Raw genomic sequence first — 50,651 nt, 5'->3', positions numbered from 1 at the left:
AAAACCGTACAACTCATTGAATATCAAGGAGTTTTCCGTTTCGACTGCGCCGGAAGTGGGGCGAATTATAGGCCGTTGGAATTCTGGGTCAAGCACTCATTTCACATTTATGTCATATAACCCAAAAGCAAAGGCCAGCCTGGCGGCTGGCCTTTGCTTCAAGCAGATGCAACGAAGTACTTACAGGCTCGGAAACGCGAATTGCGATGCTTCATGAGTAGCACGCTGCGGCCAACGCTGGGTGATTGCTTTACGGCGGGTATAGAAACGCACGCCATCCGGCCCATAGGCATGCAAGTCACCAAACAGCGAGCGTTTCCAGCCACCAAAGCTGTGATAAGCCACAGGTACGGGCAGTGGGACGTTAACACCGACCATGCCCACTTCGATTTCATCGCAGAACAAACGTGCCGCCTCGCCGTCACGGGTAAATATACAGGTGCCATTGCCGTATTCATGGTCATTGATCAACTGCATCGCGGCTTCCAGGCTATCCACCCGCACAATGCACAGCACCGGTCCAAAGATCTCTTCTTTATAGATGCGCATTTCAGGCGTCACACGATCAAACAGACAGCCACCCAGGAAGAAGCCTTCTTCGTGATCCTTGACACTCAAACCACGACCATCAACCACGAGTTCAGCGCCAGCGGCCACACCGTCTTGCACATAACCACTGACCTTGTCACGCGCCTGCCCCGACACCAAGGGGCCCATGTCCAGACCGCACGAAGTGCCAGCGCCAATTTTCAGCGCTTTGATCTGTGGAACCAACTTGGCCACGAGCGCATCCGCCACTTGATCGCCAACACATACGGCAACCGAAATTGCCATGCAGCGCTCGCCACATGAACCATACGCGGCACCCATCAACGCATTAACCGCGTTATCCAAATCGGCATCCGGCATCAGCACCGCATGGTTCTTCGCCCCGCCCAACGCTTGAACGCGCTTGCCGCGCTTGGTCGCCTCGGCATAGATGTACTCTGCGATCGGCGTAGACCCCACAAAACTCAACGCTTTGACTTCTGGCGCTTCAATCAGCGCATCCACAGCGGATTTGTCACCATGCACAACGCTCATCACACCCTTGGGCAGCCCTGCCTCTTGCAGCAACTGAGCAATAAACAACGTCGAACTCGGATCTCGCTCCGACGGCTTAAGGATGAAACAGTTACCACACACAATTGCCAACGGGTACATCCACAAAGGAACCATCGCCGGGAAGTTGAATGGCGTAATACCCGCCACTACACCCAAGGGCTGGAAGTCCGACCATGCATCAATGTTCGGGCCTACGTTACGGCTGTATTCGCCCTTCAAAATTTCCGGCGCTGAACAGGCGTACTCAACATTCTCAATCCCACGCTTGAGTTCGCCCGCCGCATCTTCCAGCGTCTTCCCATGTTCTTCGCTGATCAACTGCGAGATACGGGCTTCGTTCTGTTCCAGCAATTGCTTAAATCGGAACATCACTTGAGCACGCTTGGCTGGAGGCGTATTACGCCAGGCCGGGAATGCCGCCTTGGCAGCGTCAATCGCTTGTTGAATGGTCTCGCGACTGGCCAAGGGAACTTGATGGATTACTTTACCGGTCGACGGGTTATACACATCGGCAGTACGGCCGGTATCGTTCAGCAACTCGCCATTGATCAAATGTTGAATGGTGCTCATGGATGCTCCAGAAAAGTTGTCCACAGGCGCGAACGCTGCGCGCCTGGGTAAAGCCAAAAGTGTCGCTTCTATATATAGAAGGATCAGTCGATCTGGTTCAGCGCTTCACCGACCGCATCGAACAAGCGATCCAGGTCTTGCGCCTTGCTGTTGAAGGTTGGCCCGAACTGCAGGGTGTCACCGCCAAAACGAACATAAAATCCGGCTTTCCACAATTTCATCGCCGCATCGAACGGCCGCACAATCGCATCGCCATCACGCGGTGCAATTTGAATGGCGCCCGCCAGGCCATAGTTACGAATGTCGATGACGTTTTTCACGCCCTTCAGGCCATGCAGCGCATTCTCGAAATGCGGTGCGACATCCGTCACGCTCTGCACCAGGTTTTCTTTTTGCAGCAGATCCAGCGCAGCAATCCCCGCAGCGCACGCCACCGGGTGAGCCGAGTAGGTGTAACCATGTGGGAACTCAACCGCATACTCAGGCGTAGGCTGATTCATGAACGTCTGATAAATCTCAGTAGACGCAATCACCGCCCCCATGGGAATCGCACCGTTGGTGACTTGCTTGGCAATACACATCAAGTCCGGTGTCACACCGAAGCTGTCAGCCCCGAACATCGAGCCAGTGCGACCAAACCCGGTAATCACCTCATCGAACACCAACAGGATGTTGTGCTGATCGCAGATTTCACGCAGGCGTTTCAGATAACCCTGTGGCGGCACCAGTACACCGGCAGAGCCGGCCATTGGCTCAACAAACACTGCGGCAATATTCGAGGCATCATGCAGTTCGATCAACTTGAGCAGTTCATCGGCCAATGCAATTCCGCCCAACTCGGGCATTCCGCGAGAAAACGCGTTGCTGGCCAATAACGTGTGAGGCAGATGATCAACGTCCATCATGGCCTGACCAAACAGCTTACGGTTGCCATTCACACCGCCCAGACTGGTACCGGCAATGTTCACGCCGTGATAGCCGCGAGCACGACCGATCATTTTGGTTTTGGTCGCCTGGCCTTTCAAACGCCAGTAACCCCGTACCATCTTCACGGCCGTGTCGGCACATTCAGACCCCGAATCAGTGAAGAACACGTGGTTCAGATTGCCCGGCGTCAGCGCGGTAATTTTCTCGGCCAATTGAAAGGACAGCGGATGACCGTATTGGAACGCGGGGGAGTAGTCCAGTGTGCCCAGTTGCTTGGCCACCGCTTCCTGAATTTCCGTGCGGGTATGCCCTGCGCCGCACGTCCATAGACCTGACAGCGAATCGTAAATTTGCCGACCTTTATCGTCCGTCAGGTAACTGCCTTTTGCGCCCACGATAAAACGTGGATCACGGTGGAAGTTACGGTTCGCGGTGTAAGGCATCCAGTGAGCATCCAGCTTCAATTGGCTGGTCACTGAGATCTCGGCATTTTCAGGCATGTTCATGAGCAAAACCTCGCAAAGCAGAAAGCGGCGTGGGATTGAAAGCGTTGTTGCAGCTAAATTGACACGGCTATAAAGTCGGTGAAATCCAACTTTTCTAACCTTTAGTTAGGCAGTCACTAAACTATGAGCAGCCGTCGTCCCGATGCACTGGCGCAAGTCAGCGACTTTGATATCCGCTTGCTGCGCATCTTCCGCAGCGTTGTGGAATGCGGCGGATTTTCGGCTGCTGAGACGGTATTGGGCATTGGCCGCTCGGCGATTAGTCAGCAAATGAGTGATCTTGAGCAGCGCCTCGGTTTGCGGTTATGTCAGCGTGGGCGAGCCGGATTCTCCCTGACCGAAGAAGGCCGCGAGGTTTACCAGTCAGCACTCCAGTTGCTGGGCGCACTGGAAAGCTTTCGCACCGAGGTCAACGGTTTGCACCACCATTTGCGCGGTGAGTTGACCATCGGGCTGACCGACAACCTCGTCACCCTCCCCCATATGCGCATTACCCATGCCTTGGCTCAACTCAAGGAGCGCGGGCCCGACGTGCAAATTCATATTCGCATGATCGCTCCCAATGAGGTGGAGCAAGGCGTGCTCGACGGGCGTTTGCATGTGGGTGTAGTGCCTCAGGCCAGTGCACTGTCCGGGCTTGAATACCAACTGTTGTACAGCGAACGCTCACTGCTTTACTGCGCCGTGGGCCATCCATTGTTCTATGTCGACGACCGCTTGCTGGAGGATCAGCGGCTCAATGATCAGGACGCCATTGCCCCGACCTTTCGCCTGCAGGCCGAGATTCAGGCGCACTATCAAGCCCTCAACTGCACGGCCAGTGCTTCGGACCGCGAAGGCATGGCTTTTTTGATTCTGACCGGCCGATATATTGGCTATCTGCCAGACCACTATGCCCAATTCTGGGTGCAGCAAGGCCGGTTACGGGCGCTCAAACCTACGTTGCGCTATTACGATTTGAGCTTGGCTTCTGTCACGCGTAAAGGCCGTCGCCCCCATTTGGTGCTGGAAAGCTTTCTGGAGAGTCTGGCCGCTACACGCTAGGGCGCCTGCTGGATTAATGACTTGACCAAGGCGCAACCCAGCGTCTGCTAAAAACCTTTTAACTTCATGATTTATAAAAATTAACAGAGCAGGACTGAATAATTACCTGAGCACTTGGACAGCTTTTTGCAATGGCCTATCTACCCCACATGCACAGCCGAATGCAGAGAGCGCCCCATGCAGCCAGAATCATCTACGCCCAGTGAACTGATTTACGGCCTGAACGACCGCCCAAAACCACTCGCCGCGATCTTGGCTGCGTTACAGCACGTATTGGCAGCATTCGTCGGCATCATTACACCGCCGCTGGTGATCGGCGCTGCACTGGGGCTGATGGAACACTTGCCGTATCTGATCAGCATGGCCTTGCTGGTCTCCGGTGTTGGCACCTTCATTCAGGCTCGTCGACCTTTTGGCATTGGCGCCGGAATGATTTGCCTGCAGGGCACCAGCTTTGCCTTTCTGGGCGCCGTCCTGTCCGCCGGTTTTCTGGTCAAACAACGGGGCGGCAGCCCGGAAGATATTCTGGCAATGATTTTTGGCGTGTGCTTTTTCGGCGCACTGGTGCAAGTCATCCTCAGCCGTTGCATTGGCCAATTGCGCCGGGTGATCACACCGCTGGTGACGGGCATCGTGATTACGCTGATTGGCGTCAGCCTGATCAAGGTCGGCATCACGGATCTGGGGGGCGGTTTCAATGCACCGGACTTTGGCGCGCCAGCCAATCTTGCATTGGGTGGCTTTGTATTGCTGACGATCATCTTGCTCAACCGCTCCTCGACCCCTTGGGTGCGGCTGTCGGCCATCATCATCGGTCTCGCCGTCGGTAGCCTGGTCGCCTGGTACAGCGGTCAATTGGTACCCAAGCCCATTACCGGTTTGCCACTGATCAGCGCCCCTGTACCGTTCAAGTTTGGTTTCAGTTTCGACTGGACGGCCTTTTTGCCCGTCGCGCTGATCTATGTGATCAGCACGATCGAAACCGTCGGCGACCTCACGGCCAACTGCATGCTGGCCCGCCAACCCATCAGTGGGCCAAGTTACATCGCCAGGCTCAAAGGCGGCGTGCTGGGCGATGGCGTCAGTTGCATGATCGCCGCCACGTTCAGTGCCTTTCCCAACACCACGTTCGCCCAGAATAACGGTGTCATTCAGTTGACCGGCGTGGCCAGCCGCTATGTCGGCCTGTACATCGGTGCCATTTTGATCTGTCTTGGATTGTTTCCGGTGATTGGCGCAGTGTTGCAGCAAATCCCCAAGCCGGTGCTGGGTGGCGCCACGCTGGTCATGTTTGGAAGCGTCGCCGCAGCGGGCGTGCGAATCCTCGCTCAAGCCCCGCTGGATCGCCGCAATATGCTGATTATTGCGACTTCCTTTGGCGTCGGTCTGGGGATCGCGGCGCAACCCGGCTTGCTGCATTTGATGCCTAAACTGGTGCAAAACCTGTTCGACTCAGCGATCACCAGCGGCGGCATTACCGCGCTGCTCATGTGCCTGCTGCTGCCGGAGAAAAAACCTGAAACCGAGATCGCGATTGTGCCTGCTCCAAGCCCCGCACTTGGGCCAAAAAGCTGAGCTGTTTATGCTCACACTGCTTGTTTCATTACGGTGGGTGCGCTATCAGTGCACTGGTTGCGCCCACCGATCTGTCCGGAATTGTTTATGACCCTTGAAGTCCCTGCACACGCAGGCAAACCTGCCAGCCGCATTCGTCAGAAAAACGAAGACGCCATTCTCAAGGCCGCCGAAGATGAGTTCGCCCGCCATGGTTTCAAAGGCACCAGCATGAACACCATCGCGCAAAATGCCGGCCTGCCCAAAGCCAACCTGCACTATTACTTCACCAATAAACTCGGGCTTTATATTGCCGTGTTGAGCAATATCATTGAGCTCTGGGACAGCACCTTCAACACCCTCAACGCGCAGGATGATCCTGCCCAGGCACTGACCCGTTATATCCAGGCGAAAATGGAATTTTCCCGCAGCCAGCCCAAGGCATCACGCATCTTCGCCATGGAAATCATCAGTGGCGGTGAATGCCTCACCGAGTATTTCAATCAGGATTATCGCCTCTGGTTCCTGGGCCGGGCGGCGGTATTCCAAGCTTGGATTGATGCCGGGAAAATGGATGATGTGGACCCCACCCACCTGATTTTCCTGCTGTGGGGCAGCACGCAGCACTATGCTGACTTCGCGACGCAAATCTGCCGAGTCACCGGCCGCTCACGCCTGACCAAGCAAGACATGGCTGATGCCAGCTACAATCTGACCCGTATCATTCTCAAGGGCTGCGGCCTGACACCCCCGTCATCACACTGAGTAACGCATGTCTTTCACGTTGGCCGGTCTCTGTGAATACCGTGAAGAAATTCGCAAAAGCCGCTTTATCACCTTTGCCAGCCCGATTTGCTCTGCCGCCGAGGCGCAGGCCTTTATCGAGCAATACCGTGACCCGAATGCCTCCCACAACTGCTGGGCGTGGAAAGTGGCGGACCAATATCGCAGCCATGACGACGGCGAACCCGGCGGTACCGCAGGACGGCCCATTCTGGCCGCCATCGAGGCGCAGGGTTTTGATCAAGTCGCGGTGTTGGTGATTCGCTGGTACGGCGGTATTCAGTTGGGCACTGGCGGGCTGGCGCGCGCCTATGGCGGAGGTGCCAACAAGTGCCTGCAAAATGCCGAACACGTGCCTCTGATCAAACGCACTGAGTTGAACTGTGAATGCATGTTCAGTGAGCTGGCGCTGTTGAAAGTACGCCTGCATGACCTGAATGGCTTGATACTCGATGAAACCTTCAGCGCCAATGGTGTCACGCTGCGCATGGCGGTCGCCGAACCGCAAATCGGGGTCTTGCAACAGCAACTTGCCGACTTGAGTCGCGGGCGCATCACTTTGCACCGTCTGCCCTGAATTCAGCGACCCTCTGTTGAATGCCACCGCCCGGCAGCATTAAATCTTTACCCCCAACCACTGTGCACCGGGCTGTGGATAACCTGAGCACACACGGCTACAGCCCAAGCAGACCGTGGCTTGGCTATCAATGATCAAAAAACGATCAATTTACTTAATTGTGACTTCTTTTCGATATAAAACAGCGGCTTGCCGGTGTATATCGCCAGTTGGAACAAAGCCATATTGGCGTTATGCAGGGTTTTCACGCTTGCGCACAGTTCCTGTGGAGCAACCTGTGGATAACCCGTGCAGGAGTCCCCGAAATGCATGCCCGGCATGACTTGTACGACGTTGTACGTTTTTTGACCAGACAGCAGGAACCAAATCAGCGCTTAAAGGCTTATGAACGCCCTGAAACAGTGCCAGTGGCATGTGGATAAATTACCTGACAGTTCATTCAGCCCTGCAGAATGCCAAACCCGCCTTATTTCCTGACCTGTTGGCCAAGAAATTGCTTTAGCCCTGACAGCACACCTCTGATCAATCGAGCCTGTCATGTCCAACCCTGCCCGCCTCCAATTACGCCGTATCAGCAAACGCTACCCCGGCTGTCTGGCCAATGACGCTATTGACCTGAGCATCCAGCCGGGCGAAATCCACGCCCTGCTCGGGGAAAATGGAGCCGGCAAAAGCACCCTGATGAAGATCATTTACGGCGTGACCCAAGCCGATACCGGTGAAATTATCTGGCAGGGGCAGCCGTTGAAAGTGCGCAATCCGGCTCAGGCACGCAGTCTGGGTATTGGCATGGTCTTCCAACACTTTTCGCTGTTTGAAACCCTGAGCGTGGCGCAAAACATTGCGCTTGCCCTGGGCCCTGTTGCCGGATCACCAAAAGCGTTGGAGCCACGCATCCGCGAAGTCTCTGCGCGTTACGGGATGGCGCTGGAGCCTGAACGTCTGGTGCACAGCTTGTCGATTGGCGAACGCCAGCGGGTCGAAATCATTCGCTGCCTGATGCAAGACATCCGTTTGCTGATTCTCGATGAACCGACCTCAGTGCTCACGCCACAGGAAGCCGATGAACTCTTTGTGACATTGCGCCGGTTGGCTGGCGAGGGTTGCAGCATTCTCTTTATCAGCCACAAGCTCAATGAAGTACGTGCGCTCTGTCACAGTGCGACGGTACTGCGTGGCGGCAAAGTGGCCGGGCACTGTATTCCGGGCGAGTGCTCGGACAGGCAATTGGCACAGATGATGGTCGGTGAGGCTGCCAACCTGATTGACCCGTACCCGAAGGCCCAGGGCGCGTCTGATTTTTTGCAGGTAGACGCTCTGTCCTGGCACAACCCGGACCCTTTCGGCTGCGCATTGCACGGCATCAACTTGAATGTTCGCAGCGGCGAAATCGTGGGCATCGCGGGCGTGGCCGGCAACGGTCAGGATGAGTTGCTGGCCTTGCTCTGTGGCGAAGTGCGGCTGCCCGTCAGTCAAAGCCGACACATCCGCATCGATCAACAGCCAGTCGCCCATTTACGTCCCGATGCCCGACGGCACAAAGGCATGGCTTTTGTACCCGCCGAGCGCCTGGGTCATGGCGCTGTTCCCGACATGAGCCTGGCTGACAACGCGCTGTTGACCGCCTTTCAGCAAGGTCTGGTAAGCCGCGGGTTAATTCGCCATGAGCGGGTCAGGGCTTTGGCCGAGTTGATCATTCAACGATTTGGGGTAAAGACACCCAACAGTGACGCTCAGGCCCGAAGCCTGTCCGGCGGTAACTTGCAGAAATTTATCCTGGGCAGGGAAATCCTCCAGCAACCTAAATTGCTGATTGCCGCCCACCCCACGTGGGGCGTCGATGTCGGCGCGGCCGCCACGATCCATCGCGCATTGATTGCACTGCGTGATGCCGGGGCGGCCATTCTGGTGATTTCCGAAGACCTTGATGAGTTATTCCAGATCAGTGATCGCATCGGGGCATTGTGCAGCGGTCGGTTATCGCCGCTTAAAGACACGGCCCACACCCATCTGGTGGAAGTCGGTGGCTGGATGGCCGGTCAGTTTGAAACGCCTGCCACCCCCTCTTTTGCTCTCGGAGCTTGTCATGTTGCTATCCCTTGAACCCCGCGGCCAACAATCGCGCGCCATGTTGTGGTGTTCGCCGCTGCTCGCGGCACTGCTGACACTGGGTTGCGGCTCATTGTTGTTTATTGCCTTGGGGCACGACCCGTTACTGACCCTGCACACGCTGTTGATCGCCCCGATCAGCGACCTGTATGGCGTCAGCGAACTGATGATCAAGACGTTGCCCATTTTGCTCTGTGCCCTCGGACTGGCGGTGGCGTATCAAGCGCGCATCTGGAACATCGGGGCCGAGGGGCAACTGTTGCTCGGTGCTCTGGCCGGCAGTGCGCTGGCCGTCAATGTGATCGACCTGCAAAGCCGCTGGGCGCTGGTGCTGATTCTCCTCTGCGGCACGCTGGCCGGTGCCGCGTGGGGTGGGCTGACGGCGTGGCTGCGCACGCACTTCAATGCCAATGAAATCCTCACCAGCATCATGCTCAATTACATCGCCCTCAACCTGCTGCTGTATTGCGTCCACGGCCCGCTCAAAGACCCGGCTGGCTACAACTTCCCGGAGTCGGCGATGTTGGGTGATGCCAGTCGATTGCCTCTACTGACCGAGGACGGTCGCGTGCACGCCGGAGTGTATTTCGCGTTGCTGGCGTTGGTCGCAGTGTGGGTGCTGCTGCAAAAAAGCTTTGTCGGCTTTCAGATCAAAGTGCTGGGGCTGGACAAACGCGCTGCCGGGTTTGTCGGCTTTCGCGAGAAACCCCTGATCTGGCTGGCGCTGTTAATCAGCGGTGGCCTGGCCGGTTTGGCGGGGGTATGTGAAGTCACCGGCCCCCTGGGGCAACTGGTGCCGCAGGTCTCGCCGGGGTACGGCTATGCCGCGATTACCGTGGCCTTTCTGGGCCGTTTGAACCCTCTCGGCATTCTGTTTGCCAGCCTGTTGATGGCCTTGCTGTATCTGGGCGGTGAACAAGCGCAGATGACCCTCAATCTGCCCCTGGCAATCACCCAACTGTTTCAGGGAATGATGCTGTTTTTTCTGCTGGCGTGTGACGTGCTGATTCTTTATCGCCCGCGCCTCGCCGTGCGCTGGGGACGCCGCAACACAGTCGTTGCACCGATAGGAGCGCATTGATGGACATGGATCTGCTGAGCAATATTTTCTACGCCATGGTGCGCTGCGGAACACCGCTGTTGCTGGTCGCGATGGGCGAACTGATCTGCGAAAAAAGCGGCGTTCTCAATCTTGGGCAGGAAGGCATGATGCTGTTCGGCGCGGTGATCGGTTTTATTGTCGCGTTGAGCACCGGCAACCTGTGGCTCGGCGTCTTGCTGGCGATGCTCGCTGGCATGCTGCTCAGTGCCCTTTTTGCGCTGGTGGCACTGGTGTTTAACGCCAATCAGGTAGCCACCGGTTTAGCCCTGACCATTTTCGGTGTCGGCCTGTCGAGTTTTGTCGGGGCGGCATGGGTCGGTAAACCGCTTGCCGGTTTTGACCCGTTGGCCATCCCACTGTTGAGCGACATCCCGCTGATCGGTCGCATGCTGTTTGCACAGGACGCGTTGGTTTACCTATCCTTTGCGCTGTTTGTACTGGTGGCGTGGGTCGTACTCAAAAGCCGGATCGGGCTGATCATTCAAGCCGTCGGAGAGAATCCTCACGCCGCCAATGCGATGGGCGTACCGGTGATGTGGGTGCGCACTCTGGCTGTCTTGTTTGGCGGTGCGATGGCCGGTCTGGCAGGTGCCTACCTTTCTCTGGCCTACACGCCGATGTGGGCCGAAAACATGACCGCCGGGCGCGGCTGGATTGCGCTGGCACTGGTGGTATTTGCCAGTTGGCGGATTGGGCGTCTGCTGCTGGGCGCTTATCTGTTCGGGCTCGCCAGCATCCTGCATCTGGTTGCACAGGGGCTGGGGCTGGCCATTCCTTCCAACCTGCTGGCCATGCTGCCCTATGTCGCCACTATTGTGGTGCTGGTGCTGCTGTCACGCGATGCGCTGCGCACACGGCTATATGCCCCGGTTTCACTGGGCCAGCCCTGGCAGGCGGGGCACTGAAACATGGGACAGCGGCCTCAATCACGGCTGGTGTTGCGCAAGGGGCTGGGGCACAGTTGCCCTTTGCGACCCTCTCGACTCAAAGGAGCAACAGCATGCCCGCGACAAAAAACGCTTTGATCATCGGCGCCTCCCGAGGCTTGGGCCTGGGGCTTGTGCAGCGTCTGAAAGAAGATGGCTGGGCCGTCACCGCGACCGTGCGCGACACCCACAAGGCCGACAAACTGCGTGCCGTGGCCGATGTGCAGATCGAACAGCTGGACATGGATGATGCCCAGTCCGTCAGCGACCTTCACCAGCGTCTGCAGGGTCAAGTGTTCGACCTGCTGTTCGTCAACGCCGGCATCAAAGGCCCGGATGACCAGACGCCCGGCGCAGCCCCCGCGCAAGAGGTCGCGCAACTGTTCCTCACCAACAGCGTGGCGCCCATCAGCCTCGCCCAGCACTTTACCGACAGCCTGCGCGCTGACACCGGCGTACTGGCCTTCATGAGCTCCGTTCTGGGCAGCGTCACCAGCCCGGACGCGCCTGAACTGGCGTTGTACAAAGCCAGCAAGGCGGCCCTCAACTCGCTGACCAATACTTATGTGAGCCAGCTGGGCGAACGCAAACTGACCGTGCTGTCGCTGCACCCGGGCTGGGTTAAAACCGATATGGGCGGCGAAGGTGCCCAGATTGATGTGGCCACCAGCACCCGTGGCTTGGTCGATGTGATCAATGCCTACACCGGCAAGGGCGGGCACTACTTCCTCGATTACCAGGGGCAAACCATTGTCTGGTAAGCAGCGCACCCTAAAAGCGTAACCCGCATCACACCTGGATCAGCAGACAGGACAACACTGAGCTGGCAAACCTGAACTCAACTTTCAGAGGAGCCGGCCCGTGCCTGCGACCCGTATCTGGTTAAAAAATCCCTTGGCCGTGTTCACCGCCAACACCCTTGATGCCCGAGGCGGCCTGGTGCTCGAAGGCGAGCGCATCGTTGAACTGCTCGGTGTCGGGCAACACCCCGCCCGCCCGTGCGATCACGTCTTTGATGCGCGCGAGCATGTGCTGCTGCCGGGGCTGATCAACACCCATCACCATTTCTATCAAACCCTCACCCGTGCCTGGGCCCCGGTGGTCAACCAACCGTTGTTTCCCTGGCTGCAAACGCTCTACCTGGTGTGGGCGCGGCTGACACCCGAAAAACTGGCGCTGGCCAGTAAAGTTGCGCTCACCGAACTGCTGCTGTCCGGCTGCACCACGGCAGCCGATCATCATTATTTATTCCCGGACGGCCTGGAAAACGCCATTGATATTCAGGTCCAGTGCGTGCGCGAGCTGGGCATGCGCGCCATGCTGACCCGTGGTTCGATGAGTTTGGGCGAGGCCGACGGCGGCCTGCCGCCTCAGCAAACAGTGCAACAGGGCGAGGTGATTCTGGCGGATAGCCAACGTCTGATACAGACCTACCATGAGCGTGGCGATGGCGCGCAGATCCAGATTGCCTTGGCGCCCTGCTCGCCCTTTTCAGTAACCCCGCAGATCATGAGCGACAGCGCTGAACTGGCCGAGCAACTGGATGTACGCCTGCATACCCACCTGGCAGAAACCCTCGATGAAGAAGCGTTCTGCCTGCAACGCTTTGGCTTGCGCACCGTGGATTATCTGGACAGCGTCGGCTGGCTCGGCCCGCGCACCTGGCTGGCTCATGGCATTCACTTCAACCCGCAGGAAATCGCTCGTCTGGGTACCGCCAAAACCGGTATCAGCCATTGCCCCAGTTCCAACATGCGACTGGCGTCGGGCATTTGCCCGACACTGGAACTGCTGGCCAGTGGGGCCACGATAGGGTTGGGCGTGGATGGCTCGGCCTCCAATGACGCGTCGAACATGATCCTCGAAACGCGGCAGGCGTTGTACCTCCAGCGCCTGCGTTACGGCGCCGAAAAAATCACCCCCGAACTCGTGCTGGGCTGGGCCACTCGCGGTTCGGCGAGCCTGCTGGGGCGTACTGACATCGGCGAGTTGGCGGTTGGCAAACAAGCGGATCTGGCGCTGTTCAAACTCGACGAGCTGCGCTTTTCCGGCAGCCATGACCCGATTGCCGCCTTGTTGCTGTGCGGTGCGGATCGCGCAGACAGGGTGATGATTGGCGGGAAGTGGCGGGTGATCGACGGCCAAGTGCAAGGGCTTGACCTTAAAGGACTCATCGCTGACCACCGACAAGCGGCCCATGCCTTGATCAACGGTCTCTGATACGCACCAGTGACAGGCATCAGCCTGAGCGGCGCACCGGCTTGGCTCTTTGCCAGCATGGGGAAAACGGCACAACCGCACTGCGCCGCGTTTGTTGTCTTGTTGGTCAATTTTTTGCATTGGCCTGCCTCGTCTGCGACTACATACCAACAATACGGAACCCGCTCCCATGCATAAACGTCCTTTGAAAACGTTGCTCTGTGCCCTTGCGGCGGCCATAGGCCTGAGCGCCAGCCTTTCGGCCAGCGCCGCCGACCCGCTAAAAGTCGGCTTTGTGTATATCGGCCCAATCGGCGACCACGGCTGGACCTATCAGCACGAGCAGGGTCGACTGGCGCTGGCCAAGCAGTTCGGCGACAAGATCACCACCAGCTATGTCGAAAACGTGCCTGAAGGCGCCGACGCCGAGCGGGTGATTCGCAACATGGCCAAGGACAAGTACGACCTGATTTTCACCACCTCATTCGGCTATATGAACCCGACGCTGAAAGTGGCCAAGCAATTCCCCAAGACCACCTTTGAACACGCCACTGGCTACAAGCAAGACAAGAACATGGGCACTTATTTGGCCCGCACCTATGAAGGGCGCTACGTCGCGGGCTATCTCGCGGCCAAAATGACCAAGAGTAAAAAGATCGGTTACGTGGCGTCGTTCCCCATCCCAGAAGTGATCCGCGACATCAACGCCATTCAACTGGCCTTGAATAAATACAACCCCGGCACCGAGATCAAAGTGGTGTGGGTCAACTCCTGGTTTGATCCGGGCAAAGAAGCGGATGCCGCCAACGCCCTGATCGACCAAGGGGTCGATGTGGTGTTCCAGCACACTGACAGCCCGGCGCCGATTCAGGCGGCCGAGCGGCGCGGCGTATACGCGGTGGGCTATGCCTCGGACATGGGCCACTTCGGGCCAAAAGCGGTGCTCACCTCCATCGTCAACAACTGGGGCCCGCATTACATTCAGGCCACTCAGGGTGTGCTTGATGGCAACTGGAAACCTCAGGATTATTGGGGCGGCCTGAAAGAAGGCACTGTGCAATTGCCGATCAGTGATTTAGTACCAGCGGACACCAAGGCCGAAGCGGAAAAATTGATCGCCAACATTGAAAGCGGCGAATTCCACCCTTTCACCGGCCCAATCAAGGATCAGACCGGCGTTGAAAAAATCGCTGCCGGGGTGACCGCCAGCAACGCCGAACTGGCGTCCATGAACTACTACGTCGAAGGCATGAAAGCCGACCTGCCGAAGTAAACCCTCTGCGGACACATGCTCACCTGTCTGCCCGCACCTTACCGGAGCGCCCCATGAACCGGCTTCCCGTTATCGACATCAGCCCGCTGTATCAGGACACCGCTGCCGGCTGGCAAGCGGTCGCCACCCAGATTGACCACGCCTGCCGAGAATGGGGCTTTTTCTATATCAAGGGCCACCCGATCAGCGCCGAACGGATTGAGCACCTGCTCAGCATCGCTCAAACCTTCTTCGCCCTGCCGGACGAGGAAAAGCTGCGCATTGACATCACGCAGACGCGCCATCATCGCAGGTATGGCGCGGTCGCCACCGAGCAGCTTGACCCCAACCGCCCCAGCGACCTGAAAGAAACCTTCGACATGGGCCTGCATTTGCCCGACGAACACCCGCACGTCATGGCCGAAAAACCCTTGCGCGGGCCCAACCGCCACCCCGACCTGCCCGGCTGGCAACACCTGATGGAAAGCCATTACGCCGACATGCAGGCGCTGGCCCAGACCCTGCTGCGGGCCATGACGCTGGCGCTGGGCATCGACCGCGATTTCTTTGACCAGCGCTTTGAAGAACCGGTCAGCGTGCTGCGCATCATCCATTACCCGCCCCGCGAAGCGGCCACTAGCCATGAACAACAAGGTGCAGGCGCGCACACCGATTACGGCTGCGTCACCCTGCTCTATCAAGATGCCGCGGGCGGCCTGCAAGTGCGCAATGTGCAGGGCGAATGGATCGACGCACCGCCCATTGACGGCACGTTCGTGGTCAATCTCGGCGACATGATGGCGCGCTGGAGCAACGATCGTTATGTTTCAACCCCGCATCGGGTGATCAGCCCGCTGGAGGTCAACCGCTACTCCATGCCGTTCTTTGCCGAGCCGCACCCTGACACCGCCATTGAATGCCTGCCCGGCTGTCAGGACGTTAACAACCCGGCCAAATACCCGCCCACCACCTGTGCCGAATTCCTGCTGTCACGCTTCGCTGACACCTACGCGTACCGGCGAGAACTCGAAGCGTCATGACATCGCTGGTCTAGTTTTATGTTGCATCCTGTGACTGGCCTGTACAATGGCCGGTTTTCAGGCGCGCACCGCCCTGTCTGCCGACGGTGGCGCGCGCCCTGTTTGCACCTGATGAGATATGAACCGATATGTATGACTGGCTGAACGCCCTGCCAAAAGCAGAACTGCACATGCACCTGGAAGGTTCTCTGGAACCCGAGTTGCTGTTCGCGCTGGCTGAGCGCAATAAAATCGCTTTGCCGTGGAACGACGTTGAAACCTTGCGCAAAGCGTATGCCTTCAACAACCTGCAAGAATTCCTCGACCTGTACTACAAAGGTGCGGACGTACTGCGCACCTCGCAAGACTTCTATGACCTGACCTGGGCGTACCTGCTGCGCTGCAAGGCACAGAACGTTATCCACACCGAGCCCTTCTTCGATCCGCAAACCCACACCGACCGTGGCGTTCCGTTTGAAGTAGTGCTCAACGGCATTGCCAGCGCACTCAAGGATGGCGAGCAGCAACTGGGCATTACCAGCGGCCTGATCCTTAGCTTCCTGCGTCACTTGAGCGAAGAACAGGCAGAAAAAACCCTCGACCAGGCCCTGCCGTTTCGCGATGCGTTTGTGGCCGTGGGCCTCGACAGTTCAGAAATGGGCCACCCGCCGAGCAAGTTCCAGCGCGTATTCGACCGTGCCCGCCACGAAGGCTTCCTGACCGTGGCCCACGCGGGTGAAGAAGGCCCGCCGGAGTACATCTGGGAAGCGCTGGACCTGCTGAAAATTCAGCGTATCGACCATGGCGTACGGGCCATCGAAGACGAGCGTTTGATGCAGCGCATTATCGACGAGCAGATCCCGTTGACCGTGTGCCCGTTGTCCAACACCAAACTGTGCGTGTTCGACCACATGTCCCAGCACAACATCCTTGAGATGCTTGAGCGCGGCGTGAAAGTGACCGTTAACTCGGATGACCCGGCCTACTTTGGCGGCTACATGACCGAGAACTTCCATGCACTGCACACCGACCTGGGCATGACCTAAGAGCAGGCTACACGCCTGGCGCAAAACGGTCTGGATGCACGACTGATCAAGCCGTAAGGTGTTGTCGGGATAGATGCGGCCATTTTTCGACCGTCAGTCAGGGACTTGATCCCGGGCATTTTCTTCCGGGAAATCAGGCTTACACTGGCCTCCTTTGCAAACTCAAGGAGGCCAGAAATGAAAATCCTGATGAAAGCGTTAGCAAAATCCCGCGACGGCCGTTGGCAGGTTCAACTTGACCAGCAGGCCGTCAACTTTCGTAGCGAGGCCGAAGCCCGGGCCTTTGTCGATAAGTTGCAAGCACGCTTGCAAGCCCCGCACCGCCTGCCCGAGCGTTTGGCCAGTTAGCTCAACGCTACTCTTGAGCGGCGATCCGCGCGGTGTAAACGCGCCGGGTCGCCACTGCGAGTATCACCGCCAACACGCCGCACAAGGTGATCACCATCGCCATCGGCATGGCCGTGCCATTGTGTAACACGCCCACCAGCGACGCAGCGCCCGCCGCCACACTGAACTGCAAGCAACCCAGCATGGCTGAAGCACTGCCGGCTCGTGCGCCCTGCCCGCTCATGGCACAGGCCGAGGCATTGGGAATGATGCAGCCCAGACTGGCGATGCAGACAAACAACGGGATGAGCAACGGCCACAGTTGTTGGGTGTGCAAGGCACTGACCGCCAGCAATACAACCCCCGCAGCCAGATAGATCCAGATCGTGCGTGCCAGCAAGAAGGCGGGGCCACGATTGGCCAACAAGCGAGCGTTAATCTGCGCCACCAAAATAAAACCGGCCGCGTTACTGCCGAACAGCCAGCCGTAATGTTCGGCGGGCACGCCGTAGAGCTTGATAAAGACAAAGGGTGAGCCGGCGATGTAGGCGAACATACCGGCCATTGCGATCCCCCCGGTCAGGGCATGACCCAGAAACTCGCGATCCTTGAGCAGACGGCCGTATTGGCGAAGCGCTCCCGAGAGCGGCTGACGCGGCACGTTATCAGGCAAGCTTTCCGGCAACCCCAATGCAACGGCTAGCGCCGCCAACGCACTGAAGACCGTCAGGACGATAAAAATCGACTGCCAGCCATACAGGTTGACCAACAGGCCGCCCAGCATTGGCGCCAGAATTGGGGCCAACCCCATCACCAGCATCAACTGCGAGAACACCTTGGCCGCGCCTACGGCGTCGCACTTGTCGCTGACAATCGCCCGCGACAGCACCATCCCTGCGCAGCCGCCCAGGGCCTGAACAAAACGCGCACCGATGAGCCATTCCAGCGACGGTGCCAGCGCACAGGCCAGAGACGCCAGCGTGAACAGACCTACGCCTACCAATAACGGGATACGCCGCCCATAGCGGTCAGCGATGGGGCCATAGATCAATTGGCCAATGGACAGGCCCAAAAAATACACGGCCAGAGTCAGTTGAATCTGTGTTTCGTCCGTTGCGAAAGCGGTCGCCATTGCCGGGAAGCCCGGCAAATAAAAATCGATGGCCAACGGACCAAAGGCACTCAAGGCGCCCAGGATCAAAATGGTTTTAAGGTTCATCAGGTATCCAGATCGAGCTGCGGTTAGCGCAGTTCGACAGTCTAGCTGTGGATACAGAACTTGAATATAACGATAGCGAGCTAGCTAACAAGCCGCTAAAGCGTCACGTGACCCATATATTTGCCTAATCGCAAAACCATGCACCTCGGCGTGTCAGGAGTTACGACGGCTTCGGCAGCTGCTACAAAGTTTTGCGCCGAGTCGCTGACGTATCCGTAGCAGTTGCCGAAGGCGACGTCCGATTGCGCAGCGATCGCAAAACCATGCGCCTCGGTGTGTCAGGTTTTACGACGGCTTCGCCGCCGAACGCAGCCTTCGGCAGCTGCTACGAATTTCAGACTTAATGAGCTGTTCGCGCCTCATAGGATGCCGTGGTCAGGGCATCAACAAACTCTGTCGAAGGGTGCGAGCTTTCAACCGTGACCTTTTTACTGGCCAGATCCACCTCGACCTGAGCATTGGGATCGACCGTTAATACCGCCTTTTTCACGCCATTCACACAGCCACCGCACGTCATGTTCTTGACTTCGTAAACGTACATAAGACTTGCTCCTTGTTTGAGATAGCGACAGCTTTGACCTTCCCATCATGGCAAGGTCAAGCCCCCTTCTGCGATTGCGTACTGGCAATCTACACCCTGCTCGGCCAAGCTGAACGCCTTGCTATCGAGAACAGGATACGTAGCCATGCGCTGGTCCGCTTTGAGCCTAGTCAGCCTTTTAGGTCTTGCCAGTTTGCCACTGTGGGCAAATGCGGCGCAGGACTACGGGGTGTTGATTATTTCCCGCGAGCGCCTTGAGGTGCCCACTAATTGCGAAATCGGCATCTATATAGATGACCAGTTGGCCGGCCGTTTGTTTCAGGAACAATCGCTCTCCTTCAATTTACCGGCAGGCAATGTCGGTATTCGTCTCAAGTTACTGCCCGGTCAGGCCCCCGGGTGCTTGCCAGGCATGCTGGTGCCACCTGCCCAGCAGTTCACCTTGAAAGCCGGTGACGTCCTCAAATACCGCATGGCCCTCGGCAAGCAAGGTGTTTACCTGAAACCTGCCGCATTGGGCTATTGAAACCCGCGCAAGTGACTACAGTAACGGTCAACAAGAAGCCTTGACCTTGCCATCGGGTCAAGGTTGATTCTATGGAGAGATAACTTCTTGAGGAGGACTGTTTGTGCCCACCCCATTCGATCTGCCGATTGCCGGCATGACCTGCGCCAGTTGCGCGGGGCGCGTCGAGAAAGCGTTGGCAAAAGTGCCGGGTGTCAGCTCGGTCAGTGTCAATCTGGCCACTGAGCAGGCGCGTGTAGAGGCCCCGGCCGATAGCTTGCCAGCACTGGTCAACGCCGTTCAGCAAGCCGGTTACAGCGTTCCGTCCAGCAGTCTGGAGCTGGACATCAGCGGCATGACGTGCGCTTCGTGCGCTGGCCGCGTCGAAAAAGCGCTGGCCAAGGTGCCTGGAGTCAAAACCGTCAGCGTCAACCTTGCCAGCGAACGGGCTCACGTCGAACTGCTCGGCCATGTTGACCCAACGCTCCTGATCAACGCGGTCAGCCAAGCGGGCTACAGCGCCAGCCTGCACGAAAATCAGCAAGCCACTCAGGACGATCAACATCAACGCCTGCACCGTGAGCGGTGGGCGCTGACCTTGGCGATCGTCTTGGCGCTGCCGCTGGTACTGCCCATGTTGCTGGCGCCATTTGGCGTGCACTGGATGCTGCCCGCCTGGGCACAATTCATGCTCGCCACACCGGTGCAATTTATTCTCGGCGCGCGCTTTTATGTGGCCGCCTGGAAGGCCGTCAAAGCCGGTGCGGGCAATATGGACCTGCTGGTCGCCCTCGGCACCAGCGCCGGTTATGGCTTGAGTCTGTACGAGTGGGCCATTGCCAAACCCGGCGAGATGCCGCACTTGTACTTCGAAGCTTCAGCCGTGGTGATTGCGCTGGTGCTGCTGGGTAAATACCTTGAAAGCCGCGCCAAGCGTCAGACTGCCAGCGCTATCCGCGCCCTTGAAGCGTTGCGCCCTGAGCGCGCCTTGCGGGTGGTCGACGGTCAGGAGCAGGATGTGGCCATCAGCGACCTGCGCCTCAATGATCTGGTGCTGGTTAAACCCGGCGAGCGTTTCCCGGTAGACGGAGAAGTGGTCGAAGGTCAAAGCCACGCCGATGAAGCCTTGATCAGCGGCGAGAGTTTGCCGGTGCCTAAACAGCCCGGCGACAACGTCACCGGCGGCGCCATTAATGGCGAAGGCCGATTGGTCATCAGAACGCTGGCGCTGGGCACCGAAACCGTACTGGCGCGCATCATTCGGCTGGTCGAGGACGCCCAGGCAGCCAAGGCACCGATCCAGAAGCTGGTGGATAAAGTCAGTCAGGTGTTTGTTCCAGTGGTGCTGTTGATCGCCCTCGCCACCTTGCTCGGCTGGTGGCTGTATGGCGCGCCGATTGAAACCGCACTGATCAACGCCGTTGCCGTGCTGGTGATCGCCTGCCCCTGCGCACTGGGGCTGGCAACACCGACTGCGATCATGGCCGGGACAGGTGTGGCGGCCCGCCACGGGATTTTGATAAAAGACGCCGAAGCCCTCGAACGCGCTCACGAAGTCAGTGCCGTGGTCTTCGACAAAACCGGCACCCTGACGTCCGGCACGCCGCAGATTGCACACTTTAAAGCGCTGCACGGCGATGAGCAGCAGGTGCTGCAAGCGGCCGGGGCGTTGCAGCGCGGCAGCGAGCACCCGCTGGCCAAAGCGGTTCTCGACGCTTGCAATGCCCGCCATCTGGACGTGCCCAATGTCACTGAAAGCCAATCGCTGACCGGGCGCGGCATTGCCGGCACGCTGGCAGGTCGTCGTTTAGCCCTGGGCAATCGCCGCCTGCTGGACGAAACCGGCCTGACACCGGGCACACTGGCCGACTCGGCTACCGCGTGGGAAGCCGAAGGTCGCACGCTGTCGTGGCTGATCGAGCAAAGTCCACAGCCGCAGGTACTGGGCCTGTTTGCCTTTGGCGACACCCTCAAGGCCGGTGCGCTGCCCGCGATTGAACAACTCAATGCGTTGCATATCAGCAGCCACTTGTTGACCGGCGATAACCGTGGCAGCGCCAAGGTAGTGGCCGAGGCACTGGGCATCACCGATGTCCACGCCGAAGTGTTGCCCGCCGACAAAGCGGCAACCGTGAGCGAGTTGAAAAAAACCGGCGTGGTGGCCATGGTCGGCGATGGTATTAACGACGCACCTGCGCTGGCCGCGGCGGACATTGGCATTGCGATGGGTGGCGGCACCGACGTGGCCATGCATGCTGCGGGGATCACGCTGATGCGCGGCGACCCGCGACTGGTGCCTGCCGCACTGGAAATCAGCCGCAAAACCTACGCCAAGATCCGACAAAATCTGTTCTGGGCGTTCATCTATAACGTGGTAGGCATACCGCTGGCCGCCTTCGGTTTCCTGAACCCGGTACTGGCGGGCGCAGCGATGGCCTTTTCCAGTGTGAGCGTGGTCAGCAATGCGTTGCTGTTGAAGTTCTGGAAACCCAAGGACCTTGAGTGAGGAGGCATCTTTCATGAACATCGGCCAGGCCGCCAAACACAGCGGCTTGAGCGCCAAAATGATTCGCTACTACGAATCCATTGGTTTGCTCAAACCGGCGAATCGCAGCGACAGCGGCTACCGTCTGTACAGCAGCGATGACCTGCACACGCTGGCGTTTATCAAACGCTCGCGAGATCTGGGGTTCTCACTGGAGGAAGTCGGTAAATTGCTGACGCTGTGGCAGGATCGCCAACGGGCCAGTGGCGATGTGAAAGCGCTTGCCCGTCAACACATTGACGAGCTGAACCAGAAAATCACCGAACTCAGCAGCTTGCGCGACACCCTGGAGGAACTGGTGCAAAGCTGTCAGGGCGATCACCGCCCTGACTGCCCGATCCTCAAGGATCTGGCGGCAGGCTGATGCAAAACCTCGTAGCAGCTGCCGCAGGCTGCGTTCGGTTGCGAAGCAATCGTAAAACTTGTTTACCGAATAACCTTTATTTACGACGGCTACGCCGCCGAACGCCGCTTTCGGCAGCTGCTACGAGATCAGAGCCACCTTGGCCATCATCAGCACGCTGACGACGGCACACACAACGGCAAAGCCCTGCTGCATTCGTTTGCCCGAGACTTTGGGGGCGATCAGCCGACCGGCGATCATCCCGGCCAAGGTCGCGCCGATGAACACCGAGGCTTCACCCGACAGGCTCACGCCCTGATACAGCAAGTGAGCCAAGGTGCCCAGCGACACCAGGGCCACGACCATCAGCGAGGTGGCCACGATGCCGTGCATCGGCACATCACTGAAGCGGCGGAACGCAGGCACGATCAAAAATCCGCCCCCTACACCCAACAAGCCCGTGAGCAATCCCGATACCGCACCGATACAGGCCAGCGTGGTGGAGCACTTGGTGTCCCACACTAACCGGCCAGTGTCGGGATTAATCCGGCAGTTTTTGCCGTGGGCCGCGTCGATCTCCGAGCAACCGTCCGTGGCTTGCCGGAACATCCGTCCGGAGACGAACATCATGATCGCGCCAAACAAGGCCATCAGTGCCGCTGCGGGCAACAACTTGGCCAGGTAAAGCCCCACCGGAGAGGCCAGCCAGCCCGCGCCAGCCATCAACCCGGCCGCTTTGTAGCGCACCAGCCCTTTGCGCAACCCGTCCAGCGCACCGACTGCTGCCGCCACGCCGACGGCCAGCAAGGCCACCGGAGTGGCTTCAAGCAACGTCCAGCCCAGACCCAGGGTTAACGCGGGGATGGCCAATATGCCACCGCCTGCGCCCGTCAATCCGAGCAGCAAGCCCACCAGCACGCCCAAGAGGATAATCAACATACTCAGTCCGGTTTGCAGTCAGTGAACCACTCGCGGCCCTTGAGCATGCCCTGCCAGTAGAACCACGGCAGCAGCGTTGCTTTGAGCAGCCAGGCCGATTGACGCGCCACGGTCGGGTCCAGCGGGAAGGTGGGCAGCAATTTCCCGCCGTAGCCAAACTCGGCCAGAATCACTTTGCCTTTTTCCACCGTCAGCGGGCAGGAACCATACCCGTCATAACGCTTGGGCAACGGGGCATTGCTGCGCAACGCCATCAAGTTGTCAGCCACCACTACCACTTGCTTGCGGGCTGCCGCCGCTGTTTTGGCATTGGGGGTGTTGCACACATCGCCCAAGGCAAATATTTCGGGATACCGCGGGTGTTGCAACGTCGCCGGATCGGTCTCGAACCAGCCGGCTTTATCGGCCAACTCGCTGCGTCGAATCACATCCGGCGCCTGCTGGGGCGGCACGACATGCAACAGGTCGAAAGATTTCTCAACACGGTTGACCTGCCCATCAGCCGTCGTCACATCAAACCAGGCGGTTTTGTGGGGGCCATCCACTTTGACCAGATTGGACTGGAAGGCCAATTGGGCATTGTAGGCTTCGACGTATTTCATCAACGGTGGCACAAAGGTGGGCACACCGAACAACACTGCGCCTGCCAGATTGAACTCCACTGCGATTGAATCCAGCACACCGTGTTTGCGCCAATGATCGCAGGACAGGTACATGGCTTTTTGCGGAGCGCCTGCGCATTTGATCGGCATACCCGGTTGGGTGAACAGTGCCTTGCCCCCACGCAGGTTGCGCACCAGCTCCCATGTGTAAGGGGCCAGGTCGTGGCGATAGTTGGACGTGACGCCGTTTTTACCCAAGGTCTCTTCAAGGCCTTCGATGTTTTCCCACGCCAGCTGCAAACCGGGGCAGACGATCAATTGTTGATAGCCCAGCTCGGTGCCATCGCACAGCAACACGACCTTGCGTTGCGGGGCAAAGGCCGACAGGGATGCCTTGATCCAGACCGCCGCTTTGGGCATCACCTCTGCGGTAGGGCGCACGGTGTCTTTGACATCGTAGGCACCGCCGCCGACCAGCGTCCATGCGGGCTGGTAGTAGTGCTCGCTATTGGGTTCGATGACGGCGATGCGCAAGGCGGCGTTGCGCTTGAGCAGGCTGGCCGTGACGGAGATACCGGCCGATCCTCCGCCCACGACAACCACATCGTATTGCTTGAGCTCACGCGGGGGTTGCGTGGCCGCTTCGTAAAGCTTTGATGACCGATTACCCGTGCGGCAGTACGCCAGAACAGGTTTGGGCAATTCGTTGAGCAGTTGGCGCAACTGTTCGGCTTGCTCAGGTGTTGCGCCCGTGGTCAGCACCGGCAAGTAGGCGAAGCTCAGGCCCAAGGCTTGCGCCGCTTGCTGGACAGCGGTGTGGTCGGGTTGCTGTGGGCCGCCTTCATGGTCAGGTCGATTGCAGATCACAGTGCGAAAACCCTGCTCCGCCAACACGCTGAGATCAGCAGGATCAATCTGCCCCGTCACTGAATATGACGCGTCGATTCGCTTGATGCTTTGCTCCATTGAGCGCTCCAGTCACAACAAAAATAAATGGAATAAGCCGGGAGGGAACCCGCCCGCGTCACTTTTTCAGGGCTTGCCCGCAATACAACCCCGACAAGGTCTGCATCACAGAAACCACTTCAAAACTGGCGAGTGAATAAAAAATGTATTTCCCCATGCGTCGCGTATTGACCATGCCTTCATCTCGCAGCACGCCCAGTTGTTGCGACAGCGTGGGCTGACGAATGCCGGTCAATGCTTCAAGTTCGCCCACATTGCGCTCACCCTGGGTGAGTTGGCAGAGCAACAGCAGTCGATCTTCATTGGCCAAGGCTTTGAGCAGGGTGCAGGCTTTGGAAGCAGAGTCGCGCAACAGGCCGATTTCTTCCTGAGTGAGTTGAGCAGACATGGAACGCTCCGTGACGTGATGGTCGACAGTCTACGACCCGATAATATATGTTTCAATATATTGAATATTTATTGATCTGCGCGAGGCGATTCATGCACCCCGACATTCAAGGATTTTTCGACCCGGCGACCTCAACCGTCAGCTATGTGGTCTATGCCGCAGGCCAAGCCGAATGCGCGATCATCGACCCGGTGCTCGACTACGATGCCGCCGCCGGACGGATCAGCACGGTCAGCGCGGACAACATCGCAGCATTTGTGCATGCCAAAGGCCTGAAAGTGCAGTGGCTGCTGGAGACCCATGCCCATGCCGACCATGTGTCTGCCAGCGCTTACCTGAAACGCACCCTGGGCGGTCAGATCGGTATCGGCGCGGCGATCACTCAGGTTCAGGGCGTATTTCGCGATATTTACAATCTGGAACCCGAGTTCAAAACGGACGGTTCCCAGTTCGACCGTCTGTTTGAAGCAGACGCTGTGTTCCAGATTGGGCGATTAAATGTGCGGGCGCTGCATGTCCCGGGGCACACCCCGGCTGACATGGCGTATCAGGTTGAGCATGACAACCTGTTCGTCGGTGACACGTTGTTCATGCCCGATGTGGGCACCGCGCGTTGCGACTTTCCCGGAGGTGATGCGCGGCAGCTGTACCTGTCGATCAAGCGCCTGCTGGCCTTTCCCGGCTCAACGCGCCTGTTTATGTGTCATGACTATCCACCCGCAGGGCGTGAGGCCTCGTGGGAAACCACAGTGGATGAACAGCGCGCCAGCAATATCCACGTTAACGACCGCATTGACCTGGCGGGCTTTGTCGACATGCGTACGGCTCGGGATGCGACCCTGGGTGTTCCGGCACTGCTGATTCCGGCCATTCAGGTGAATATTCGCGCCGGGAACCTGCCGCCTGCCGATGAAAGCGGCTTGCACAGCCTGAAGATCCCGCTGAACCGGTTTTGAAATCCGGGCAATTGAACGGCACAAAAAATCCGGCCGAAGCCGGATTTTTTATTCATCGAATCACTGCATCCAGGGCGGAGGCGGCTCTTCGGTTTTACTCGGCGGGGCATCGTCTGCCGCCCGCACCGCCTGACGAAACGCTTCGTCCAGACGGGCCGCTTCGATCTCGCGCATCACGCCGCCCACATCCGCCAGCTCGTCCGGTTCGTCAAACTCGCCGGTTAATACACTGCCCGGGTGCAATGTCGCCGCTTCGTAAAGCGCCCACATCTCTTTGGCGTACTTGGTGGTCTTCAACTCGGGGGCAAAGCGTCCGAAATAGGACGCCATGTTGCCCACGTCACGCTCCAGCATGGTGAACGCATGGTTGTTGCCAGCGGCATCGACTGCTTGCGGCAAGTCAATAATCACCGGCCCGGTCGGCGTCAGCAGCACGTTGAACTCGGACAAGTCGCCATGAACCAGACCCGTGCACAACATCAGCACGATCTGTTGAATCAGGAAAGCGTGGTATTCGCGCGCCTGATCCGGCTCCAGCACCACGTCATTAAGACGCGGCGCGGCATCGCCATATTCATCGGCCACCAGTTCCATCAACAGTACGCCTTCCAGGAAGTCGAACGGCTTGGGAACGCGAACACCGGCGCCCGCCAGACGGAACAGAGCAGCCACTTCGGCATTTTGCCAGGCGTCTTCGGTTTCTTTGCGGCCGAACTTCGAGCCCTTGGCCATCGCTCGGGCCTGACGGCTGTTGCGAACCTTGCGACCCTCCTGATACTCGGCGGCCTGACGGAAACTACGTTTGTTAGCCTCCTTATAAACCTTGGCGCACCGTAGCTCATTGCCACAGCGGACTACGTACACAGCTGCTTCTTTGCCACTCATGAGTGGGCGCAGCACCTCGTCGATCAGACCGTCTTCGATCAGGGCTTCTAAGCGTTTTGGAGTCTTCATCAGCTTTTATTGTGGGTCCTTTGTTACCAAACACGCGAAAGTCATTCGTTATACGGCAATCCACTCGTTACGGGGAGAGGGGGGCCGTGTTAAGCGTCGCTTGTTTACACTCCCTGTGCGCAAAAAATCCAGAAGCTCGCGTCCTGCGCCATAGGTTCTGGATGATAGACGAATCACTGCCTGAATAATTCGCCCGGCGTAAACCCAAACATTTTTTTAAACGCGGCAATAAAGGCCGAGGTCGAATCGTACCCGCACGATAACGCAGCTCCGGTCACGCTGACACCCTCCTCCAGCACCCGCAGTGAGGACAGCAAGCGCATACGCTGACGCCAACTGCGAAAACTCAAACCGGTTTCCCGGTCGAATAAACGCATCAAGGTTTTTTCCGAGGTGCCCAGCCGCTGCGCCCACTGACTCAAACTCACCTCCGAATCCGGGCACTCGATCAGCTCATTGCACAGTGCCAACAAGCGGGCATGACGCGGCAAGGGCAGCGAAAACCCCACCTCGGTCAGGTCGGCCAATTGATCGAGCAGCACCTGCACCAACCGCTCTTCAGGGCTGCCACCCTCGGGGTATTGCACTGGTAACGCACAAAAACGCTTGATCAACTCGCGGGCCAATGGCGTGACTTCCAGCACCCGGCAATGCGCAGGCGCACAAAGACAATCCTCACGGCGCACATACAGGCTGCGCATTTCTGCGCGAGTCGAGGTCAACACCTCATGCTCCAGCCCAGCCGGAATCCAGATACCCCACTGCGGCGGCGCAAAGAAACTGCCTTCGTCGGTATGGACACCCAATACACCGCTAATGGCGTACGAAAACTGCACCCAGTCATGCCGATGACGTGGCGTCCACGACCCCGCCCCCAAGCTTTCGGAACGGGCATACAGCGGCCTGGGTAAAGCATCGAGCTGTGGAATCGCCCTTGGCGCGCCACGCTGTCCGTTAGTCGGCATTGGTTGGCCTTATGTCGCAAGACGTCAGTAAACAGCGACGTTAGGCTAAGTCATCAATTCTTACAATAATCGAGTCCCCAATGCCTGTGTTCAAACACCTCAAACGTCTGTTCACCGACTGGTTTCTGTGCGGGATGCTGCTGGCGACCTTTCTTGCGTATGTGTTTCCGCATTTCGGCAGTACCGGCGGCGCCATGCACGCTGAATGGGTGATCAACATCGGTGTGTTTCTGGTTTTTTTCCTGCACGGGGTCAACCTCTCCAGCGAGCAGATCAGCCACGGCCTGAAAAACATCCGCCTGCACATGATGGTGCAAGGCTTCACCTTTATTGTCTTCCCGCTGATCTGGTTGATCGCCGACAAACTGTTGGGCAGCCACATTCCACCCTTGCTGATGCTGGGGTTCTTCTACCTGTGCGCCCTGCCCTCGACCATTTCTTCGTCCGTGGCGCTGACGGGCAGCGCAGGCGGCAACGTCCCGGCAGCCATTCTCAACGCCAGCCTGTCCAGCGTACTGGGGATATTCTTGACCCCGTTGCTGGTCAGTTTCGTCGTGGGCAGTGGTGCTGGCGGGATTGATCTGGGCTCAACCCTGCTCGACCTGTGCGCCATGCTGTTGCTGCCCTTGGTGCTGGGCCAACTGGTGCGCCCGTGGTTGGGTCGCTTCTTCGCCCGCCACAAGCGCTACACCAACATCGTCGACAAAGTGGTGATTCTGCTGCTGGTGTACGCCGCGTTCTGCAACTCGATGGTCTCGGGCATGTGGCAGCAACAAGGCACCTCAGTGATTTTCAGCGCGCTGGTCGGCAGTGCGATCCTGCTCGCGATCATCCTGTGGCTGACCACCCGCACCGCTCGCGCCCTGAAATTCAGCACCCCCGATGAAATCGCTGCGGTGTTTTGTGCCAGCAAAAAATCTTTGGCGGCGGGCGCGCCGATGGCCGCATTGATCTTCGGTGCCAACCCCGGCCTGGGCCTGATTTTGCTGCCGATCATGATCTACCATCCGTTGCAGCTGATCGTCTGTTCGGTGATGGCCGAAAGCTACGCCAGTCGCAGCCGCGAAGAAGCACTGCTGGCCCGCAACGCACTGCCTGCGCAATAAGGCATCAACGCTCAAGAATGGCGGTCACGCCCTGACCGCCTGCGGCACAGATCGAAATCAGCCCCCGCCCTTGCCCAGCGGTGGCGAGCAGCTTGGACAGGTTGGTCACGATCCGCCCGCCCGTGGCCGCAAATGGATGCCCAACGGCCAGCGAACTGCCTTTGACATTGAGTTTGCTGCGATCAATCGACCCCAACGGTGCCTCAAGACCCAGTCGGCTTTTGCAGTAGTCGGCGTCCTCCCAGGCTTTTAAGGTGCAGAGCACCTGTGCGGCAAACGCCTCATGAATCTCGTAATAGTCAAAGTCCTGCAAGGTCAGACCATTGCGCGCCAGCAACCGTGGCACGGCATACACCGGTGCCATCAGCAAACCTTCGGCGCCATGCACGAAATCCACCGCCGCCGTTTCGCCATCACGCAAATACGCCAGAATCGGCAAGCCACGTTCTTTGGCCCACGCTTCACTGCCCAACAACACCACGGCGGCGCCATCGGTCAGCGGGGTTGAGTTGCCCGCAGTTAATGTGCCCTTGGCGCTGCGTTCAAACACCGGTTTAAGCGCGGCCAACTTCTCCAGCGTCAGATCAGCACGCAAGTTGTTATCACGGCGCAGGCCTCTGAAGGGGGTCAGCAGGTCATCTTCCCAGCCCGCGTGATACGCCGCCGTCAGCGCCTGATGGCTGTGCAGGGCCAATTCATCCTGCTCGACACGGGAGATGTTCCAGGTTTGCGCCATCAATTCGCAGTGCTGGCCCATCGACAACCCGGTACGAGGCTCACCCGTGCGCGGAAATTCAGGTTTTAAAAAACCGGGACGCAGTTGCAGCAGGCTTTTGAATTTATCCACAGGGGATTTCAGCCGGTTGAACTGCAACAGCCATTTGCGCAGCCCATCATTGAGGCCAATCGGCGCATCGGACGTGGTATCGACACCGCCCGCAATCGCGCAGTCGATTTGCCCCAAGGCGATTTTATTGGCCACCTGCAACACTGCTTCAAGGCCCGTGCCGCAGGCTTGCTGAAGGTCATAAGCCGGGGTTTGCGGCGACAGGCGCGAACCCAGCACACACTCGCGGGTCAGGCTGAAATCACGCGAATCCTTGAGCACCGCCCCGGCCGCTACCTCGCCCATACGCAGTCCGTGCAGGTTGTAACGCTCAATCAGCCCTTCCAGCGCCGCCGTCAGCATCTCCTGATTGCTGGCAGTCGCATACACCCCGTTGGAGCGCGCAAACGGAATTCGGTTACCGCCAATAATGGCGACACGACGCAGACTCATACGATTCCCCCTATTCTCTTACGGACATTGATCGGTACAAGCGTAGGTGTTATCGCTGATAACGAACGACTATGACTTGTTAGTGGTCAACCTTTAGAACCCCATCAGTCGGAGAGTGTTCCATGTCAGACCGTTATATCGACTTCGTCAACTCATCCCTCGGCCAGCGACTGGTCGGCGCGTTGGGGCTGCCGTCACCGGTGCGACTGGAACGCTGGCAAGCCGGGCGGTTGCGGCCCATCGAAGGGCCTCTGCTGATTGGCGGCGGTGCCTTGGCCGGGCAGGTTAATCGTTTCGCCGCCAAGCTCACCGACACGGTCTTTAGTTATGGCCCTGAGCCATTGGTCGCCGCGCCGTGGATTCCCGGCACCGGGCCCAAGATAAAAGCTGTGGTCTTCGACGCCAGCGAGCTGCTGCACACCGACCAGCTTAAGCAACTGCGCGAATTCTTCCAGCCCTTGATGCGCAGCCTTGAACGCAGCGCCCACTTGGTGATTCTGGGCCGGGCGCCGCAAAGTTTGAGTGACCCTTTTGCCGCCAGTGCTCAACGCGCCCTTGAAGGCTTCAGCCGCTCGCTGGCCAAAGAACTGCGCAATGGCGCCACCTTGCAATTACTGTATGTCGACGAAGGCGCCGAAGCACAGCTGGAAGGGGCTCTGCGGTTTTTCCTGTCGCCTAAAAGTGCCTATATCAGTGGTCAGGTCATTCGTCTGAGTGCCTGCGCGTCACAGGTGGCGGACTGGACACGGCCTTTGGCCGGACGCAAAGCGCTGGTGACAGGTGCCGCTCGCGGTATTGGCGCGTCCATTGCCGAAACCCTGGCCCGAGACGGCGCCGACGTCATCCTGCTGGATGTACCCGCCAGCAAAAGTGACCTTGACGCACTGGCCGCCCGCTTGGGCGCGAACAGCATCGCGCTGGATATTTGCGCCCCTGACGCCCCCGCCCGCCTCATCGAACAGTTGCCTGAAGGCGTCGATATTGTGGTGCATAACGCAGGCATCACCCGCGACAAAACCCTGGCCAATATGACGCCGGAGTTTTGGGATGCAGTGATTGCCGTCAACCTCAATGCCCCTCAAGTACTGACTAAAGCCCTGCTCGACAGCGGCACCTTGCGTGATAACGGCCGGGTCATTGTGCTGGCGTCCATCAGTGGCATTGCCGGCAATCGCGGTCAGACCAACTACGCCGCCAGCAAAGCCGGGCTGATCGGTTTGGCACAGGCGTGGGCACCGCTGTTGAGTGAACGCGGCATCAGCATCAACGCGGTTGCACCCGGTTTTATCGAAACGCAAATGACCGCCCATATCCCGTTTGCCCTGCGCGAAGCGGGTCGGCGCATGAGTTCACTAGGCCAGGGCGGCCAGCCGCAAGACGTTGCCGAGGCCGTCGCCTGGCTCGGCCAGCCGGGTTCGGGCGCTGTCACCGGGCAAGCCTTGCGGGTGTGCGGCCAAAGCGTATTGGGAGCATGAACCATGAGCGTGACGTGCACAGACCTCGCCAGCGCACCGCATTTACCGGCTTTGTACGCCCACGCGGCCGCCAAACGCAAGATCACCGGCAGCACGCTGCCTGAGCAGGGTTTGCGCTGTTGGGTTGGCGTCGACGCCCAATCGCTGCAAGCCTTTCGCGACGTTTGCGCTCTGGCGCCCAGCCCCCTGTTGCCGCCAACGTATCCGCATATATTGGCGTTCGGCCTGCAAATGCAGGTGCTGACCGACAAGGACTTTCCATTCCCGCTGCTCGGGCTGATTCATCTGAGCAATCGCATCCGCGTCCTGCGGCCCATGGGCGGCGTGAGTCAACTGCGCATCGGCGTGTACGTGGACAACCTGCAACCCCACGCCAAAGGGGCCACCTTTGATGTCATCACTCAGGCCGATGACGTGCTCGGCCCTTTGTGGGAGGCACGCAGTACGTTGCTGTGCAAAGGCGTTGAATTGCCCGGTGAAACACCTGAACACGCTGTCGCCGCGCCGCTGGCGTTGAACGAGCTGACACGCTGGTACGCTCCTGCGGACATTGGCCGTCGTTACGCCAAGGTGTCGGGCGACTACAACCCCATTCACCTGAGTGCAACCAGTGCCAAACTGTTTGGCCTGCCAAGCGCCATTGCCCACGGCCTTTGGCTCAAAGCCCGGACGCTGGCGGCGCTCAACGCCCATGTGCCAACCGCCAATGTGGAGATCAGCGTGGACTTCAAAAAGCCGGTGCGCTTACCCGGCGAAGTGATCTTGCTGAGCAGTGAGGCGGGGGCCAGCGGTGAGTTCCAGCTCAATGGGCACGGCGATCTGGTGCACATGGTCGGGCAGTGGCGGCCGATCTGCTAATGCGTGTTTGATCAAAAATCGGGGGTGGCAGGGTTGTGCTTTTCACTTGCGCCAAGGTTCGTTCAGTCGCAAGCTTTGCGCCTTCTGGAGAGCACACCCCGATGAACCTCGACGAACTGACTCAGCGCATGCATCGCATCCGCGATAACAACGACTGGAAGCAATTCCACAGCCCGAAAAACCTGGCCATGGCCGCCAGTGTTGAAATGGCTGAACTGGTGGAAATCTTTCAGTGGCTGACCGAAGACCAGTCACGCCAACTCCCCGCCGACAAGCTGGCCCACGCCGGTCAGGAAGTGGGCGATATCGTGTTGTATCTGGTGTTGCTGTGCGCGGAGCTTGGGCTGGACATGAATGAAGTGGTGCGCAACAAACTGGCCGACAACGAAAGGCGTTTCAGCAAATGAGTGACCGTCACTTCGATCAACTGGCGACCCGCTTCGCCGAAAAAATCTATGGCGGCGCCAAAGGGGCCATTCGCCTCGCTGTGCTGCAGGCCGACCTCGAAGAATCTTTGCCCAAACGCCCGTTGCGCGTTCTGGATATTGGCGCCGGGTTGGGCCATATGTCGCTGTGGCTGGCCCAACAAGGCCACGACGTGACCTTGGCCGAGCCCGCTGCGCCGATGCTCGAAGGCGCTCGCCAGCGGTTTGCCGAAGCCGGCCAGACGGCCACCTTCATTCAGGCCCCGTGGCAGGAGCTGCTTGGCCAACTGACCGAACCTTACGACCTGGTGCTGTGTCACGCCGTACTGGAATGGCTGGCCGAACCCCACACCATTTTGCCGGTGCTGCACCAATTAACGGCCAAAGACGGCTGGTTATCGCTGGCGTTTTATAACCGTGATGCGTTGATTTATCGCAACCTGCTCAAAGGCCACTTTCGCAAAATGCGCAAGAACGACATGGCCGGCGAGAAGCAAAGCCTCACGCCTCAGCAACCGCTCGATCCGAGGGAGCTGGCCACGGCCATGGAAGGCCTGTGGAAAGCCGAAACGCAAAGCGGCGTGCGGGTGTTTCATGACTACATGCCCGTCGAGTTTCAAGCCCGTGCTGAATTGGCTGCGTTGATCGAAATGGAACTGGCCCACCGCCGCCACCCGGCTTTTGCGGGGCTGGGGCGTTATCTGCATTGGGTGTGCCGTCCGGTTTAAACCGCCCGTGAGAGGGAAAACATCATGTATCGCCGCGCTGCCTTACTCGTTTTGAGCCTTGCACTGGGCGCTTGCCAAAGCCCCAACCCTTACACGCCCAGCGCCATGCCGATGCCGCCCGCCCCGGCACAAGCGGCCAACACCCTGGACTTGAGCGCCTACCCCGCGCCGCCACGGGATTATGGCCGCTACCAAAGCTGGGCCTGGCTCAATGGCCGCCTGCCGGTGGGCACCGCGTGGGCCGACTCGGCACAGATCGCTGAAGCCGTCAGCAATGCCCTCGATCAGCGCGGTTTACGCCCTGCGCAACCCAACCGACCGGCTGATCTTTTCGTGAGTGCAGATTTACATACAGAAAAACGCTTGCGTCAGGTTCAGGACGACTATGGTTACGGGGCCGGGTATGGACGGGGCTATGGCGATCCTTGGGGACGGTATGGCGGGATGTACGGCTCCGTACCTGTGATCCGCACTTATCAGGTTGAAGTCATGGTGGTGCGAATCAATCTGTATGACGGCAAAACCGGGCAACCGGTGTGGAGTTCGAGTGCAGAAACCAGCAGTACAGGCAGCCTGAGCGAACGCAGTGACGCCCTGCGCGAATCACTGAATAAAGCAGTGCAGGCTTATCCTCCTCATTAAGACTGATTGTTTTAGCGGAGAAAAATTATGCTACGTCGCATTGCATTATTGGGCATGGCCCTGCTGCTCAGTGCCTGCGAATCCATGCAGGTCAACTACGATTACAACCCCGCAACGGATTTCGCCGCTTTTCATACGTGGGCCTGGCAAGACCCTCCCGTCCAGTACCAGCCCAATAATCCGATGCTCAGAAGCGAGTTGACTGAGCAGCGGATCATGCAGGCGGTGACCACTCAAATGGATCAAAAGGGTTTGCGTCCGGTGGCGCCCGGTGCCAAGCCGGACCTGCTGGTGCACACCTGGCTGATCGTCGCCAACCGTCAGGAGCAGATTGTCACCAACTATGGTTACGGCGGCCCTTGGGGCGGACCTTGGGGAGGTTATTGGGGCGGCCCGTGGGAAGGTTACTGGGGCCCACCGATGTATAACGAAACCCGCAATGTCATCTATCAAGTGGGCACGCTTCAAATTGACCTGATCGATGCCAAAACCGGTCAACTGGTCTGGCGCGGCAGTGCAGAAAAAGTCGTCGACGATACCCCGTCGCCTGAAGAGCGCAGCGCAGCGATTCATAAAGCCGTGGCTAAAATCTTCAGCGATTACCCACCAAAACCTGGCTCACACTAAACAGGCCACTGACTTGCTCGCGAAATAAAACACCTACCAATGTATTAATACTTTCGCGAGCAAGTTAGTTATCTTCCCTTTATAACAAATCGTTTTGATAACCCCCTCACATCACGTCTCTAAAACTGGCAACTTGCCAGCGCTGTACACACTTCTTGGCTACACTCGCTGAAACTTTGGAGCGTTAGCGCTGGGTGTCTTCCAGCAACAGGAGTGCTCGATGTCTCCCCCTTTTCGATTTATTCAATTCAAAGGTCCTGAACACCAGCGCGGGGCAATTGGTTTGATGGCCGCCTTGACGCTGGGGCTGGTGCTGTTATTCATGCTGTTGGTGGTCGACAGCGGGCGCTTGTACCTGGAGCAGCGCAAATTGCAGCGGGTTGCGGATTTGGCGGTGCTTGAAGCGGTAAGTCGTGGCGGCAGTTGCACGGCGGGCACGGCCCCCACTTATGCCAATGAAAGCGCCACCCGCAATAGCTTCAAACCGGGCGCGACTCAGAAGGTCAACACCACGTGCGGCACATTGGTAACGGGCAGCGACAACTTGCGCGTGTTCAAACTGGACAGCACCAAATCCGACGCCATACGGGTGATCGCCACCACCACCGTGCCCACCAGCGTCGCGGGCGGGTTGTGGTCGTTTTATTCCAATGGCAAGTTCTTGATCAATACACCGTTGACGGCCAGTGCGGTGGGGGCGATTGGCGGAGCGCCCTTGGCCAGACTGACGATCAATAGTTCATTGGCTGACATTAATACGGCCAACTCTGCGTTGCTGAATAGCCTGTTTGGCGGGTTATTGGGCGGCAATCTGTCCCTCAGCGCAGTATCCTGGCAAGGTTTGGCAGCGACCAATATCAACCTGCTCAGTTACCTTGATCAATTGGCCATTAACGTGGGTGCAACGGCAGGCGATTATAACCAACTGTTAAACAGCAACCTTCAAGTCACTCAACTTCTGGATGCGGCGATCAAAGTACTTGAAAAGAATGGCGGTGGTGTCACCGTAGCGTCCAAAGCACTGACCGATATAAAACTGATTACCTCCAATACTCAAGTTATTAAGCTGGGTGATGTACTTAATATCAAAAACGGGACGCCCAGCGCCGGGCTAAATACGGATATCAAGGCGTTCAACCTTCTGGATGGCATTGTTCAAGTAGCTGGCGGTAAAAGTGCCGCCACGGCGACCATCAACACCACAATCCCTTTGATTGGCGCGGCGACTATTTATTTGAAAATAATTGACCCGCCCCAAGTGTCGACCACGGGTAACCCGGCACTGGCTAAAGCCAACCCCACCGGGCCCAATCAGATTTTTGTAAAAACGGCTCAAGTTCAGGCCCGCATTCATCTTGAGTTGACCGTCGTCAAAGCCCTACAGCCGCTGACAGATGCCTTGACCAGTGTGTTATCCACCGTTCTGGAAGTGGTCAAAAAACTGCTGGGGCTTAATTTGATCGAGGTCGTTAAATGCGTCCTTTCCTGCGAGACCGCCACCCTGAGTATCGCCTCGGCATTGGATGTTTATGTTGAGGCCGGCAGTGCGAGTGCCTACGTAACCGACTACAGCTGCGCCTCCGACGGCTCGAAAAAACTCACGGTCAGTGCGACGTCTTCTCTGGCGACGTTGACCATTGGTAACGCCCCGATTAAAGGCGATTTTCCTGAACTGGATGCCGACAAGAAATTTATCGTTGCGCCGGTAAAACTGATCAATATGAACGTCAAAACGTGCTACATCCTCGGAATAGCCTGCAAAACAGACGAAGGCAAAGCGGGCAGCTTTAATCTTCGCGCGAGATCGACTGTGAGCAATCCTGCCGGGAATATTTATTACTCGGCGACCGCAGCCAACCCTACGACGTTGCCCAACTTGAACCTGGCCCCCTACCCGCAAAAACTTAATAACGTGGACATCATCAAAAGCTTGAGCGGACTCACCGGCAACATCGAAACTTCCTATACACCCCCCCCAGGGAAAACCGTGACAGGTGATCTTCTCAACGCTGTTAATAACCTGGTCACGCAACTCACCGGGGCATTAACGACGGCGTTGAGCAGCGTGCTGTCTCCGTTGCTGGACCCGATCGTGAATACGTTATTGAAGTCTCTGGGCATCAGCTTGGGCAATGCCGAGATCGGCGCCAACCTCTCCTGCAACGCTGGCGGCCGCGCCCAACTGGTGCTTTGACCTGCATCACAATTCGCGTAGCAGCTGCCGAAGGCTGCGTCCGATTGCGAAGCGATCGTAAAACCTGTGCGCGCGGTTTAACAGATGCACCGCGATCTCTGAATTTACGACGGCTACGCCGCCGAACGCCGCCTTCGGCAGCTGCTACGGATTTTTTGCGTTCTCGTCTCCGTGTCTTACCCCTCATCCACCACCGGCAATTCCACGCAGAACCGGGCGCCATGCTCGGTGTTGCTGACGCTCAATCGCCCGCCCATGTTGTCGATGATGCCGTAGCTCACCGATAACCCCAGACCTGTGCCCACACCCACAGGCTTGGTGGTGAAGAACGGCTCGAAGATGCGCTCCAGCAAACGCGGGTCAATCCCGCCCCCGTTGTCTTGCACCCAAAGGCGCACGCAGTTGCCTGCCCGCTCCGAACTCAAGGCAATCCACGGTTTGAATCCCCGGTCGGTCTCACACTTGCTTAACAAGGCATCGCGGGCGTTGACCAGCAGGTTGATCAACACTTGCTCCAGCTGATCAGTGTGACCGCGCACATGAACGCTACAGTTCAGACCCTCACTGCGGATTTCCACACCTTTACCGCGCAACCCTTCACCCATCAGGGCCAAGGTGCCTTCCAGCGACTGCGCTGGGTTGAAGAGCTGCTGTTCGATCTCGGAGCGACGACCAAAGACGCGCATGTGATCAACGATCCGCGCCGCCCGCTGAATTTGCGCGTCAATGCGGGTGAGCTTCTCTTGCAGGTAGTCAATGTTCACATCGCCATTGCTCAGCCGTTTGAGCACGTTAACGATGGCCATGCGCATCACGTTTAACGGCTGGTTGATTTCGTGGGCCAACCCCGTGGCCATTTCGCCAAGGGTGGCCATTTTTGCGCCATGGGTCAGTTGTTGTTGTGAGCGCCTGACTTCAGTGTTGTCGCGTGCCACGGCCTGAACCTCCAGCAATTGACCCTGTGCATCAAAAACGCCGCGGTCCGACCACACCCACCACGCATGTTCACGCCCCGGCAGTTGCAGGCTGATTTCAGCGGTACTGACCGGGAGTTCGGGGCTCAAACTGGCCAAGCGCTGCAAGAACGCTTCATGCTGTTGCGGTGACAGCCAACTGGTCAGGTTGATACCCGGCAGTTGCTCTGGCGCGCACTCCAGGTAGTTGGCCAACGGCCGATTGCCAAATGTCAGGGTCAAGTCCGGCCGGTAACGGCAAATCATCGCGGGCGAATCTTCGACCAAAATCCGGTAGCGCTCCTCACTGTGGCGTACCCGCTCTGCCACCTCGGTCGCTTCGGTCACGTCCAGCCACAGCCCGACCGCTTCAACGGGCAGCCCCAGATCATCACGCAGTAATTTGGCCTCATCGAGCAACCAGTGGTAATCGCCCCGTTGATCACGCAAGCGATACCGGCCACGGGCGCTGCCTTCACGCAGCAACTGACGGGTGCGCTCAAGGTAGTGCTCACGGTCGTCGGGATGAATACGCTCGATCAATGCCGACCCCGCGCAGTCTTCAAGGCGCAAACCCAGCAAGGGTTGCAGACTGTCACTGAAGAACTCGGGCACCAAGGCGCCTTCAACGTAACGCTGCACATAAATCACTGCGGGAGAGCTGGCGATCACGTTGGCCAAACGGGCCTGAGCCGCCGCCGCTTGCAGTTGCTGGTTTTTGATGTCGCTGACATCCAGCATAAAACCGACAATGCGCCGCTCGGCGCCCTTGCCCAATACTTGCCCCTGAATGCGGTACCACTGCGCAGGTTCAGTGCGCTGCGGTTGGTACACCCGGGCGCACAGTAACAGCGGCGTGCCCTGCTCCAGTAACGCGGTAAACCCGCTGCTGATTTCATCGCGATCAGCCGGATGAAACAGCGCCAGCCAGGCTTCACGGGACAGCGACACCGACTCCAGTGCGGGCAGCAAACTGGCGCTCAGTTGAGGCGCCAATTGCATTTGCCGGGAAGGTTGCAGCCATTCCCACCAGCCCGTACCGAGCAGCCCTTGCAGCGCTTCCATGCGTTCGCGCTGTTGCTCGTAGTGCTGCTCGCGCAAGCGGTCCTGCAACGGCCCGGCAATGGTTGCACACAGGTGCAGCCACTCACTGTCACTTGTCACTGACTCCCCCGGTGAAACCGCATAAAACCCCAGCAGCAACCAGGCTGACGCCCCGTGTAGATCGCGAAAAGGCACCAGCACGCCGTCAGCATGGCCAAACAGGCTGGTGAGCCAGCGGTTGTCAGCAGATACGCTGTCGGGGCTCACATGAATCGGCGCGCACGGGTTTAAACCATCCAGTGCCGCTCCCAGTGTTTGTCCCGGCTTCCATAACTGCGGGGTGTCAAATGCGTGATAAGCACTGTGCAGTCGCCAACCCAGAGGGATGTCTGCGCGCAAGGCCAGCGCCACGCTGGGCACACGCCAATACCCGGCCACCTGCTGCAAGGTTTCAAGCATCACCGCTGGCAGTCGCGCACTGGCGCACTGGCGCAGCTGCTGGCCAATGCTGCTGAGCAATTGGTTGTACTGCCCTCGCAAGCGGGCTTGCTGGCGACTGTGTTGCAAGTCACTGATGTCGATCAGCTGCAAAAGCCAGCCGTCACCCTGTGGTTGCACCCAGCCGCGGGTATGCAGCACCTGTTGGCCCTCGCACAGAAAATTGAGGTCAAGACTCTGCCCTGCCCACTGTGCCGGAGTACCTTCCAACGCTTGCGTACTGCCTGGCACCAGATAGTCCAGCAACAAGCGCAATGCCGCCCCCTCTTGCACAGGCGTCAGGCCATGGTTCAGTGCGCCGTGCATTTCAAGCACCTGGCCCTGATCATCGAGCCGCAGTTGCAGCGCATGACCGCCAGGCAAGGGCGCAACTGCGGGTGAAGGCTCGTTTCGGCTCAACCAACGCGCGAGCAGCCTTTGGCCCTGAGTCAAAATTTCATGCTCGACGTTGATTCAAGCTTGTCAGGCAGGTTTGGCACTCTGATGTTGCCCGGCAGCACGATGACCGGCAGGATGGTGCGCAACGCGGTAGCAGGCAGGCTGGCCGTGACCGTCAGCACCCCCGCTGTCGGGTCATAAACGGCCGTCTGGGTGACTTTCAGCCCACCCGGCACCCAGGACAATTTATCTTTCAGCACCGCTTTAGCCGTGTTCTCAACCGTGGTTTTGTAGGTCGCCGCGGCCAACGTCGGGTCCACCGCCACACTGCGTCGCACCGCTTCAGCTGTGGAATTATTAAATGACTGCAACAGTAATAAGGGCAGGCTATAACTGACGACGCCATAGAGCACAGCAAAAAAAATGACAAAGACCAGCGCAAATTCAATGGCCGCTGCGCCTTTCTGTTTTCGGGGAAGTGTTAAGTTCATGACGGCGTCTACCCTGACAATTGAACGTAGTGTGAGCATAGAATCATTCGTACAAAAAGGATGTTGATTGGATGTTCAACTTAATTAGTTTAGTTATCTGGTTTATTGCCTGTACCGCTCAGGATTTATATCAACGTCAAATTTCCAACTTTCTAACTCTGGGCGCCGTTAGTTTGGCGTTAGTGTATTTAGCCTGCACCGGTCACACCTGGCTGGGGGCCAGTGCAGCGGAAGGTGGATGGGCACTTTTGATCGTTCTGATACTGACACTGCCCGGCTATGCACTCAATAAGTTCGGAGCAGGCGATGTAAAACTGCTCAGTGCACTCGCACTGGCAACCGATCGTCTGATGGTTCTGGGGACACTTATCGGCGCAGGCCTATGGGTCGCCATCGTCTGGCTGATTGCGTCAAAAATTCTCCCTTTAATGAATCAAGCACTTAAGTTACCTACGCCCCACCCAACTAGTGAACCGTCAAAAAAACTGCCCTTCGCGCCCTTCCTGTTGGGCGGTTTTATACTAACGCTCATACTCTATATTTAACTCAGCGGGTGGATTAATACCTTGTACCTAGTACTAAAGTTAGTCTAAGTTGCATTCAACTGTCTCAGTTGAGGCCTGTAAGATTTCCCGGATTGGTTTACCAGGATGGAGAACCGCGTGAAAAACTCTTCCCCAATAAAAATACTGATTGTCGATGACCAGCCCTTGATCGTCGAAGAACTGTGCGAATTTCTGGAAAGCAGCGGCTACCGTTGTGTGCCCTGTGAATCCAGCCGTTGTGCCATTAATGCCTTTGAAGCCGACCCAGACATCAGCCTCGTGCTGTGTGACCTCCATATGCCTGACATGAATGGCATTGAACTGACCCAACAGTTGCAGGCCCTCGCGGGCAAGCAACGCATATTTGAAAGCATTTTGCTGACCGGCCGGGCCGACAAGCAGGATGTGATCAAGGCATTGCGCGTGGGTATCGCTGACTACTATCAAAAACCCGTGGACTTGACCGAACTGCTAGAAGGCATTCAACGTCAGGTTGCCGTGGTGCAAGAGCGGCAAAAAACTGAAAAGCTGGGCCACCTGAATCAGAAATTGCAGTACCTGGCCGAATCCATTGACGATCTTTATCAAGACATGGAGTCAGTCCGTCGTCCGCCACAGGCCCCTGAACATACCACTCAGGCGTTTGATCAAAACGCTTTGGCCAATCCGCAAATCCCGACCATTTTCAAACAGCTGTCCCCACGCCAACTGGACGTTGCAAAACTGGTGAGCAAAGGTCAAACCAACTATCAGATTGCCTGCGATCTGGGGATTACCGAAAACACCGTGAAACTCTATGTGTCACAGGTGTTGCGCTTGACCCACATGAACAACCGCACCCAATTGGCGCTGGCCTTGTCGCCTAATGCATCGGTGCAACAGCATCGGCAAACGGCGCATTAAACGGACTCGCTGACGAGACACGCAGCCCGGATCGGCGGCAAAGCCGCCGTACGTCAGTCCTGCTTGGCTGACCCGCCTTCTTTCTGCTTGTAATACTCCGGAATGGGGTGCGTGTAACTGTCCAGCCAGCGTTGCAGGCTTCTTTCACGCTCGGCCGCGGACGCCACTTGGCGCACCGGCGACTGGACCTTTCCGCTGACTTGCAACTGCAACCAATTCTCCGTTTCCTGCTGATACTGCGACGCCGGACCCGGCTCAATCGCAACAGCGCTCAAGGGCAGTACGGCCAACAGCACACCCACGCGAATTGACGCTCTCATGGCAATCCTCCTACGCATTATCTGATCGCAGCCACCTGGTCGCTGGCGGGCTGCGCTTTACCTTTCAAGGCCTGTGCCCTGGCTTGAGCATCAGTCACTTGCTCTGGCGACAATTGGGCACGCGTGACTAACTCGGCCGCCTGGCTCCATTGGTCCTGATAAATCAGCAAGGTCACCAGATTCAAAGCCGCCAGCGAATCCGACTGCTTGAGTTCCAGCGCGGTCAAAAACTCGAAGCGGGCTTTGTCCAGCTGCAACTGATTGAGGTACACCACACCCAGGTCGTTTCTGATTTTGTCATCGATCGGCGCCATTTTGGCTGCACGTTCAAGGTAGCTGACCGCCAGCGCGTTATCGCCATAACCTGCGGCCAGTTGCCCCAGACCATGGTTGCCTTCAGCACTCAGGCAGGTGCTGAGCAGCCCACGGTATAAGGGCCCGGCCTCCGGGCGACCCAACTGACGGTAGATCCGTGCCTTGCGCAATTGCACCTGAGCGTAACGCTCGGGCAGACTTTGCAGGTTGGCCAGACTGGCGTGCAGCTTGCCCTCCTTGGCCATGTCGTCGGCCAGGTTCATCGACAGCTCCTGATCTGCGCTCAACTTGGCACAGCTGCTGTCGGTCAGGGCCAGCCACGGCGGATTGCTCTGCCCCTCTGTTGCACACCCGCCCAGCATCAGCAGTGCACACACGCCAAGGACTGCTTTCATATTCCTACTCCTGATCAAGAGCCAAAGGCCCGAGAAATCGCAATAAAACTGGGCCCGGCCAGCACCATCATCAGCGCCGGAAACAGAAAGACCATCATTACCACTGACATTTTCGCGGACATTTTCGAGATGTATTCTTCGAGACGCGCCGCACGCCGATCGTCGAGTAACGCTTTAAGCGCTTGCAGCGATTTCATGGCGCCGCCGCCCTGCTGAATCAATTGCAGCAGAATCACACAGGTGTCATTGAACTCGTCCACGTCCAGCAAGCTGGCGGTTTTACTCAGTTCCTGCCCCAACTCCAGGCCGGAGTCGACCCGCGCCAGCACCACCCGCAGCTCGCCGGTGAGCACTGGCAGTAATTGCCGCGCCTCCAGGCTCAACACCCGTAGCGCTTGTTCGACCGCCATGCCGGATTCAAAAAGAATGCGCAGTAGCGGGATAAAGGTAGAAATTTCCACCGAGATTTCCTGCTGACGCTTTTTCGCGACATAGGCCAGCATTCGTTTGGGGATCAGGTAACCCAGCACCAAGGCACAGAGCATCACCACCAGCAGGTTGCCGGAGCGCGGGAAGAACAGCTCATGGCCCAAAAACACCAGCCCGGCAAAAGCCACGGGCGTCGCCACTTGAAACGCCGCAAACAGCGCGCGCTGGTTAGCGGTGCGCCATCCCACCCGGTTGAGCAGCACTTCGGTCTCGCTGTCCATCGAGACCGAACGCTGGCCAAACTTGGTATTACCCACCGCCCGCATCCAGGTATCAAACTTGCCGGGGCCGGTCTTCTCCCCTTCCAGACGCTGCATCACACGTTGCTGACGCAGCCGGTCACGTACCGCAATATTGATCAGCAATGCCGCCGCGGCCACGATCAACAGTGCACAGATTACAAAGGCCATGTCATACGCTCCGTACCATGCGCCACAGCGCCACGCTGCCGAACACTTGCATGGCAAGGGCCGTGAGCATCAAGTTTTGGCCTTTGGGGTCATGCCACATGTTGATCAGGTAATCGGGGTTGCTGATCATGAAAAAGGAGCACACCAGGATCGGCAACAAGCCCAGCACAATCGCGGTCATGCGCGTTTCACCGGTCATGGCTTTTAACTTTCGCGCGCCTTGCTCACGCTCGCGAATCAGCACGATCAGGTTGTCCAGCAGCTCACTGGCGTTGCCCCCGTAACGATGGTTGACCTTCAAACCGAGGGCGAACATGCGAAATTCCTCCCGGTCATACAGCTCGGCAAAGTCCTGCACCGCCTCCGGCAAACTCACGCCCATCTGCACGTTACGGGTCACGCGGCTGATACTGGTTTTGAGGGGGTCGGTGGACGACTCAATGGCCAGCAACACGGCATCCGCCAGGGTGCGACCGGCTTTTAAGCTGCGCACACTGGAATCGAGCAAGCCGGGGAGTTGCTCAACCATGCGGCGCACCCGCCGGTGGTAGCGCCAGCTGACAAACAGCCACACACACAACGGCGGCAGCAACACACCGGCCAGGGCAGCCATGGGGCCGCCCAGCACCGCGCCCAGCAGGCCAGCGGCACCCCATAACGACAGCCAAAGCCCCAGCCGTTCGGATGGACGTCCCAGCCCCGCCTGTAAAAAAGCCCGGTCCAGCCACGCCACACTGAAGGTTTTATCGACCACGACACTGCGGCCTTCACCGAGCCGCTCCAGCACTCGGCTGGTGGTCGGATCACGCAACGTGCGATACACCAGGTGCAGCGACAACATGAACATCATTAAGCTGCACGCAAAAAGCACCAAAGCCGGGATCATCAGCAGCCCTCAGCCGTTCGGATTCAAAATCGGATCACGGCGCAACTTGTCGCTAGCCGGGTTCAGGGCTTCGCGCATAAAGCCAAAGCCGGTGCGCCGGTCCAACCGGAACAACGTGTTGGTCACGTACACATCGTCGCGCACGCCAACCACTTCCAGTACTTCGCTCACACAGCGGCGGCCATCGGGCATGCGCGTCAGCTGAATAATCACGTCCAGCGCGGCGCAAATCATTTGCCGCAAGGTTTTTTCGGCCACCGTACGACCGGTCAGGCCCACCAGGGTTTCCAGACGCAACAAGGCGTCCTGCGCGGTGTTGGCGTGCACGGTGCTCATCGAACCATCGTGCCCGGTGTTCATCGCCGTCAGCACATCGAGCACTTCGACACCACGAATTTCCCCCAGAATGATGCGGTCGGGGCGCATCCGCAGGGCGTTGCGGATCAGGTCACTGGATTTCACTTCGCCATGCCCCTCGGCATTGGGCGGGCGGGTTTCCAGCCGTACCACGTGAGGGTGGCCAAGCTGCAACTCCGCCACGTCCTCGATGGTGACGAGACGCTCATGGGGGTTGATCAGTTGGCTGAGAATGTTCAGCAGTGTGGTTTTACCGGTGCCCGTACCGCCGCTGATGAGGATGTTGCAGCGTTTGCCGACCGCTTCCTGAAAGAACTCAAAGATGGCCTGATCAATGGTGTGCATGGCCACCAGATCCGTGCTGTTGAGCATGTCCTTGCGAAATTTCCGAATGGACAGGCAGGGCCCGTCCAAGGCAATCGGCGGAATGACCGCGTTGACCCGGCTGCCGTCGGGCATGCGTGCATCGACCATCGGTGAGGACTCATCGAGACGTCGCCCCAATGGCGCCAAAATGCGCTGCATCACCCGTTCGACATGGTTATCGTCGATAAAACGCAGGTCGCTCTGGCTGAGCACGCCTTCGCGCTCCACAAACACCCGGTACGGACCGTTAACCAGAATCTCGGTCACGGCCGGGTCACGCAGCAAGACTTCCAGCGGGCCAAAGCCGGTCAACTCGTCGACGATCTCCTCTGCCAGCCGCTCCATCTCATAACGCGAAATGGCCAGATGCAGGCGCGATACGTATTCGGCCACGCGATCAGTGACAAATTGCGACAGCGCCTGACGCGAATCTTCCAGCAGGTTTTTACCGCTCTCCTCGATGGCGTCAATGATGTAACGGTGCAGCACCAACTTCAGGCCGTCGTGGTCAGCGCGCCCGTCTTTGTAAAGGCCCGAGCCGAACAGGTTCTCACCTTTCATTTGGCCCCCAACAGACGGTTAAACCACTTGCCTGAGGTGGTCGTGGACGCTTGAGTGGCGGGCGAATGCCGGGCCAGTTGCTCACCGACTTTTTTCAGGCCCAGACTCAAGCCATCCCGCGAGGCCAGCTCATACAGGGTGGTGGTCTGATTTTTTGCATTGAGGCGCAGCTCGGCGCTCAGCGGTAACGTTACCGACAATGGAATACCAAAGGTTTTAACCAGCGCATCGGCATCCGGCGCCACGCCGCGCAGGTAGCGATCCACCAGCAAGGCGGCGTGCTCAAGCTTCATGCCCTTGGCGCGCCACAGGCTCAGCACATCAAGATTGCGTCGGCAATCGAGCACGCTTTGATCGGTGTACCACAGCAACTTGTCGCAATGGGTGACGAAGGTGCGGATGGCTTCGCCATCGGGTTGGCCGGTCAGGTTGACCACAATGTGCTGGAAATGATTACGCAGGGCACTGAGCAACATATAGAGCTCGGCCGCGCTGGTTTGTGACAGCGGCTCATCGCTGTCGCCATGGGCCAACACGCGCATGCCGTCGGGGGTTTTGGCGAACGCGCTGTCAATCAAAGTGCTGTCCAGACGCCGCAAATGGCGCATGGCGTCGCCAAAAAAGAACGTGCTTTCAAGGCCGAGCAAGGCCAGGCCGTCGCCGCGAGGCAGGCCCAAATCCAGATACAGGGTTTTTTGATGGTGTTTGTGCACCACCAAACCCAGATGGCTGGCAAGCAAGGCGCCATCGGCATTGCACTGAGTGCCGAACAGCACGGTCATGCCGCCCAATGTGGTGCTCGGCGTGACCGCCGGCAGACGCTTGCTCAGGCGGCGCACCAACCCTGCCACTTCGCTGGAGCGTGAGCCGTAGGCGACAAAATCACGTGCCCCGGCCCGCATGGCATTGAGCACCAACTGGTTATCCATGCCGTCTCCCAGCGCCACAATGGCCAGCATCGGCTTGGCTTCCAGCGCGCCTTCGATCAGCGCACATTGCGCGACAACTTTTTCCCGATCCAGACCGACAAAAATCAGCCCGGCAAAGGTCACATCGACCAAAGCCAGCAGCTCATCCAGGCTGGTAGTGCCTGCACCCACGACTTGGCCCAGCGGCGCCAGAGCGCCCTGCAGCCATTCAAGATCGGTGTTGTTGCGCGTTAGCGCGAGAAACGTCTGGCTCAGGCTTTGGCTCATTGGGATAACCCGCTACGGTTATTGAACTTACCGTTTTCAAGGAAGTACAGGCGGTACCAGTTGGGGTCGTAATTACGCAGCTTTTCGCCGGGCAATGAGGGCAACTGGGCATTGGCGGCCAACGGCTGGACCAAGTGCGGGGTCACAATCATCAGCAGCTCTTTCTCTTCGCGGCTGATATTGGAGTCGCGAAAAAAAGCCCCCAGCACCGGAATATCCCCAAGCCCCGGGAATTTGTTGACCTGCGAGCTATTGCGCGTGCTGATCAGGCCGCTGATCACGAAGCTTTCGCCATCGGCCAGGGAAATACTGGTGTCGGTGCGGCGCACATTCAGCCCCGGCACCAAGGTCCCGGCGATATTCACCGCATTGGTGTAGTCCAGCTCGCTGACCTCGGGGGCCACTTTCAGCATGACGCGGTCACGGCCGACCACAGTTGGCGTCAGCGTCAGGCGGATACCGAATTCCTTGTACTCAATCGACACGTTGTCGCTGCCGCTGCTGGGCACCGGGATGGGCACTTCGCCCCCGGCCAGAAAGGTTGCACTTTGCCCACTCATGGCCACCAGACTCGGGCGCGCAAGTGTGTAGGCAAAGCCGCTGCCTTCCAGTGCATTGATCATGGCCCGGACCCGGCCACCGCCAAAACCGATGTTGAAGTACTTGCCGTCTGCAACCGGCCCGCCGGTGATAATCCCTTCAGCTGTGCTGAGAAATGAGCCGGGGGAACCGAACAGGAAGTTGCTGCCCATGCCAAAAATGGAGGTGCTGGCTTCTTGAAGCTTGGTGCGATTGACCTCGACAAAACGAATATCGGTTTGCACTTGAACGGGCAAGGTCGGGTCTTCTGAAGGGGCGACGGTGGCACTGGTATACCCGACGGTGGCTTTACCCTTGACGAACACCATGCTCTGGCGGGGTGATGCGGAGCAGGCGGTCCAGAGCATCAGGCTGGTGGTGCCCGGCGCAACGCCGGTGAGCAGGAACGCATTGCTGCCATTGGCGTGCACATCGGCAATGGCCGGATCACCGACCGCGATACGGGTAATGGCGACCGGTGAATCCATCGCCTGTTGGGCGCCTTGCGCCACTTCCAGCACCGACGGCAACTGGCCGAGGGCTGCGCAATTACCGGGTGCAGCCAAGGCCATTTCAAACGGCGCGCTGCTTAAAATCAGAGTCCAGACAGCTCGTTTGTACAACACCGAAAAACGACGACTCATGCTGGGCTTCCTTGCAGATCAAATTTTTATTGGGCGGGCTGTTGGGCCGCTTGATTGCCGCGAATGATTTCAATACCCCGTTCACGCGTGATGCCACTGGCGGTGCTGGCCACCGGCACTTTGGGCGGGCTGGCCATGGCCAACTGGTTGAACTGATAAAGGCTGCGTTTGGCATTCTCAAGGTTGGTGGGCGCCTCTTTTTCACCCGCCCAGTATTTGCTCAGGCGTTGTTCTTGAGCGCTGCGCACGGCCAGACGCAACGTGCCGGCCTGGGTTGCGAGCATCAGTTGGTTCAGCAAGGGTTCCGGCACGGCCAGCACGGCAGTGCGCGCTGCAGCACGGCTTTGGGCTTGTTTGAGGGCCTCTTCGGCATTAAGCGGCTGGCGGGCCAATTGACCGTCGCTGGTCAGGCCCAGCTCCTCGCCCACACTCAGCACCCGCACCGCGGGCAATACCACTTGCGCAGACTGTTGCGGGTTGGCTGCGTCCTGACGCAGGAACAGCAGGATGTCGACGTAATCGCCGGGGGTGAGCTGGCCACCCGCCCCGCTCACTTCATCAATGGCAACGGCCAGCGCACGCTCATCCGGGCGGATCATGCGCGACAACGGCCCACCGACTTCGAAGCTTTGCTCACTCACCCAGGTCCCAGCAGTGAGCGCACGCCACGGCGTGCGCCCCACGGCCTGATCAATGGCCGTCAGGCTACCCGCAGGCGCTGTGCGTAATTTTTCGAGGGTCACATCATCGGCGGTCAGCGCAACATGGGGCGGCACATCACGCACCAGCACCACCACGGGATGACGGGTCTGATCTTCAACGGTCGCCACACCCTGCTCGACCACTTGAGTCACTGGAACCTCGGCAATCGGTTGTTGCCGGGAGATCACCAACCCCCAGTAACCGGCAGCAATGGCGCCGACGAACAAAATGGCGGCCAACATCAAACTGCGTCGATTGTTCATGCAATCATCTCCCTATTCCCTGCGTACAGCCGTCCATAAAACATTCGAAATCAGGCAGACATGAACTTCTTGAAGACCATTGCAAACCATTCGCTATTTGAAAATAGCGCAGGTATTTCAAAATGCCATTAGCGACTTTAAAAAGCTTTAAATAAAAGCGGGAAGTTTGATTTAACACGCATTTTTCAACAGAATCTTTAGTATTAATACTTTGGCATTAGTCCCTATTTATAGTTGATACCGGGAGGTTTATTGCCAATGCTGTGAGGGCAGATTCAACTTAGCTACACCTTATGTGCAGAGTGCACCGATCGGCGCACCAAGGAGAAGTCAGATGTTTTTAAATACTGTTCTTAGCGTGTATGTTCCGACCCGAACATTTGTCGCGCATCAGGTTAAACAGTTTGCAAAACGGACTGAAGGTGCATCGGCTATTGAGTACGCGCTGATCGTGGCGATGGTTGCGATTGTGATTATTGCGGTGTCACCGGGTATTCAGACGTCCGTAAAAGGCATGTTTGATTCCATCAAAGCGGGCCTGGATGCGAAACCCACTTAATAGGGTAAATCGGCATGGGTTCAACCTTTACCCGCCAACAGCTTCTTCTGGTGGATGACGAAGAAGAGGCTGTGCTGGAGCTGGCCGAACTGTTGGAGGGCGAAGGTTTTTGTTGCTATACGGCAACGTCCGTTATCAGTGCCCTTCAACTGCTGACCCTGCACCCTGACATTTCGCTGGTTATTACCGACCTGCGTATGCCGGAGGAAAGCGGCATTGCCCTGATTCAGCGTTTGCGCGAGCACACGCAGCGTCAGCATTTGCCGGTAATCGTCATTTCGGGGCACGCCGATATGGACGATGTGAGTGATCTGTTGCGTTTGCAGGTGCTGGATCTGTTTCGCAAACCCATCTACCACGTGCGCTTGCTGAGTACGCTGGATCACCTGTTCCCTAAGCCTTAGAAGCCCCTCACCCTAACCCTCTCCCTGTATGGACCGGGGACATCGCGAACAGAATGTTCGGAGACATAGCGAACACTTTTTAATACGACAC

At 58.1% G+C, this 50,651-nt stretch carries 49 protein-coding genes; 29 read left to right on the top strand and 20 right to left on the bottom strand.

The features are described from left to right. Positions 1–180: 180 nt before the first annotated feature. Both GHN86_RS19110 and GHN86_RS19105 read right to left on the bottom strand, forming a co-directional pair. Positions 181–1,674, bottom strand: a complete 1,494-nt coding sequence (locus GHN86_RS19110; RefSeq protein ID WP_153381270.1) for a CoA-acylating methylmalonate-semialdehyde dehydrogenase — start codon at positions 1,672–1,674, stop codon at positions 181–183. A gap of 83 nt (positions 1,675–1,757) precedes the next feature. After that, positions 1,758–3,107 carry an aspartate aminotransferase family protein gene (locus tag GHN86_RS19105; RefSeq protein WP_153387131.1) on the bottom strand — a complete coding sequence of 450 codons (1,350 nt, stop codon included), beginning with the start codon at positions 3,105–3,107 and terminating at the stop codon, positions 1,758–1,760. Positions 3,108–3,230: 123 nt separating this feature from the next. On the opposite strand from GHN86_RS19105, the gene GHN86_RS19100 reads away from it, so the two are divergent. From GHN86_RS19100 to GHN86_RS23455, 13 genes are all read left to right on the top strand, one after another. Beyond that, positions 3,231–4,151, top strand: a complete 921-nt coding sequence (locus GHN86_RS19100; protein ID WP_153381266.1) for a LysR family transcriptional regulator — start codon at positions 3,231–3,233, stop codon at positions 4,149–4,151. A 177-nt stretch (positions 4,152–4,328) separates the two neighbouring features. After that, complete coding sequence (locus GHN86_RS19095) at positions 4,329–5,726, top strand: uracil-xanthine permease family protein (RefSeq protein ID WP_153381264.1); 1,398 nt, start codon at positions 4,329–4,331, stop codon at positions 5,724–5,726. A gap of 87 nt (positions 5,727–5,813) precedes the next feature. Then, the gene (locus tag GHN86_RS19090) at positions 5,814–6,470 is read left to right on the top strand and encodes a TetR/AcrR family transcriptional regulator (RefSeq protein WP_153381262.1); all 657 of its coding nucleotides are present in this window, start codon (positions 5,814–5,816) and stop codon (positions 6,468–6,470) included. Positions 6,471–6,477: 7 nt separating this feature from the next. Beyond that, positions 6,478–7,065: an IMPACT family protein gene (locus tag GHN86_RS19085; RefSeq protein ID WP_153381260.1), complete on the top strand. Its 588-nt coding sequence runs from the start codon at positions 6,478–6,480 to the stop codon at positions 7,063–7,065. 537 nt (positions 7,066–7,602) lie between these two features. Continuing rightward, positions 7,603–9,168: an ABC transporter ATP-binding protein gene (locus GHN86_RS19080; RefSeq protein WP_153381258.1), complete on the top strand. Its 1,566-nt coding sequence runs from the start codon at positions 7,603–7,605 to the stop codon at positions 9,166–9,168. Then, complete coding sequence (locus GHN86_RS19075) at positions 9,152–10,255, top strand: ABC transporter permease (RefSeq protein ID WP_153381256.1); 1,104 nt, start codon at positions 9,152–9,154, stop codon at positions 10,253–10,255. The genes GHN86_RS19080 and GHN86_RS19075 overlap by 17 nt, the downstream gene beginning before the upstream one ends. Further along, positions 10,255–11,181, top strand: a complete 927-nt coding sequence (locus tag GHN86_RS19070; RefSeq protein ID WP_153387129.1) for an ABC transporter permease — start codon at positions 10,255–10,257, stop codon at positions 11,179–11,181. Before GHN86_RS19075 ends, GHN86_RS19070 begins: the two co-directional genes overlap by 1 nt. 95 nt (positions 11,182–11,276) lie before the next feature. Beyond that, the gene (locus GHN86_RS19065; protein WP_153381252.1) at positions 11,277–11,963 is read left to right on the top strand and encodes an SDR family oxidoreductase; all 687 of its coding nucleotides are present in this window, start codon (positions 11,277–11,279) and stop codon (positions 11,961–11,963) included. 100 nt (positions 11,964–12,063) lie between these two features. Further along, positions 12,064–13,422 (top strand): 8-oxoguanine deaminase, encoded by a 1,359-nt coding sequence (locus GHN86_RS19060; RefSeq protein ID WP_323369994.1) that lies wholly within the window; start codon positions 12,064–12,066, stop codon positions 13,420–13,422. A 169-nt stretch (positions 13,423–13,591) separates the two neighbouring features. Continuing rightward, entirely contained in the window at positions 13,592–14,674 is a 1,083-nt protein-coding gene (locus tag GHN86_RS19055) for a BMP family ABC transporter substrate-binding protein (protein ID WP_153387127.1), read from the top strand. A 53-nt stretch (positions 14,675–14,727) separates the two neighbouring features. Then, on the top strand, positions 14,728–15,693 hold the full coding sequence (locus tag GHN86_RS19050; RefSeq protein ID WP_153381250.1) for a 2-oxoglutarate and iron-dependent oxygenase domain-containing protein: 966 nt from the start codon (positions 14,728–14,730) through the stop codon (positions 15,691–15,693). A gap of 128 nt (positions 15,694–15,821) precedes the next feature. Beyond that, positions 15,822–16,718: an adenosine deaminase gene (locus GHN86_RS19045; protein ID WP_153387125.1), complete on the top strand. Its 897-nt coding sequence runs from the start codon at positions 15,822–15,824 to the stop codon at positions 16,716–16,718. A 177-nt stretch (positions 16,719–16,895) separates the two neighbouring features. Then, the gene (locus GHN86_RS23455; protein WP_194286259.1) at positions 16,896–17,066 is read left to right on the top strand and encodes a hypothetical protein; all 171 of its coding nucleotides are present in this window, start codon (positions 16,896–16,898) and stop codon (positions 17,064–17,066) included. A gap of 7 nt (positions 17,067–17,073) precedes the next feature. On the opposite strand, the gene GHN86_RS19040 is transcribed toward GHN86_RS23455, so the two are convergent. Together GHN86_RS19040 and GHN86_RS19035 are read right to left on the bottom strand one after the other, a co-directional pair. Continuing rightward, on the bottom strand, positions 17,074–18,264 hold the full coding sequence (locus GHN86_RS19040; RefSeq protein ID WP_153381248.1) for a multidrug effflux MFS transporter: 1,191 nt from the start codon (positions 18,262–18,264) through the stop codon (positions 17,074–17,076). 340 nt (positions 18,265–18,604) lie between these two features. Then, positions 18,605–18,805 carry a heavy-metal-associated domain-containing protein gene (locus GHN86_RS19035; RefSeq protein ID WP_153381246.1) on the bottom strand — a complete coding sequence of 67 codons (201 nt, stop codon included), beginning with the start codon at positions 18,803–18,805 and terminating at the stop codon, positions 18,605–18,607. 145 nt (positions 18,806–18,950) lie between these two features. Here GHN86_RS19035 and GHN86_RS19030 point away from each other — a divergent pair, with 145 nt between their 5' ends. The 3 genes from GHN86_RS19030 to cueR all read left to right on the top strand — a co-directional run bounded on the left by GHN86_RS19030 (position 18,951) and on the right by cueR (position 22,219). After that, the gene (locus tag GHN86_RS19030; protein ID WP_153381243.1) at positions 18,951–19,331 is read left to right on the top strand and encodes a hypothetical protein; all 381 of its coding nucleotides are present in this window, start codon (positions 18,951–18,953) and stop codon (positions 19,329–19,331) included. 103 nt (positions 19,332–19,434) lie between these two features. Continuing rightward, complete coding sequence (locus tag GHN86_RS19025) at positions 19,435–21,816, top strand: heavy metal translocating P-type ATPase (protein WP_323369993.1); 2,382 nt, start codon at positions 19,435–19,437, stop codon at positions 21,814–21,816. Between the two features lie 13 nt (positions 21,817–21,829). Then, entirely contained in the window at positions 21,830–22,219 is a 390-nt protein-coding gene (gene cueR / locus GHN86_RS19020) for a Cu(I)-responsive transcriptional regulator (protein WP_153381241.1), read from the top strand. A gap of 120 nt (positions 22,220–22,339) precedes the next feature. Here cueR and GHN86_RS19015 read toward each other — a convergent pair whose 3' ends face one another. From GHN86_RS19015 to GHN86_RS19005, 3 genes are read right to left on the bottom strand one after another with little or no spacing between them, the layout of a single operon-like run. Continuing rightward, complete coding sequence (locus GHN86_RS19015; RefSeq protein ID WP_153381239.1) at positions 22,340–23,137, bottom strand: sulfite exporter TauE/SafE family protein; 798 nt, start codon at positions 23,135–23,137, stop codon at positions 22,340–22,342. Positions 23,138–23,139: 2 nt separating this feature from the next. Beyond that, on the bottom strand, positions 23,140–24,705 hold the full coding sequence (locus GHN86_RS19010; protein ID WP_153387123.1) for a bifunctional protein tyrosine phosphatase family protein/NAD(P)/FAD-dependent oxidoreductase: 1,566 nt from the start codon (positions 24,703–24,705) through the stop codon (positions 23,140–23,142). Positions 24,706–24,763: 58 nt separating this feature from the next. Next, positions 24,764–25,093 (bottom strand): ArsR/SmtB family transcription factor, encoded by a 330-nt coding sequence (locus GHN86_RS19005; protein WP_153381235.1) that lies wholly within the window; start codon positions 25,091–25,093, stop codon positions 24,764–24,766. Between the two features lie 92 nt (positions 25,094–25,185). On the opposite strand from GHN86_RS19005, the gene GHN86_RS19000 reads away from it, so the two are divergent. Continuing rightward, positions 25,186–26,049 (top strand): MBL fold metallo-hydrolase, encoded by an 864-nt coding sequence (locus GHN86_RS19000; RefSeq protein WP_153381233.1) that lies wholly within the window; start codon positions 25,186–25,188, stop codon positions 26,047–26,049. A 60-nt stretch (positions 26,050–26,109) separates the two neighbouring features. Here GHN86_RS19000 and GHN86_RS18995 read toward each other — a convergent pair whose 3' ends face one another. Both GHN86_RS18995 and GHN86_RS18990 read right to left on the bottom strand, forming a co-directional pair. Next, positions 26,110–27,003, bottom strand: a complete 894-nt coding sequence (locus GHN86_RS18995; RefSeq protein WP_122784958.1) for a PA4780 family RIO1-like protein kinase — start codon at positions 27,001–27,003, stop codon at positions 26,110–26,112. Positions 27,004–27,176: 173 nt separating this feature from the next. Next, positions 27,177–27,968: an AraC family transcriptional regulator gene (locus tag GHN86_RS18990; RefSeq protein WP_153381231.1), complete on the bottom strand. Its 792-nt coding sequence runs from the start codon at positions 27,966–27,968 to the stop codon at positions 27,177–27,179. Positions 27,969–28,048: 80 nt separating this feature from the next. Here GHN86_RS18990 and GHN86_RS18985 point away from each other — a divergent pair, with 80 nt between their 5' ends. Further along, positions 28,049–29,074: a bile acid:sodium symporter family protein gene (locus tag GHN86_RS18985; RefSeq protein ID WP_153381229.1), complete on the top strand. Its 1,026-nt coding sequence runs from the start codon at positions 28,049–28,051 to the stop codon at positions 29,072–29,074. A 4-nt stretch (positions 29,075–29,078) separates the two neighbouring features. Here the strand turns inward: GHN86_RS18985 and GHN86_RS18980 are convergent, their stop codons facing one another. Beyond that, positions 29,079–30,353 (bottom strand): acetyl-CoA C-acetyltransferase, encoded by a 1,275-nt coding sequence (locus GHN86_RS18980; protein WP_153381227.1) that lies wholly within the window; start codon positions 30,351–30,353, stop codon positions 29,079–29,081. Between the two features lie 122 nt (positions 30,354–30,475). Between GHN86_RS18980 and GHN86_RS18975 the strand changes: the two genes are divergently transcribed. The 7 genes from GHN86_RS18975 to GHN86_RS18945 all read left to right on the top strand — a co-directional run bounded on the left by GHN86_RS18975 (position 30,476) and on the right by GHN86_RS18945 (position 37,302). Then, entirely contained in the window at positions 30,476–31,828 is a 1,353-nt protein-coding gene (locus GHN86_RS18975; protein WP_153381225.1) for a 3-oxoacyl-ACP reductase, read from the top strand. A gap of 3 nt (positions 31,829–31,831) precedes the next feature. Beyond that, the gene (locus GHN86_RS18970) at positions 31,832–32,686 is read left to right on the top strand and encodes a MaoC family dehydratase (protein WP_153387121.1); all 855 of its coding nucleotides are present in this window, start codon (positions 31,832–31,834) and stop codon (positions 32,684–32,686) included. A gap of 101 nt (positions 32,687–32,787) precedes the next feature. After that, positions 32,788–33,093, top strand: coding sequence for a nucleotide pyrophosphohydrolase (locus GHN86_RS18965; RefSeq protein ID WP_122784964.1), 306 nt, complete (start codon positions 32,788–32,790; stop codon positions 33,091–33,093). Then, positions 33,090–33,839 carry a methyltransferase domain-containing protein gene (locus GHN86_RS18960; protein ID WP_153381221.1) on the top strand — a complete coding sequence of 250 codons (750 nt, stop codon included), beginning with the start codon at positions 33,090–33,092 and terminating at the stop codon, positions 33,837–33,839. Before GHN86_RS18965 ends, GHN86_RS18960 begins: the two co-directional genes overlap by 4 nt. A gap of 24 nt (positions 33,840–33,863) precedes the next feature. After that, positions 33,864–34,481: a DUF4136 domain-containing protein gene (locus tag GHN86_RS18955; protein ID WP_153381219.1), complete on the top strand. Its 618-nt coding sequence runs from the start codon at positions 33,864–33,866 to the stop codon at positions 34,479–34,481. Positions 34,482–34,508: 27 nt separating this feature from the next. Next, positions 34,509–35,108 carry a DUF4136 domain-containing protein gene (locus tag GHN86_RS18950; RefSeq protein ID WP_153381217.1) on the top strand — a complete coding sequence of 200 codons (600 nt, stop codon included), beginning with the start codon at positions 34,509–34,511 and terminating at the stop codon, positions 35,106–35,108. A gap of 220 nt (positions 35,109–35,328) precedes the next feature. Continuing rightward, entirely contained in the window at positions 35,329–37,302 is a 1,974-nt protein-coding gene (locus GHN86_RS18945; protein ID WP_153387119.1) for a pilus assembly protein TadG-related protein, read from the top strand. A gap of 176 nt (positions 37,303–37,478) precedes the next feature. Here the strand turns inward: GHN86_RS18945 and GHN86_RS18940 are convergent, their stop codons facing one another. Together GHN86_RS18940 and GHN86_RS18935 are read right to left on the bottom strand one after the other, a co-directional pair. Continuing rightward, complete coding sequence (locus GHN86_RS18940) at positions 37,479–40,229, bottom strand: PAS domain-containing sensor histidine kinase (protein ID WP_194286258.1); 2,751 nt, start codon at positions 40,227–40,229, stop codon at positions 37,479–37,481. Continuing rightward, positions 40,226–40,666, bottom strand: coding sequence for a TadE/TadG family type IV pilus assembly protein (locus GHN86_RS18935; protein WP_153381213.1), 441 nt, complete (start codon positions 40,664–40,666; stop codon positions 40,226–40,228). The genes GHN86_RS18940 and GHN86_RS18935 overlap by 4 nt, the downstream gene beginning before the upstream one ends. Positions 40,667–40,737: 71 nt before the next feature. Here GHN86_RS18935 and GHN86_RS18930 point away from each other — a divergent pair, with 71 nt between their 5' ends. Both GHN86_RS18930 and GHN86_RS18925 read left to right on the top strand, forming a co-directional pair. Then, on the top strand, positions 40,738–41,211 hold the full coding sequence (locus GHN86_RS18930; RefSeq protein WP_153387117.1) for a prepilin peptidase: 474 nt from the start codon (positions 40,738–40,740) through the stop codon (positions 41,209–41,211). A gap of 105 nt (positions 41,212–41,316) precedes the next feature. After that, a complete protein-coding gene (locus GHN86_RS18925; RefSeq protein WP_153381209.1) occupies positions 41,317–42,114 on the top strand; it encodes a response regulator transcription factor in 798 nt (265 codons plus the stop codon). Between the two features lie 53 nt (positions 42,115–42,167). Here the strand turns inward: GHN86_RS18925 and GHN86_RS18920 are convergent, their stop codons facing one another. Genes GHN86_RS18920 through cpaB form a run of 8 tightly spaced genes read right to left on the bottom strand, consistent with a single transcriptional unit; the run spans position 42,168 to position 49,597 of the window. Beyond that, positions 42,168–42,434 (bottom strand): DUF3613 domain-containing protein, encoded by a 267-nt coding sequence (locus GHN86_RS18920; protein WP_153387115.1) that lies wholly within the window; start codon positions 42,432–42,434, stop codon positions 42,168–42,170. Positions 42,435–42,451: 17 nt separating this feature from the next. Next, positions 42,452–43,144: a tetratricopeptide repeat protein gene (locus GHN86_RS18915; RefSeq protein WP_153381205.1), complete on the bottom strand. Its 693-nt coding sequence runs from the start codon at positions 43,142–43,144 to the stop codon at positions 42,452–42,454. Positions 43,145–43,158: 14 nt separating this feature from the next. Beyond that, positions 43,159–44,043: a type II secretion system F family protein gene (locus GHN86_RS18910; RefSeq protein ID WP_153381203.1), complete on the bottom strand. Its 885-nt coding sequence runs from the start codon at positions 44,041–44,043 to the stop codon at positions 43,159–43,161. Between the two features lies 1 nt (position 44,044). Then, entirely contained in the window at positions 44,045–44,929 is an 885-nt protein-coding gene (locus tag GHN86_RS18905; protein ID WP_153381201.1) for a type II secretion system F family protein, read from the bottom strand. A 9-nt stretch (positions 44,930–44,938) separates the two neighbouring features. After that, on the bottom strand, positions 44,939–46,213 hold the full coding sequence (locus GHN86_RS18900; RefSeq protein WP_153387113.1) for a CpaF family protein: 1,275 nt from the start codon (positions 46,211–46,213) through the stop codon (positions 44,939–44,941). Next, entirely contained in the window at positions 46,210–47,409 is a 1,200-nt protein-coding gene (locus tag GHN86_RS18895; protein ID WP_153381197.1) for a pilus assembly protein, read from the bottom strand. The genes GHN86_RS18900 and GHN86_RS18895 overlap by 4 nt, the downstream gene beginning before the upstream one ends. Beyond that, a complete protein-coding gene (locus GHN86_RS18890; protein WP_153381195.1) occupies positions 47,406–48,632 on the bottom strand; it encodes a type II and III secretion system protein family protein in 1,227 nt (408 codons plus the stop codon). Before GHN86_RS18890 ends, GHN86_RS18895 begins: the two co-directional genes overlap by 4 nt. A 26-nt stretch (positions 48,633–48,658) precedes the next feature. Beyond that, complete coding sequence (cpaB, locus tag GHN86_RS18885; protein WP_153381192.1) at positions 48,659–49,597, bottom strand: Flp pilus assembly protein CpaB; 939 nt, start codon at positions 49,595–49,597, stop codon at positions 48,659–48,661. 334 nt (positions 49,598–49,931) lie between these two features. Here cpaB and GHN86_RS18880 point away from each other — a divergent pair, with 334 nt between their 5' ends. After that, complete coding sequence (locus GHN86_RS18880) at positions 49,932–50,156, top strand: Flp family type IVb pilin (protein WP_153381190.1); 225 nt, start codon at positions 49,932–49,934, stop codon at positions 50,154–50,156. 14 nt (positions 50,157–50,170) lie between these two features. After that, positions 50,171–50,560, top strand: a complete 390-nt coding sequence (locus tag GHN86_RS18875; protein WP_153381188.1) for a response regulator — start codon at positions 50,171–50,173, stop codon at positions 50,558–50,560. Positions 50,561–50,651: the final 91 nt, after the last annotated feature.

Source organism: Pseudomonas helleri, from assembly GCF_009600315.1.
In the GTDB taxonomy this organism is placed as follows: domain Bacteria; phylum Pseudomonadota; class Gammaproteobacteria; order Pseudomonadales; family Pseudomonadaceae; genus Aquipseudomonas; species Aquipseudomonas helleri_A.
Note: the sequence above shows the minus strand (reverse complement) of the source record. Positions and strands in the feature narration are given on the sequence as shown.

Coding starts and splice junctions, on each gene's coding strand:
- GHN86_RS19110 (WP_153381270.1), bottom strand. CDS start 1,674: ATGAGCACCATTCAACATTTGATCAATGGCGAGTTGCTGAACGATACC.
- GHN86_RS19105 (WP_153387131.1), bottom strand. CDS start 3,107: ATGAACATGCCTGAAAATGCCGAGATCTCAGTGACCAGCCAATTGAAG.
- GHN86_RS19100 (WP_153381266.1), top strand. CDS start 3,231: ATGAGCAGCCGTCGTCCCGATGCACTGGCGCAAGTCAGCGACTTTGAT.
- GHN86_RS19095 (WP_153381264.1), top strand. CDS start 4,329: ATGCAGCCAGAATCATCTACGCCCAGTGAACTGATTTACGGCCTGAAC.
- GHN86_RS19090 (WP_153381262.1), top strand. CDS start 5,814: ATGACCCTTGAAGTCCCTGCACACGCAGGCAAACCTGCCAGCCGCATT.
- GHN86_RS19085 (WP_153381260.1), top strand. CDS start 6,478: ATGTCTTTCACGTTGGCCGGTCTCTGTGAATACCGTGAAGAAATTCGC.
- GHN86_RS19080 (WP_153381258.1), top strand. CDS start 7,603: ATGTCCAACCCTGCCCGCCTCCAATTACGCCGTATCAGCAAACGCTAC.
- GHN86_RS19075 (WP_153381256.1), top strand. CDS start 9,152: ATGTTGCTATCCCTTGAACCCCGCGGCCAACAATCGCGCGCCATGTTG.
- GHN86_RS19070 (WP_153387129.1), top strand. CDS start 10,255: ATGGACATGGATCTGCTGAGCAATATTTTCTACGCCATGGTGCGCTGC.
- GHN86_RS19065 (WP_153381252.1), top strand. CDS start 11,277: ATGCCCGCGACAAAAAACGCTTTGATCATCGGCGCCTCCCGAGGCTTG.
- GHN86_RS19055 (WP_153387127.1), top strand. CDS start 13,592: ATGCATAAACGTCCTTTGAAAACGTTGCTCTGTGCCCTTGCGGCGGCC.
- GHN86_RS19050 (WP_153381250.1), top strand. CDS start 14,728: ATGAACCGGCTTCCCGTTATCGACATCAGCCCGCTGTATCAGGACACC.
- GHN86_RS19045 (WP_153387125.1), top strand. CDS start 15,822: ATGTATGACTGGCTGAACGCCCTGCCAAAAGCAGAACTGCACATGCAC.
- GHN86_RS23455 (WP_194286259.1), top strand. CDS start 16,896: ATGAAAATCCTGATGAAAGCGTTAGCAAAATCCCGCGACGGCCGTTGG.
- GHN86_RS19040 (WP_153381248.1), bottom strand. CDS start 18,264: ATGAACCTTAAAACCATTTTGATCCTGGGCGCCTTGAGTGCCTTTGGT.
- GHN86_RS19035 (WP_153381246.1), bottom strand. CDS start 18,805: ATGTACGTTTACGAAGTCAAGAACATGACGTGCGGTGGCTGTGTGAAT.
- GHN86_RS19030 (WP_153381243.1), top strand. CDS start 18,951: ATGCGCTGGTCCGCTTTGAGCCTAGTCAGCCTTTTAGGTCTTGCCAGT.
- cueR (WP_153381241.1), top strand. CDS start 21,830: ATGAACATCGGCCAGGCCGCCAAACACAGCGGCTTGAGCGCCAAAATG.
- GHN86_RS19015 (WP_153381239.1), bottom strand. CDS start 23,137: ATGTTGATTATCCTCTTGGGCGTGCTGGTGGGCTTGCTGCTCGGATTG.
- GHN86_RS19010 (WP_153387123.1), bottom strand. CDS start 24,705: ATGGAGCAAAGCATCAAGCGAATCGACGCGTCATATTCAGTGACGGGG.
- GHN86_RS19005 (WP_153381235.1), bottom strand. CDS start 25,093: ATGTCTGCTCAACTCACTCAGGAAGAAATCGGCCTGTTGCGCGACTCT.
- GHN86_RS19000 (WP_153381233.1), top strand. CDS start 25,186: ATGCACCCCGACATTCAAGGATTTTTCGACCCGGCGACCTCAACCGTC.
- GHN86_RS18995 (WP_122784958.1), bottom strand. CDS start 27,003: ATGAAGACTCCAAAACGCTTAGAAGCCCTGATCGAAGACGGTCTGATC.
- GHN86_RS18990 (WP_153381231.1), bottom strand. CDS start 27,968: ATGCCGACTAACGGACAGCGTGGCGCGCCAAGGGCGATTCCACAGCTC.
- GHN86_RS18985 (WP_153381229.1), top strand. CDS start 28,049: ATGCCTGTGTTCAAACACCTCAAACGTCTGTTCACCGACTGGTTTCTG.
- GHN86_RS18980 (WP_153381227.1), bottom strand. CDS start 30,353: ATGAGTCTGCGTCGTGTCGCCATTATTGGCGGTAACCGAATTCCGTTT.
- GHN86_RS18975 (WP_153381225.1), top strand. CDS start 30,476: ATGTCAGACCGTTATATCGACTTCGTCAACTCATCCCTCGGCCAGCGA.
- GHN86_RS18970 (WP_153387121.1), top strand. CDS start 31,832: ATGAGCGTGACGTGCACAGACCTCGCCAGCGCACCGCATTTACCGGCT.
- GHN86_RS18965 (WP_122784964.1), top strand. CDS start 32,788: ATGAACCTCGACGAACTGACTCAGCGCATGCATCGCATCCGCGATAAC.
- GHN86_RS18960 (WP_153381221.1), top strand. CDS start 33,090: ATGAGTGACCGTCACTTCGATCAACTGGCGACCCGCTTCGCCGAAAAA.
- GHN86_RS18955 (WP_153381219.1), top strand. CDS start 33,864: ATGTATCGCCGCGCTGCCTTACTCGTTTTGAGCCTTGCACTGGGCGCT.
- GHN86_RS18950 (WP_153381217.1), top strand. CDS start 34,509: ATGCTACGTCGCATTGCATTATTGGGCATGGCCCTGCTGCTCAGTGCC.
- GHN86_RS18945 (WP_153387119.1), top strand. CDS start 35,329: ATGTCTCCCCCTTTTCGATTTATTCAATTCAAAGGTCCTGAACACCAG.
- GHN86_RS18935 (WP_153381213.1), bottom strand. CDS start 40,666: ATGAACTTAACACTTCCCCGAAAACAGAAAGGCGCAGCGGCCATTGAA.
- GHN86_RS18930 (WP_153387117.1), top strand. CDS start 40,738: ATGTTCAACTTAATTAGTTTAGTTATCTGGTTTATTGCCTGTACCGCT.
- GHN86_RS18925 (WP_153381209.1), top strand. CDS start 41,317: ATGGAGAACCGCGTGAAAAACTCTTCCCCAATAAAAATACTGATTGTC.
- GHN86_RS18920 (WP_153387115.1), bottom strand. CDS start 42,434: ATGAGAGCGTCAATTCGCGTGGGTGTGCTGTTGGCCGTACTGCCCTTG.
- GHN86_RS18915 (WP_153381205.1), bottom strand. CDS start 43,144: ATGAAAGCAGTCCTTGGCGTGTGTGCACTGCTGATGCTGGGCGGGTGT.
- GHN86_RS18910 (WP_153381203.1), bottom strand. CDS start 44,043: ATGGCCTTTGTAATCTGTGCACTGTTGATCGTGGCCGCGGCGGCATTG.
- GHN86_RS18905 (WP_153381201.1), bottom strand. CDS start 44,929: ATGATCCCGGCTTTGGTGCTTTTTGCGTGCAGCTTAATGATGTTCATG.
- GHN86_RS18900 (WP_153387113.1), bottom strand. CDS start 46,213: ATGAAAGGTGAGAACCTGTTCGGCTCGGGCCTTTACAAAGACGGGCGC.
- GHN86_RS18895 (WP_153381197.1), bottom strand. CDS start 47,409: ATGAGCCAAAGCCTGAGCCAGACGTTTCTCGCGCTAACGCGCAACAAC.
- GHN86_RS18890 (WP_153381195.1), bottom strand. CDS start 48,632: ATGAGTCGTCGTTTTTCGGTGTTGTACAAACGAGCTGTCTGGACTCTG.
- cpaB (WP_153381192.1), bottom strand. CDS start 49,597: ATGAACAATCGACGCAGTTTGATGTTGGCCGCCATTTTGTTCGTCGGC.
- GHN86_RS18880 (WP_153381190.1), top strand. CDS start 49,932: ATGTTTTTAAATACTGTTCTTAGCGTGTATGTTCCGACCCGAACATTT.
- GHN86_RS18875 (WP_153381188.1), top strand. CDS start 50,171: ATGGGTTCAACCTTTACCCGCCAACAGCTTCTTCTGGTGGATGACGAA.